Source organism: Nitrosospira sp. Nsp11 (assembly GCF_900142705.1).
Lineage (GTDB): Bacteria > Pseudomonadota > Gammaproteobacteria > Burkholderiales > Nitrosomonadaceae > Nitrosospira.
On record NZ_FRBV01000005.1, the window covers coordinates 171,741 to 217,667 of the forward strand.

Annotated in this window: 48 protein-coding genes and 1 pseudogene (1 of these 49 cut by a window edge); 20 read left to right on the forward strand and 29 right to left on the reverse strand. The window is 54.7% G+C overall.

The features are described from left to right. Nucleotides 1-405, forward strand: partial view of an acetyltransferase domain-containing protein gene (locus BUA28_RS08435; RefSeq protein WP_083569942.1) — the 3' portion only. Its footprint begins 810 nt before the window's first position; only the last 405 of its 1,215 coding nucleotides appear in the window; its start codon lies off the left edge, out of view; its stop codon occupies nt 403-405. Between the two features lie 84 nt (nt 406-489). On the opposite strand, the gene BUA28_RS08440 is transcribed toward BUA28_RS08435, so the two are convergent. After that, on the reverse strand, nt 490-1,506 hold the full coding sequence (locus BUA28_RS08440; RefSeq protein WP_072767664.1) for a zinc-dependent alcohol dehydrogenase family protein: 1,017 nt from the start codon (nt 1,504-1,506) through the stop codon (nt 490-492). Nucleotides 1,507-1,523: 17 nt separating this feature from the next. Between BUA28_RS08440 and BUA28_RS15895 the strand changes: the two genes are divergently transcribed. From BUA28_RS15895 to BUA28_RS08470, 7 genes are all read left to right on the forward strand, one after another. Beyond that, on the forward strand, nt 1,524-1,667 hold the full coding sequence (locus BUA28_RS15895) for a hypothetical protein (RefSeq protein WP_178297968.1): 144 nt from the start codon (nt 1,524-1,526) through the stop codon (nt 1,665-1,667). Between the two features lie 64 nt (nt 1,668-1,731). Beyond that, on the forward strand, nt 1,732-1,998 hold the full coding sequence (locus tag BUA28_RS08445; protein ID WP_256598271.1) for a hypothetical protein: 267 nt from the start codon (nt 1,732-1,734) through the stop codon (nt 1,996-1,998). 97 nt (nt 1,999-2,095) lie between these two features. After that, a complete protein-coding gene (nhaA, locus tag BUA28_RS08450) occupies nt 2,096-3,943 on the forward strand; it encodes a Na+/H+ antiporter NhaA (RefSeq protein WP_072767666.1) in 1,848 nt (615 codons plus the stop codon). Between the two features lie 203 nt (nt 3,944-4,146). After that, a complete protein-coding gene (locus tag BUA28_RS08455) occupies nt 4,147-4,575 on the forward strand; it encodes an OsmC family protein (protein WP_072767667.1) in 429 nt (142 codons plus the stop codon). Between the two features lie 453 nt (nt 4,576-5,028). After that, nucleotides 5,029-6,561 (forward strand): CotH kinase family protein, encoded by a 1,533-nt coding sequence (locus BUA28_RS08460; RefSeq protein WP_072767668.1) that lies wholly within the window; start codon nt 5,029-5,031, stop codon nt 6,559-6,561. A 20-nt stretch (nt 6,562-6,581) separates the two neighbouring features. Next, nucleotides 6,582-7,691, forward strand: coding sequence for a hypothetical protein (locus BUA28_RS08465; RefSeq protein ID WP_072767669.1), 1,110 nt, complete (start codon nt 6,582-6,584; stop codon nt 7,689-7,691). Between the two features lie 98 nt (nt 7,692-7,789). Beyond that, a complete protein-coding gene (locus BUA28_RS08470; protein ID WP_072767670.1) occupies nt 7,790-8,164 on the forward strand; it encodes a hypothetical protein in 375 nt (124 codons plus the stop codon). Between the two features lie 121 nt (nt 8,165-8,285). Here BUA28_RS08470 and BUA28_RS08475 read toward each other — a convergent pair whose 3' ends face one another. After that, nucleotides 8,286-9,872 (reverse strand): long-chain-fatty-acid--CoA ligase, encoded by a 1,587-nt coding sequence (locus tag BUA28_RS08475; protein ID WP_072767671.1) that lies wholly within the window; start codon nt 9,870-9,872, stop codon nt 8,286-8,288. Nucleotides 9,873-10,388: 516 nt separating this feature from the next. Here BUA28_RS08475 and BUA28_RS16280 point away from each other — a divergent pair. Then, the gene (locus tag BUA28_RS16280) at nt 10,389-11,669 is read left to right on the forward strand and encodes an NYN domain-containing protein (protein ID WP_072767672.1); all 1,281 of its coding nucleotides are present in this window, start codon (nt 10,389-10,391) and stop codon (nt 11,667-11,669) included. A 36-nt stretch (nt 11,670-11,705) separates the two neighbouring features. Here BUA28_RS16280 and BUA28_RS16420 read toward each other — a convergent pair. After that, nucleotides 11,706-11,864, reverse strand: a pseudogene (locus BUA28_RS16420) (diguanylate cyclase); the annotation flags it as partial. 162 nt (nt 11,865-12,026) lie between these two features. Then, nucleotides 12,027-12,440 carry a response regulator gene (locus BUA28_RS08490; RefSeq protein ID WP_072767725.1) on the reverse strand — a complete coding sequence of 138 codons (414 nt, stop codon included), beginning with the start codon at nt 12,438-12,440 and terminating at the stop codon, nt 12,027-12,029. 255 nt (nt 12,441-12,695) lie between these two features. Between BUA28_RS08490 and BUA28_RS08495 the strand changes: the two genes are divergently transcribed. Further along, nucleotides 12,696-12,899 (forward strand): hypothetical protein, encoded by a 204-nt coding sequence (locus BUA28_RS08495; protein ID WP_072767674.1) that lies wholly within the window; start codon nt 12,696-12,698, stop codon nt 12,897-12,899. A gap of 261 nt (nt 12,900-13,160) precedes the next feature. On the opposite strand, the gene BUA28_RS08500 is transcribed toward BUA28_RS08495, so the two are convergent. Both BUA28_RS08500 and glgP read right to left on the reverse strand, forming a co-directional pair. After that, nucleotides 13,161-13,577 (reverse strand): BON domain-containing protein, encoded by a 417-nt coding sequence (locus BUA28_RS08500; RefSeq protein WP_072767675.1) that lies wholly within the window; start codon nt 13,575-13,577, stop codon nt 13,161-13,163. 176 nt (nt 13,578-13,753) lie between these two features. Next, the gene (glgP, locus tag BUA28_RS08505) at nt 13,754-16,303 is read right to left on the reverse strand and encodes an alpha-glucan family phosphorylase (protein WP_072767676.1); all 2,550 of its coding nucleotides are present in this window, start codon (nt 16,301-16,303) and stop codon (nt 13,754-13,756) included. Between the two features lie 664 nt (nt 16,304-16,967). On the opposite strand from glgP, the gene BUA28_RS08510 reads away from it, so the two are divergent. From BUA28_RS08510 to BUA28_RS08525, 4 genes are read left to right on the forward strand one after another with little or no spacing between them, the layout of a single operon-like run. After that, complete coding sequence (locus BUA28_RS08510; RefSeq protein WP_072767677.1) at nt 16,968-18,128, forward strand: ABC transporter permease; 1,161 nt, start codon at nt 16,968-16,970, stop codon at nt 18,126-18,128. Then, nucleotides 18,122-18,934: an ABC transporter ATP-binding protein gene (locus BUA28_RS08515; protein ID WP_072767678.1), complete on the forward strand. Its 813-nt coding sequence runs from the start codon at nt 18,122-18,124 to the stop codon at nt 18,932-18,934. Before BUA28_RS08510 ends, BUA28_RS08515 begins: the two co-directional genes overlap by 7 nt. Continuing rightward, the gene (locus tag BUA28_RS08520; RefSeq protein ID WP_072767679.1) at nt 18,934-19,872 is read left to right on the forward strand and encodes an MlaD family protein; all 939 of its coding nucleotides are present in this window, start codon (nt 18,934-18,936) and stop codon (nt 19,870-19,872) included. The genes BUA28_RS08515 and BUA28_RS08520 overlap by 1 nt, the downstream gene beginning before the upstream one ends. Then, nucleotides 19,869-20,519, forward strand: coding sequence for an ABC-type transport auxiliary lipoprotein family protein (locus tag BUA28_RS08525; protein ID WP_218587248.1), 651 nt, complete (start codon nt 19,869-19,871; stop codon nt 20,517-20,519). The genes BUA28_RS08520 and BUA28_RS08525 overlap by 4 nt, the downstream gene beginning before the upstream one ends. A 354-nt stretch (nt 20,520-20,873) precedes the next feature. Here BUA28_RS08525 and BUA28_RS08530 read toward each other — a convergent pair whose 3' ends face one another. The 12 genes from BUA28_RS08530 to BUA28_RS08585 all read right to left on the reverse strand — a co-directional run bounded on the left by BUA28_RS08530 (nt 20,874) and on the right by BUA28_RS08585 (nt 30,222). Continuing rightward, nucleotides 20,874-22,100, reverse strand: a complete 1,227-nt coding sequence (locus BUA28_RS08530) for an HAF repeat-containing PEP-CTERM protein (RefSeq protein WP_072767680.1) — start codon at nt 22,098-22,100, stop codon at nt 20,874-20,876. Nucleotides 22,101-22,104: 4 nt separating this feature from the next. Beyond that, nucleotides 22,105-22,344: a hypothetical protein gene (locus BUA28_RS08535; protein ID WP_072767681.1), complete on the reverse strand. Its 240-nt coding sequence runs from the start codon at nt 22,342-22,344 to the stop codon at nt 22,105-22,107. Between the two features lie 17 nt (nt 22,345-22,361). Continuing rightward, nucleotides 22,362-23,345: a F0F1 ATP synthase subunit gamma gene (locus BUA28_RS08540; protein WP_072767727.1), complete on the reverse strand. Its 984-nt coding sequence runs from the start codon at nt 23,343-23,345 to the stop codon at nt 22,362-22,364. Next, nucleotides 23,335-24,909 carry an alternate F1F0 ATPase, F1 subunit alpha gene (locus tag BUA28_RS08545; protein WP_072767682.1) on the reverse strand — a complete coding sequence of 525 codons (1,575 nt, stop codon included), beginning with the start codon at nt 24,907-24,909 and terminating at the stop codon, nt 23,335-23,337. The genes BUA28_RS08540 and BUA28_RS08545 overlap by 11 nt, the downstream gene beginning before the upstream one ends. Next, the gene (locus tag BUA28_RS08550) at nt 24,906-25,913 is read right to left on the reverse strand and encodes a F0F1 ATP synthase subunit B family protein (RefSeq protein WP_072767683.1); all 1,008 of its coding nucleotides are present in this window, start codon (nt 25,911-25,913) and stop codon (nt 24,906-24,908) included. The genes BUA28_RS08545 and BUA28_RS08550 overlap by 4 nt, the downstream gene beginning before the upstream one ends. 3 nt (nt 25,914-25,916) lie before the next feature. Next, on the reverse strand, nt 25,917-26,198 hold the full coding sequence (locus tag BUA28_RS08555; protein ID WP_072767684.1) for a F0F1 ATP synthase subunit C: 282 nt from the start codon (nt 26,196-26,198) through the stop codon (nt 25,917-25,919). Between the two features lie 349 nt (nt 26,199-26,547). Then, nucleotides 26,548-27,285: a F0F1 ATP synthase subunit A gene (locus tag BUA28_RS08560; RefSeq protein WP_072767685.1), complete on the reverse strand. Its 738-nt coding sequence runs from the start codon at nt 27,283-27,285 to the stop codon at nt 26,548-26,550. Further along, a complete protein-coding gene (locus BUA28_RS08565; protein ID WP_072767686.1) occupies nt 27,275-27,598 on the reverse strand; it encodes an ATP synthase subunit I in 324 nt (107 codons plus the stop codon). The genes BUA28_RS08560 and BUA28_RS08565 overlap by 11 nt, the downstream gene beginning before the upstream one ends. 50 nt (nt 27,599-27,648) lie before the next feature. Then, nucleotides 27,649-28,035: an AtpZ/AtpI family protein gene (locus BUA28_RS08570; RefSeq protein WP_072767687.1), complete on the reverse strand. Its 387-nt coding sequence runs from the start codon at nt 28,033-28,035 to the stop codon at nt 27,649-27,651. Next, nucleotides 28,025-28,417, reverse strand: coding sequence for a F0F1 ATP synthase subunit epsilon (locus BUA28_RS08575; protein ID WP_072767688.1), 393 nt, complete (start codon nt 28,415-28,417; stop codon nt 28,025-28,027). Before BUA28_RS08575 ends, BUA28_RS08570 begins: the two co-directional genes overlap by 11 nt. A 5-nt stretch (nt 28,418-28,422) precedes the next feature. Further along, nucleotides 28,423-29,892, reverse strand: coding sequence for a F0F1 ATP synthase subunit beta (atpD, locus tag BUA28_RS08580; protein WP_072767689.1), 1,470 nt, complete (start codon nt 29,890-29,892; stop codon nt 28,423-28,425). 84 nt (nt 29,893-29,976) lie between these two features. Then, the gene (locus BUA28_RS08585) at nt 29,977-30,222 is read right to left on the reverse strand and encodes a hypothetical protein (RefSeq protein ID WP_072767690.1); all 246 of its coding nucleotides are present in this window, start codon (nt 30,220-30,222) and stop codon (nt 29,977-29,979) included. Between BUA28_RS08585 and BUA28_RS08590 the strand changes: the two genes are divergently transcribed. Continuing rightward, complete coding sequence (locus BUA28_RS08590) at nt 30,222-30,590, forward strand: hypothetical protein (RefSeq protein ID WP_072767691.1); 369 nt, start codon at nt 30,222-30,224, stop codon at nt 30,588-30,590. The genes BUA28_RS08585 and BUA28_RS08590 overlap by 1 nt on opposite strands. A gap of 426 nt (nt 30,591-31,016) precedes the next feature. Here the strand turns inward: BUA28_RS08590 and bamC are convergent, their stop codons facing one another. Next, complete coding sequence (gene bamC, locus BUA28_RS08595; RefSeq protein WP_072767692.1) at nt 31,017-32,135, reverse strand: outer membrane protein assembly factor BamC; 1,119 nt, start codon at nt 32,133-32,135, stop codon at nt 31,017-31,019. 38 nt (nt 32,136-32,173) lie between these two features. Further along, the gene (gene dapA, locus BUA28_RS08600) at nt 32,174-33,064 is read right to left on the reverse strand and encodes a 4-hydroxy-tetrahydrodipicolinate synthase (RefSeq protein WP_072767693.1); all 891 of its coding nucleotides are present in this window, start codon (nt 33,062-33,064) and stop codon (nt 32,174-32,176) included. Nucleotides 33,065-33,182: 118 nt separating this feature from the next. Between dapA and BUA28_RS15530 the strand changes: the two genes are divergently transcribed. The 3 genes from BUA28_RS15530 to BUA28_RS08610 all read left to right on the forward strand — a co-directional run bounded on the left by BUA28_RS15530 (nt 33,183) and on the right by BUA28_RS08610 (nt 34,998). After that, complete coding sequence (locus tag BUA28_RS15530; protein ID WP_143148478.1) at nt 33,183-33,389, forward strand: hypothetical protein; 207 nt, start codon at nt 33,183-33,185, stop codon at nt 33,387-33,389. Nucleotides 33,390-33,653: 264 nt separating this feature from the next. Further along, nucleotides 33,654-33,773 carry a DUF2795 domain-containing protein gene (locus tag BUA28_RS16105; protein WP_218587249.1) on the forward strand — a complete coding sequence of 40 codons (120 nt, stop codon included), beginning with the start codon at nt 33,654-33,656 and terminating at the stop codon, nt 33,771-33,773. A gap of 94 nt (nt 33,774-33,867) precedes the next feature. Beyond that, complete coding sequence (locus BUA28_RS08610) at nt 33,868-34,998, forward strand: glycosyltransferase family 9 protein (RefSeq protein ID WP_072767694.1); 1,131 nt, start codon at nt 33,868-33,870, stop codon at nt 34,996-34,998. Here BUA28_RS08610 and BUA28_RS08615 read toward each other — a convergent pair. Both BUA28_RS08615 and BUA28_RS08620 read right to left on the reverse strand, forming a co-directional pair. After that, nucleotides 34,982-35,785, reverse strand: coding sequence for a glycosyltransferase family 4 protein (locus BUA28_RS08615; protein WP_256598273.1), 804 nt, complete (start codon nt 35,783-35,785; stop codon nt 34,982-34,984). The genes BUA28_RS08610 and BUA28_RS08615 overlap by 17 nt on opposite strands. 146 nt (nt 35,786-35,931) lie before the next feature. Further along, nucleotides 35,932-36,939, reverse strand: a complete 1,008-nt coding sequence (locus tag BUA28_RS08620) for a glycosyltransferase family 9 protein (RefSeq protein WP_072767696.1) — start codon at nt 36,937-36,939, stop codon at nt 35,932-35,934. Nucleotides 36,940-37,301: 362 nt separating this feature from the next. Between BUA28_RS08620 and BUA28_RS08625 the strand changes: the two genes are divergently transcribed. Beyond that, nucleotides 37,302-37,760, forward strand: a complete 459-nt coding sequence (locus tag BUA28_RS08625; protein WP_072767697.1) for a YbhB/YbcL family Raf kinase inhibitor-like protein — start codon at nt 37,302-37,304, stop codon at nt 37,758-37,760. Between the two features lie 160 nt (nt 37,761-37,920). On the opposite strand, the gene BUA28_RS08630 is transcribed toward BUA28_RS08625, so the two are convergent. The 3 genes from BUA28_RS08630 to BUA28_RS08640 form a co-directional block, all read right to left on the reverse strand. After that, complete coding sequence (locus BUA28_RS08630; RefSeq protein WP_072767698.1) at nt 37,921-39,021, reverse strand: hypothetical protein; 1,101 nt, start codon at nt 39,019-39,021, stop codon at nt 37,921-37,923. Nucleotides 39,022-39,461: 440 nt separating this feature from the next. Continuing rightward, the gene (locus tag BUA28_RS08635) at nt 39,462-39,665 is read right to left on the reverse strand and encodes a cold-shock protein (RefSeq protein WP_072767699.1); all 204 of its coding nucleotides are present in this window, start codon (nt 39,663-39,665) and stop codon (nt 39,462-39,464) included. A gap of 240 nt (nt 39,666-39,905) precedes the next feature. After that, nucleotides 39,906-41,795, reverse strand: a complete 1,890-nt coding sequence (locus BUA28_RS08640) for a glycosyltransferase family 2 protein (protein WP_072767700.1) — start codon at nt 41,793-41,795, stop codon at nt 39,906-39,908. 365 nt (nt 41,796-42,160) lie between these two features. Between BUA28_RS08640 and BUA28_RS08645 the strand changes: the two genes are divergently transcribed. Then, nucleotides 42,161-42,565, forward strand: a complete 405-nt coding sequence (locus tag BUA28_RS08645; RefSeq protein WP_072767701.1) for a DUF2892 domain-containing protein — start codon at nt 42,161-42,163, stop codon at nt 42,563-42,565. A 71-nt stretch (nt 42,566-42,636) separates the two neighbouring features. Here the strand turns inward: BUA28_RS08645 and BUA28_RS08650 are convergent, their stop codons facing one another. The 4 genes from BUA28_RS08650 to BUA28_RS15535 form a co-directional block, all read right to left on the reverse strand. Beyond that, the gene (locus BUA28_RS08650) at nt 42,637-43,422 is read right to left on the reverse strand and encodes an inositol monophosphatase family protein (protein WP_178297970.1); all 786 of its coding nucleotides are present in this window, start codon (nt 43,420-43,422) and stop codon (nt 42,637-42,639) included. A 351-nt stretch (nt 43,423-43,773) separates the two neighbouring features. Further along, nucleotides 43,774-44,577: a glycosyltransferase family 2 protein gene (locus BUA28_RS08655; protein ID WP_072767703.1), complete on the reverse strand. Its 804-nt coding sequence runs from the start codon at nt 44,575-44,577 to the stop codon at nt 43,774-43,776. After that, on the reverse strand, nt 44,540-45,664 hold the full coding sequence (locus tag BUA28_RS08660) for a glycosyltransferase family 9 protein (protein WP_256598274.1): 1,125 nt from the start codon (nt 45,662-45,664) through the stop codon (nt 44,540-44,542). Before BUA28_RS08660 ends, BUA28_RS08655 begins: the two co-directional genes overlap by 38 nt. After that, on the reverse strand, nt 45,661-45,807 hold the full coding sequence (locus BUA28_RS15535) for a nucleotidyl transferase family protein (RefSeq protein ID WP_178297972.1): 147 nt from the start codon (nt 45,805-45,807) through the stop codon (nt 45,661-45,663). The genes BUA28_RS08660 and BUA28_RS15535 overlap by 4 nt, the downstream gene beginning before the upstream one ends. Between the last annotated feature and the right edge of the window lie 120 nt (nt 45,808-45,927).

The window sequence follows — 45,927 nt, forward strand, 5'->3', positions numbered from 1 at the left end:
GCCTTGTTCACGCTTTTTTCCTTTCTGAATACGACAAAATATCCCCCTTCCCTGCTGTTCCTGCTGATGACCTTGGGGGCCATGTTCATCCTGCTTTCAGTATTCGAGCGGCGGCATGGGCTCGTGGAAGATTTTTTCATCACCTTCGGACGCGTGCCCCTGTTTTTTTACGTCCTCCATCTATACGTCATTCATGGGCTGGTTATCGTATTTGGCTATGCGATAAGGGGCGATATCGATTCATTCATGACGATTCCGGTTTTTTTCCCACCCTGGTGGGGCTTCAGCCTCCCCGTCGTCTATCTGATCTGGGTTGCGGTAACCGCATCGCTCTATCCCGTTTGCCGATGGTTTGCCGCTATCAAGTCAAGGCATAGGGGAAGATGGTGGACCTATTATGTATAGACATAGTGATTGATCGTCAGATCACTTGCACCCGCTGCTCGCCACAAGCAGCAATACCTCACCGGCGACGACGGTATATCCCGGTCACATAGTAATGACCGTTTTCCCGAAACGGTCCTCGGCCTGGTTGAACTGATAGGCATAGGCATAGTTTGCGTGATCGAAGGGAAATGTGCGGGAGATCACCGGGCGCAATCCGGAAGTGGCGATGGCAAGATTCATTGCGCGGAACATCTCGGCAGAGCCCACATTGATACCGTACATACGTATCGAGCGCAGCATCAACGGTAAAGGATCAATTTTCCCGAAACCCGCCATCAGCCCGATCAGCGTTACCATTCCGCCAAAACGCGCCGCCCTCAAAGAGCGCTCAAGCGTCTGTGCGCCCCCAACTTCCACCACGATATCCACACCTCGTCCATCGGTCAGCTTCATGACTTCCTCATCCCACTCCGGCGTATTCTCATAGTTGATAAGATGATCGGCTCCCATTGCCTTGGCCTGCTCCAGCTTCTCGTCGCTGCTTGAAGTCTGTATAACGATTGCACTATGCAACTTGGCGAACTGCAAAGCGAACAGGCTTACCCCACCTGTGCCCAGCAGGAGCACAGTCTGGCCCGCCCGAATGCGTCCGGCCTTGACCAGCGCATGCCATGCGGTCACGCCGGCGTTCGGCAGGGTTGCCGCTTCCTCGTAAGTCAGGTGCTCTGGAAACGGTATGGCTGCACGTTGGGGAAGCACCACATATTCGGCGAGCATGCCATCGAGTGGTCCACCAAGCGAACGTTGAAAGATTTCCTGCGTCAATGGGCCCGATACCCAGTCGGGAAAAAAGCACCCTGCAACGCGATCGCCTACCTTGACGGTTGTGACGTTCATCCCGACCTCAACCACATCACCGGCGCCATCCGAAAGCGGAATCACGCAATGCTTCACCCCGGCGGGGTACTGGCCGTGCGCCACGATATAATCGCGAAAATTCAATGAAGTGGCGCGTACTTGAATCAGCACCTCGTCGGGGCCCGGTTCGGGTTTCTCCAGATTACAGCGCAACATCAGGCCGCCTGTGCCGCAAGTTTCTTCAAGTTGAAAAGCTTTCATCGGACGATATCCCCCATATGCTCTACCGACAATCTCCGCTCAAGCCGGCATCCCTGGCAGCGCGCCTCCTGGCGTCAATCACGGCTGTTGCCGGAACCAGAACTTCCGGCATGCTGCATCTATTCTTCTACCATCGCCTGCCGCCGCCGTATGTGCGTTAGTGAACGAAGTAATAAAGCTTCGTTTGCTAAACTTCGGTTTTCCAATTTAATGAGGAGTGCTCTCATGGGCGACGATCTTTTTCAATTCCCGATAACCGGATGGGAAGTAAAAACCGAGCCAGTCGACGGCCTGCTCTCTATCCGCTTTCCATTTTTATCGCATGAGCAGCAAAAGCTGGCCGAAGCCGACCCCGGCAGGCCTTACGTCATGCAGGCGGAGCAGGCGCGTGAGTTCCGGGACGCGTTATCCAGGGCACTCGAGCGAATGAGCGACCAGGAGTATGCAGCTCCCTCGTTCATGGGAATGCCAAACGATCTGTCGATTTACTGATCGCGTCGCAATCGTTGCGCAATGGGGCCGTGCAAAACCGGGCCAAGTCCAGCTTTTCCTGTACCTATAGCAACACACCCTTCGCGCGACCCCTGAAGTGACACCCGAAGCTCCGTCGAACCGGCTAGACCGGCCTGTGGACGAGGCGTACGACCATGTGCTGGGTCCGCCGGATGCCGAGATCACGCTGGTCGAATACGGCAGCTATGGCGATCAGCCTTCGAGCGCGGCCCACGAGCGCGTCATCAAGATGCGCAACCGGTTCGGCAGACGTTTGCGCTACGTATTTCGCCACCGCCCCATCCCGGGAAACGATATCGCCCGCCACGCTGCCGAGTTGGCGGAGTCATACGCCGGTGATCCAGCGCACTTCTGGAACGTGCATGTCGCGCTGATGGCGCGTTCAAACAAGCTGACCAAGGAAGACCTCAGCACCCTCGCCGCGGATTTGAGCCTTGGTGCGAATACCGCGTCCCAAGAAGACAACACTGCTGCCCGAGCCGCCGCACGGGTGGATGCGGACATCGAAAGTGCGGCCGAGAGCGGCGTCACCGTTACACCGACTTTTTTCATCAATGAACGGCGCTACGACGGCCCGTGGGATACAGGCTCTCTTTCCGATGCGATGCTGGGCTCACTGGGGCATGTCGTCCACTCGGCTGCGCTGGATTTCGCTAAATGGGCGCCTTCGACCGGCATCATGCTGCTGCTGGCGACAGGGCTTGCAGTCATGCTGAGCAATTCCACGATCGGCCCGGACTTTAATGATTTATGGAATCTGCCCCTGGGATTTACTTTCGCCGGCGACGGGTTCGAACTCTCCCTGCGGCATTGGATAAACGACGGGCTGCTTGTCATCTTCTTCCTGGTCGTCGGTTTGGAGATCAAGCGGGAATTCACGGTGGGCCACCTTGCGAGCCGGCAAGCCGCGATGCTACCGGTTGCCGCCGCCATTGGCGGTATGGTTGTGCCCGCCATGCTGTATCTGATACTGGTGCCCGAGGGTCCAGCAGGGGCGTGGTCACTGGGCTGGGGCGTACCGATGGCAACAGACACCGCCTTTGCCGTCGCGTTGATTGCCATGATGGGCAAACGTGTCCCGATAGAGCTTCGCGTTTTTCTTACTGCGGCCGCTATTGTCGATGATATTGGCGCAATCATCGTCGTGGCGATTTTCTATTCCGGCAGCCTCCACTTCAGCTATCTTGCCAGCGCGGCCGCAATCGCAGGATTGCTGGCGCTACTCAATCAAGGCGGCATATACCGCGCGTCTCCCTATGTCTTCCTCGGTATCGGTTTATGGGTATGCGTATACTCCGGCGGAATACATGGGACCCTGGCCGGCGTTATTCTCGCTGTCTTTATTCCGACCCGGCCGCCGCCTAATCTTCAAGCCCTGATGCTGCAAGCCGATGCCATCCTGACCGCCGAAACGCAGCGCGGCAAGGAAGTTCTGCGGTACGGGCCTTCCGAGCCCTCTCTGGAAGCGTTGGACGCGATACATGACCGGCTTGAATCACCCGCCGACCGCATGCTCCGTCATGTCGCGCCAAGGTCGAGTTTTCTGGTGCTACCGGTGTTCGCCCTGGCTAATGCAGGGGTAGTAGTCGATACCGATGTATTCAGCGGCCACTTGCCATTGATAATGGGTACGACCGCGGCACTGGTGGTCGGCAAGCCACTCGGGTTTATTGCCGCCACCGCTGCCGCAGTATGGCTGGGTATCGCAGCCAAGCCGGACAATTACTCCTGGTGCCAATTGGCCGGCGCCGGCGCGTTGGCCGGAATCGGCTTTACCATGTCTCTATTCATAGCAAGCCAGGCTTTTCCCCAGGAAAGCGATTATGCTGCCGTCAAGATTGCAATTTTCGCAGGCTCGATTTTATCGGCGATCATTGGCGTAGCGATATTGTGGAATGGGCGATCCACCCCGGATTCCCGGTAGAAAACCAAACCGCCGTGCCAGGTGCGAAACGCGCGTACCCGCCATGGTTTCATGTCGAAATAAGAGAGTCCCGCGTTATTGGCTCATCGGTGAGGTACCGAACAGACCAGCAGCGCTCCAGAACGCAATGTAGTTGTCTTTTCACAAATCGATCACCGGTCATTTACCCGCAAGCAACTTTTCTTGCAACAGGAGGCGCGATCATGACAACCAAGAAAGCATGGGCAGTCTGGAAGGGCGGAATCAAAGACGGAGGCGGCACCATTTCCACCGAAACCGGCGTACTCAAGGAAGCGCCTTATGGTTTCAAATCGAGATTCGAAAATGGAAAAGGCACGAATCCCGAAGAGCTGATCGGCGCTGCGCACGCCGGCTGTTTTTCGATGGCGCTTTCTTTAATGCTCGGCGAGGCGGGCCTGACGGCGGAGAAAATCGAAACGCACGCCGACGTGACGATTGACAAGGCAGGGGAAGGGTTCGAAATCACCGCAAGCCATCTTACCGTATCGGCGAAAATTCCCGGCGCGGATAAGGCCCAGTTTGAGGAGATTGCCAACAAGGCCAAAGTCGGGTGCCCCGTATCCAAACTCCTGAAGGCAAAGATTACGATGGATGCCAAACTGGAGCCCTAGCAGCCTGCCCGACTTAAAGGAAATCGGCTGCAAAACTGCGATTCTTCAAGTCCGACAGGCTTCTGGCACCGCCAATCATACCGGGAAGTGCGGGGCTGCAGCGCGGCAACCCGAACCTGCCTATGATTCCAGCTTGGCTGGGGGACGATAACGCTGTTTTTCAGCCTGGTTTAATAACCGTGATTACTGGCGATGTCAGCACTGTCCGCAGTATTCACTTTATTCGCGTTAGCGCAGCATAACCAGCAATCTGCGCGACATAAAGATATTTATGTCGCGCAGGCTGAACGCTCATCTTGCAATAAGTAAAAGATAGCCCGGCGCAGGATCACTGCCGCCGGGCTATAGGCATCGCTGCCTTGGGAGAAATCAGGTTATTCTCCCAAGGTGCAATCTTACCGGCTTTCGGCAGGTTGCCTATTGGACTGAAGTACACTCGGGAACCAGGCTTTCATGGACAAGAAATGGATATTGCCAGCTTGCTGCATTACAGTTTTACTCAACCTTTCCCTCGACACCGATCCCTCCTTTGCACAAAAACCGCTAAAGCGCGGCGCCCAGTCCGCATTACAGCCTGCCGTAGAAACGGGGCGCCCGGAAGCATCCGGTAAAGATTTGTGGGCGCTTACAGAAAGCGGATTATTCAATGGAGAGCTGCACCGGATTTCGATTCGCATGAACCAGGCGGTCTGGGATCGGCTTCATGAAGACGAGAAACGCAACGAATGCCGTAAGGCCGCCCACGCCGGGTGGGCTCATGTACGCGACTTTACATTCAATGATGTCACCATGAAGGATGTTGCGATCAAGGTACGGGGCAACAGCTCGCGCTGCGTTCCGCGCTTGCAATTCAGTGTTTCCTTCGACAGGGCAAATGGCGTCTACACCCGGCAAGGAACCGAGGACTGGCACGAGGTCAATTACGACGAGCAGAGCGGGGCAGCAATGAAGGGCCGAACCTTGCACGGCCTCCAGGAACTGAGCCTGCGCCGCAGCTACAACGACTCAAGCAGCGAGCATGACAGCGGTAACGGTATGCTCGCACGCGAATTCGTCGCAACATGGGCGAGCGCCAGGACGGAGGACATCGCCAGAACGACGCTTCGAGGTCCTCCCACTTACCGAACGGCTTACGCTCTCGTCGAGTTCCGGTTTTGCGCCAACGATGCGGACAATGCTTGCAACAATCGAATTGTTCGCGCCTACCTTATCGCCGAACCACTCGATAAGGGTTTCTTCAAAATGCGTTATGACGACGAGAAACCGACCTTTTTCTCGATGGCCCATGGCTGCGCCCTGAGGGTCGACAAAGGGAATGAAGGCTTTACCTATCGTTGCATTGAGCCCGAATACATGGATGGTAAAAAGATCGGAGAGGCCAATGCGGAAGACCTGCTGAAGGCCATGGCTCACATCAACGGAACCGAAGGCCTGAAGGCACGCCTCGATGCGGCGGACAGCCCATCGGAACTCGGCAAAGTTCTCGATCTCGGTTCGATCATGAATTACGCGGCATTCGCAACCACTGCGGGCCATTGGGATAGCGCCTACGGGAATTTCAATAACGATGTGCTGTACTTTCATCCGCCCAGCGGCAAGTGGAAGCTCATCGCCTCGGATATGGATGACACATTCGACTATGATGGCGCCAGCGGCACAGCGCGCAGCTATTCCTATGCCGAGGTTGTCAGCGCCCCACGCATACTGTTCGATGAATTGTTTGATACGCCCGAGCTCGATGCGGAATTCAGAAAGCACCTCGGCAAATACCTGACCACGCTCTACGGCTCAAATGGCTCGGATAGCCCGCTCAAGAACAAGATCCTGGACGCGCGCGACCGCTATATCATCAAAACCAACGATGAACTGCCCAGTACCGAGCACCAGAATATCGAGCGCGCAAAAGAGATGATCGACTATGCAAGGCAACGCTTGCGCGTGCTGAGAAATCAGCCGCGGCCACCAGGACCCGAAGGGCGAAACTAGATGAAAGGGGCGGAAACAGCGTGAACGAACGGACTGCCAGCCCATCGGCAGGGACGATTAAAGCAGCCGTGCCAAAAGCGCCTGCGCAGCTACCGGTACTTACCGCCTGTGCTTATATTTTTACCGTGCTGGGCTTGGGCAATGCGACCTCTACCGCCGCTGACGCTGCCGGAAATCCGAAGAAGGCGCTGACCGTCACCCAGCAATATAACGTGCCTATTGCAGAGGTCTCCGGACTCGCCATCGTGCGGTCGACAAAAAAGGAAAGCAAAGAAACGGATGAGGATGGCGTCAACCTCTACGTTGTTGGCGATAAAACCCACGAAGTTGCCCGCTTTCGCTTCAGCGGCATGGCGGACGCGATCATTGATGTGCATGATGCCGCGCCTGTCATCGGCAAGGATAAAAAAGATGTGTCCGGGTGGGAAGCCATCGCGGCGGACGGGAAAGATACGATCTGCATGCTGAACGAAACCCGCAGCGAAATTTCCTGCCTTGACCTTGGCTTGCAGCAAGACCGGGGGAATTTCAGCCTGGATACCTCCAGCATCAGTGACCTCGACTCAGCCTGGAAAGCACACTCCAACTCGCGCGGAGAAGGGATGATACTCATGAAAAAGGGCCACGTCCTTGTCCTCAAGGAAAAGGAACCACCCATGCTGGTCGAGTTCGGCCCCGAGGGGGATGTTCCCATGGGTTATGGCCCGGCAACGTTTCTTCAGGAAGACGACTCCTTCGTCGGGCTTTCGGATAAGGCTGATCAACAAAACCAGCCTGATCGCCGTGCGTACCCGCAACGCCTGGTAGCGCTGAAGACATGGAAGTTTTCCGCGCGCTTGAGCGATCTCGCCAAAGATGCCAGCGAGATCACGCTCGGGCCCGATGACAGTGTCTACCTGCTATCGCAAGAGGGATCAGCCTTGATCCGTCTGGAAAAGACACTGAAGCCTGATGAAAACAAGGTCGGGGTGGATCACGGCGCTTACTGGAATCTTCCAGCGGGACTCGAAAAAGCCGAAGGGCTGGTGATCGACAACCACATGCGGCCATGGATCGGCATCGACATCAAGCAAACCCACAAGCCCAATCTTTTCCGGCTATCGCCCATCGAGGCAGCAGCGCCTGAATAGGTGGCTTTGATCCGCCTTGCAGCCGTCAGACTTAAAGAATTTCAGCGAAAACGTGATTGGGTGAAAAGCAGGAGAATACACGTACTGGAGAACCGGATATGACAAAGAAGAAAGTTGAAATCAAGTGGTTGAGCGAACCGGAAGAACACGACTACCCAGCGGCCACGTCATATTTGAGCCTGCTGTATGATGAGTCCGTTATCGATGCGTATGTGGAGAAATTGAAGCGCGCTTCCACATCGGTGTTCAAGGCAAAAGACATTTTCAGGGCATCCGGTCTCCCGCTGGTTGGGGTCAGCAACGCACACGTCGAAAAAGATCAACAGAAAATAGAGTCAGGGCAAGCGCTCGCTCCGCTTCTATTGATACGAGACTCGACCAATGGCAAGGTCATCATTGCCGATGGTTATCACCGGTTGTGCGCGATCTACTCGTATGATGAGGACGCTATCATTTCCTGTAAAATCGTGTAGGCAAGTTTTCGATTAAGCGGAGCAATAGCCAGTACTCGGCGTGGCGCTGACTGTCCGGCTTCCGCTATGGCACTTTGAATCCTAAAGGGAGCCGGGCAGTCCGAAGTCGCTGATACATTTATCACTGCCGCAACTCACGCTTGAGAATTTTGCCGGTGGCGCTGGTTGGCAGGTGATCACGAAACTCGACGTGCCTGGGATACTTGTAAGCGGCAAACTCCTCCTTGCACCAGGCCACGAGTTCCTTCTCGGTAGTTTCCATGCCGGCTTTCCTGACAACAAAGGCTTTTATTTCCTCGCCCAGTTTCTCGTCGGGTATACCAATTACCGCTACCAGCGATACCGATGGATGGGTCATCATGACGTCTTCCAGTTCGCGTGGATAAACGCTGTAGCCGCCGCGCAAAATCATGTCTTTTTTTCGGTCGACTATCGACAGATAACCCTCTTCATCAAGGATGCCGATGTCGCCGGTATGAAACCAGCCGTTACGCATGGCTTCGGCCGTGGCCTCGGGGCGCTTGTAGTAGCCCTTCATGATGTTGTGGCCCCGGATCAGCACTTCCCCTCGCTCGCCTGTTGAAACTGGCCGGTCATTATCGTCCGCACATATGATATCCACGCCCCAGAGTGCTTGGCCGACCGTACCCGGTTTGGAGGGCTTGTCCATATGGTTGAAGGAAGCGACAGGTGCTGTTTCCGATAAACCATACCCTTCCATGATCCTGACGCCAAACATTCCTTCGAACTGTTTCATCACTTCCACCGGCATCGGCGCACCGCCGGAAGACGCCAGCCGCAGGGAGGCCGCAATCGGCGCGATGTCGATATTATTCGCGGCAGCGTAATGCAACAAGGCGTGAAACATGGTGGGAACACCCGTCCAGAAATTCACCTTGTCGCGTTTCATCACTTCCAGTACCGCACCTGCCTCGAAGCGCGGCATGAGCGTCAGGGTAGCGCCAGCCAGCAGATTCGCGTTCATCTGCGCTTGCTGGGCAGTGGCGTGGAACAGGGGCAAAGTAATCAGCACGACATTTTCGGCATCCGCACCCGTTTCCATCACCGTAGCGACCAGATCACGCACAACCATCGCATTCATCAGCAGGTTCATATGGCTTAACTCCGCACCTTTGGGCTGGCCGGTGGTTCCGGAGGTGTAGAGTATGACAGCGGTGTCGTCGGCCTGCGGCGCATGGGCAGCGAATGTCGGCGGCTGGTTATGCATCAACTGCCCCAATGTCCTGGCCTCTTCGATAGGCGTGGGTGATGCCGGATTGGCCGTGATGACAATCATGTGCTCGCATTGCGGCGCTGTGTCGAATGCGGTTTTGCCCATCTGGCCCATCGGCAACTCGGCTGTGCCTTCAAAGCAAAGAAACGCCTTGGCTTCGCTATCTTGCAGGTGATAGGCAATCTCACGCGGCTTGAGCAATACATTAAGGGTGACTACTACCCCGCCTGCCTTGATTATCCCGTAGTAGGCCATCGGAAAATACGGCAGATTCGGGCACGACAGGGCAACATGGTCGCCCGGTTTGATACCGAGGTTCACCAGCCCATTGGCAATCATATTAGCCATCGCGTTGAGCTGACCGTAGGAAAAACGCCGGTCATTATAAATAATCGCTGTGCGATCGGAACGCTTGCGGGCGTGATCTTCAATAATGGAAACCATGCTGAGTGTCGTTGCTGCGTGGGCAATCATTGAGGCTAGCTCCGTATATAATAGAAAATAACCCGAGATGCCGGGAATCCGCACGCCAACGCCACCAGCACGACCGACGCGACGATAGGTGGCAGTTGCGCGACTGCCTCATCAAGATATTCATGCCAAGCCGCGGGAAAGCGTGACGATCATTGCAAATAACGTTGAAAAACGCTGAGTTTAACCTCGAAAGTGCAAGGTAGTGTTCGTATTATTTATTTTTTTACGTTTACTCTGAATTACAAAAAGAGATGAACTAAAATATCAGATACCAACGTCTATCGGATGAAGTTTTAAAAAACCACCAGGAAAGCATCCCGCCGGGATTGGATTTCATGGAATGTGTGTGAAAGCCTTGATTCCGATTTTTCAGCCGGAAATCAAACTCGTTTATTTCACGATTCGTTACTGATGGTTCAAGTGATCTTCGCTACCTTCCTTTGTAAATCCGTCGGTGAATACCTTTGTTCCGTGTGACAATAAGCCCGACCCATCATCTGGAAAACAATAAACCCTATGGCTTCATCCCACGAAAACGTCAGCATGGCTGTATTTTGCGACTTCGAAAACGTCGCACTTGGCGTACGCGATGCGAAATACGATAAGTTCGATATAAAGCCGATACTCGAGCGTCTCTTGCTCAAAGGCAGCATCGTCATCAAGAAGGCCTACTGCGACTGGGATCGTTACAAGAGCTTCAAGTCCACAATGCATGAAGCCAACTTCGAGCTGATCGAAATTCCGCATATACGCCAGTCAGGCAAGAACTCGGCCGACATCCGCCTGGTGGTGGATGCTTTGGACCTTTGCTACACCAAATCGCACGTCAATACCTTTGTCATCATCAGTGGGGATTCCGATTTTTCGCCGCTGGTCTCCAAGCTGCGCGAGAATGCCAAACAGGTGATAGGCGTCGGCGTCAAGCAATCGACCTCTGACCTGCTGATCGCCAACTGCGACGAATTCATCTTTTACGACGATCTGGTACGCGAGAGCCAGCGGGCGGCCAAACGCGATACAGAGGAAGTGCAGCCCGAGACCAGGCGCTCGCCCGATGAGGAAAAGCACCGCAAGGAAGAACTGGAAGCGCGCAAGAGCAAGGCAATAGAAATAGCGGTGGAAACGTTCGATGCGCTGGTATCGGAGCGCGGAGACAGCGGCAAGATTTGGGCATCCGCGCTAAAACAGGCGATCAAGCGGCGCAAGCCTGATTTCAATGAGTCCTACTTTGGCTTCCGCGCCTTTGGCAATTTGCTTGACGAGGCACAGCTGCGCGGTTTGCTTGAACTGGGTCGTGACGAGAAATCCGGCACCTACGTTTATCGCAGCAGCGGCGGAACGTTGCCCGGCAAGGCCGTAGCCGAGCAGGCGCCGGACGTACCGGTCGCGGAAGTGGTAGCAGAAGCGAAAGCCGACGCCAAGCCAGTGGAGGTCGTGGAAACCCGCGGCAAGCAGGAGACGGCCCACCAGAAACGTGGCAGCCGCAAACCGGTGGAAAAAAAGGCAAAGACCGGGGTATCAAAGACGACTGGCAGGCCTCTTTCGCCAGAAACAGCCAATGTGCCTGACGGACCTGATTTGGCTGCTTCCCTGGCAGCGCCTGACTCGACTGCTTCCTCAGCCAAGCCGCGTGCCGCCGATGCGCCTCTACCCGATGCAGCGCGGGCAGCACAAGCGGTTGCCGAGCCAACGGCTCAAGCCACGCCTAAGGAAGCAGCACCCAACCCCCCCCGCAAACCTGCTGCCCCCACCCGTCGCAGGCGTAAACCGGAAGTAGCGCCAGACAGCACCACTTGAGCATGGCCAGATACTTTCTGGCAGCATCGTATTACCGCTATAACGGCAAAGAGTATCCTCAGAGACGCGCTGATGCAGTTGCCGCACAGCCTGTTGTACCGTGTCACCGATGGCATGCCCATAGGTGTTGTTAACCAGTTTAAAACGATCAAGATCACTAAAGATTATCGCCAAAAACCAGTTATTTCGTCTGGCAGAGCAATTGCTTGTTCGATGCGAACAGGTAAATTTTCCAACTTGGTTATACCAAACGCAAGGAACGCTTCAACCGAGATCTCTACCAGCATGCAACTCTCGAGAGAGAACATCGGATTGATTCTGCGCAGCGGAGTCAGAGGTGGACTTATGGTTCATATCTCAAGGCATCTCGCTGACAGTCCAATACGTATCAATTGACCGCATGACTTCGACGAATTGCCAGTAGTCAACGGGTTTCGCCATATATCCGGCCACGCCGAAGTTAAAGCTGTTTAGCTTATCCTGTTGTTCGTCCGATGTAGTCAGTACCACCACGGGAACTTGCCTTAGCTGCTCATCATCTTTTACCGCTCTCAGGAATTCGACGCCGTTCATGATGGGCATGTTCAAGTCGAGCAAAATGATGCAGGGCTTTTCGTTGTCCTCATCCCTGAGGTAATTTAGCGCGTCCTCCCCGTTTTCCAGGTGCACAACTTTATTTGTAACGTGAACCTGCTTGAGCGCGCGGATAACCATCATCATATCCACTCGATCATCTTCGACGAGGAGAATGGATTTGTTCGTAACCCTCACGATATTTTCTCCTTTGTCATACATTACCTTCCCGCTATTCGCTGCTCAGTAACCTCTGAACAGTATAGGAGATCAGATTAATACTAATCGGGATCTCATACTGTTCGGTGTCTCACACTCATATTTAAACCCGTAAGCAGGGATTTCGTGGGTGCGGTACCGAACATATTCCTTGCATGAAGATTGGCAAAATGCGCCCAGTCCTGAAGCCCAGGGCTTTTTCTGACTGATTGTATCCCTGCCGGAAGAAATGTTATGAAGAAACGAAGATACGTTGACCTGTATGGTTACACGCAGGATGAGTTTGACTGCTGGTTGGAAAGCGGTATTAACAAAAAGCTCCGCTCTGCGGGTAAGCCCAGGCTGGAGCTGGACAAGGACATTGTCTTCGCGGTTTATAAAGATGAAACTCGCAAACTCCCTCGCCGTCGACTCCGCGAAATGCGAATTGCCGCCTGATCTCCAGTTAGAGGCACTGTAAGATCAGTCTGTTGAAAAGAGGTGACACGGGTGGCACTTGAATGAATGAGGCAATAAGCAAGTGGCTAAGAGTGGCTAAGCGTGGGTCCAAGGTATCGAATCGCGAGAGGAGCGGATGGAAGCCATGGACAACTCGTGGGAAGCTGAAGGCTTTTTGCGTAGCGTTAGCTATTGCACCGAAAACAAGGGACCCGAGGACCTACTCCTCAGGGTGTTACCGACAACTCAATTTCATCTGCTTTATTTTGTCACAAGCAGATTTTTAACCTCTTTCACTCCAGCCACCGCACCAGCCAGTGCTTTAGCCCTATCGCTGCTTGGCCACGAATCGACTGATCCGCTTAATGTCACAACGCCTTTTATGGTATCAACACCGATTTGTAGCGTTTTGAGACCGGGCTCGGCAAAAATGCCTGCTTTAACCTTGGTCGTAATCTCGGCATCATCAATGGTCACACTGGCTTTCTCGCCTTGCTCGCCGAGTTTTTTACCGATTTCATCGGTTGCTTCATCTATTCTCTTGCTGGCTTCACCGCTCATCTGATCTATTTTTTTACCAGCGGTTTCTGCGGGGCCCGGCTTGTCACATGCGGTAAGCCCAAAAACGAGTAGCATCAAGGAGATCCCGATTAATGTGAAATTCTCTTTTACTTTCATTTCGGTTCCTTTTTAATTTTTATACCGCCAAAATACATCCTCATTGATCGGCGGACCCAATGAAGAATACCACACCCCCCCACTCCCCTCCGATATTCGTAAATCCGATTCGTGGGCTGCGTGCAATACCGCAACGCAGTCCTACGGTTTTTGCCTCGTTCCCGGCATGAGCAACCTCACCGCTGCCATAAAATCCAGGCCGCCTCCAGCGGAACTTCCGCGGCGTGGTGGTGGGGTATGAGCCGAACGGTGTAGTCCGACTCCGGACGATCCGACGGCACGGATGCATGATAGGCAAAACCCGTGGCTGCGGCTATCAGTGGATGCAGCCGCGTCATCTCGTGGCGCACGGGAGTGCCGCCAAAAATAGCGTCCGCATACAGCTCGACCCGCACCGACTCGGGATCGAGGTCATTCAGATATACATGAATTACAAATTTGTGATACTCGCTGTCGGTCTCGACCCTCAATTCGCCGAAACGCAAGGCAGACCAGTTATGCTCCAGCGCATGCCGCCAGGTTTCCACCTGCACACCCAGCGCGCCGTTGTCGGCGCTCCGTTCGCCGTACGCGGCCGCTGCCGGAAGGTAATGGCGCTCGGTATATTCGCGCACCACCCGGTTGGTGGAAAAACGGGGCGTCAATTGCGCCATGCTCTTGCGCATGCGCGTGACCCAGGCGGTGGGAATACCTTGCTCGTCGCGAGTATAGAATTCCGGAATTACCTCGTGCTCAAGCAGATCATAAAGGGCTTCGGCTTCAATCGCATCCCAGGCGGGATCATCGCCATGCTCGTTCCCGTCGCCCAGCGCCCATCCCACTTCTGGGGTGTACGCTTCCGCCCACCAGCCATCGAGTTCCGACAAATTGATGCCACCATTGACAAGTACTTTCATTCCGCTGGTTCCACTTGCCTCCCAGGGCCGGCGGGGGGTATTGAGCCAGACATCCACCCCCTGCACCAGTTGCTCGGTCAAGTGCATGTCATAGTCGCTCAAAAAAATGACCGAGGCGCGTGCGCCGGCGCGATGGATGAAACGCATCCACTCCTGGATCAACGCTTTGCCTGCCTCGTCCGCCGGGTGCGCCTTGCCGGCCATGACGAGTTGTACCGGGCGCTGCGGATTAGTCAACAGCCGCAGCAACCGCTCGGGATCGTGCAGCAGCAGATCCGGTCTTTTGTAGGTCGCAAAGCGGCGCGCAAAACCCAGAGTCAGCGTATCGGGGTCAAACATGCTTTTGGCCGCCTCGACCGCTGCGGGCGGTTCCCCCGTGACGGCAAGTTGCCGGGTGAACCGCTTGCGGATGTACTCGACAAGCGATTTGCTCGCGACACTACGAAATCGCCACAGATCGATGTCGGAAACACAGAGGATATTCTGTTCCAGCATTTCCGTAGTCCCGCCCCAGCGATTTTCTCCACAGGCCTGTTTCCATAGCTTGGCCGCCGGTACCGAATCCCAAGTCGGTACATGAATACCGTTGGTTACATGGCCCACAGGGACTTCGCTCGCCGGCCAGTGCGGGAAAACGGGTCCGAAGAGGTGCCTGCTCACTTTTCCGTGCAAGCGGCTCACTCCATTTATCGCCCCGCTCCCATGGATAGCGAGATAGGCCATGTTGAAAGGCTCCGTTGCGTCGTCCGGATCGCCACGCCCCAGCGCCAGCAGATCTTGACAAGTTATGCCCAGCCCCGTTCTGGCATAGTCGGCAAGATATCGCTCGATCAGATCCGGGTCGAAGCGGTCGAAACCCGCGTCTACCGCCGTGTGCGTGGTAAAAAGATTGCCCACGCGAGTGATGGATAACGAGGTCTTGAAGTCATGCCCCATCTCCTCCATGCAGTGCCGCGCGCGCTCCAGGACGGCAAAGGCGGCGTGGCCCTCATTCAGATGGCAGACTTCCGGCTTGATGCCCAGTTCAACAAGTAATCGCCACCCGCCGATGCCCAGCAAGATTTCCTGCTCGAGCCGCAGCTCCGGGCCGCCTCCGTAAAGCTCGCTGGTGATGCCGCGGTGAGCGGGATAGTTTGCCGCATCATTGCTGTCCAGCAGATACAGCTTCACCCTGCCCACCTGGACCTGCCAGGCACGCAGCCAGACGGAATAGCCCGGCAATTTGACCTCGAGCCGCAACCACTCCCCGTTCTGGCGGCGCAACGGTGTAATAGGCAACTGGCCGGGGTCGTTATAAGGGAAGAGCGCCTGCTGGACGCCGTCCTTGTCGATCACCTGGCGAAAATAGCCCTGTTGATAGAGCAACCCTACCCCAACGACCGGCACGCCCAGATCATTGGCGGCCTTGAGCTGATCCCCGGCTACATTGCCCAGCCCGCCCGAGTAAATGGGGAGCGCTTCATTCAGCATGAATTCCATGCAAAAATAGGCAATGCAGTTCAGAGGAGATACTGGATAGGTTTGCTGAAACCAGCCGGGCGCGGCCGCCGCCTCATGCCTTTCCCGCGCCAGCTCGGCGACGTCCTTGCTGAACACGGGGTCGGCAAAGACGCTCTGAAGTTTTTCTCGCGACACCGTTTGCAGCACGACCCATGGATTGCGCGTCAAATCCCATAGCCCCGGGTCCAGTTGTTCCCATATATGGTCACCACTGTGATCCCACGACGTTCGCATGTCCAGCGCCAGATCGGCCAAAAAATTGTATCCGTCGACATCTTTGGTGGGATGAAGCCGGTAGAGCGGTTTGCGGTCTGACGTCTGGCTTGCCATATATTGACCTCCCGGATTGCTGACGATGGAATTTCTGCAATAGTCACATGTACTGCAATAGTCACATGTAATATGTAACGCAATGAAAGATTTCGGTCAAGAAACAGTTATGTATCATCAAAACTGAACCATAGCAGATATGCAAGGTTGGCGAATAGCCGCATATCCCCTAATCCCGTTTGGCTACGCGACATGCGAGCTTGTTCTAACCCAAAATTTAACCCGCGCGAGGCGTACAATCTGTCGAAACGGTTGAGAGGGGTTTACTCTTCCCTTCCATTCCGCAGGGCTTTGCTGCATGCCGATAGGCCAGCGCACAGGTCCTTCCCGTACTATACTTCGTGCTTGACACCATCTACACAAACAGATAGTTTTAAACGTGTTTTCAGTCGGTTGGCTAACGGGATACCACGTGTTTTTAATCAAGACAGGATCGCGAATCTCTGTTCCCGGAAGTCGACGGATGGGGAAGCTGGTTGACGGCCTGGATTAATACCGGTGCCGGCGAAGATCATGTCGCCAGACGACGGCGTAGCCCTTTCCGTGCCGCGCCGTCATGTGAAACATCGCCCGCCATCGACTCCCGGTAGAGCAAACATGCCTCCCAACGGATTCCGGCGATCATCCCATTCACATCCAGATACGTCCAAAAAAGTAGAAACCCATGACATCCGGCGCTAATTCAAAGCTCCTCGCCTGGGACTCCTCTGCCATTCCGCCCAAACTGACCGTGCGCGGCGATTGGACCCTTGACAACTATGCCGCGCTGGGACAGGAAATCGCCCGGCTTCGCGCCGAAGTGGCGGATCTGGCTGGGGCGCAGAGTAACCAGGTTGACCTGAGTGGCCTGGGCGCACTAGACACGGCAGGGGCTTCAAGGCTGCTTGAATTGCTCGGCGTCGAACTCGCCCGGAAACTATCCGGTCCCGGTTCAGTGCTGACTACGGAACGCGATGCACTGTTGCGAACAGTAGCGGATGCGATGAGCACCACCGATAAAATCCAGCACACGCGGCGGCGCTCGGCGGCAATCGAACTGCTCGAGAGGATTGGGCATGCCATGGAAATCTTTCGTCAGCAGGTTCTGGCGTTGCTCGGATTTACGGGTCTCACGCTGCAGGCCCTGACCCATACCATTTTGCGTCCAAGGCGCTGGCGTATCACTTCGGTCGTGGCCCAGATTGAAGAGACTGGCCTGAACGCCGTGCCCATCGTTGCCCTGCTCAATTTCATGGTCGGGGCGGTAATCGCGTTTCTCGGCGCGACGGTGCTGGCCGATTTCGGCGCCAGCATCTATACCGTTAATCTGGTGGCCTACTCGTTCCTGCGCGAGCTTGCTGTCCTGCTCACCGCTATTCTGATGGCTGGCCGGACGGCGAGTGCCTTCACAGCCCAGATCGGGTCCATGAAAGCCAATGAGGAAATTGACGCCGCACGCATGCTGGGCCTGAGCCCGGTTGACCTGCTGATATTGCCACGCCTCTCGGCGTTGTTCGTCTCGCTGCCTATTCTTACTTTCGTGGGCATGATCTCGGGCATATTCGGAGGTGCGGTGGTCTGCGCGTTGACGCTGGATATTTCCCCGGCGATGTTCCTGTCGATTTTTCAGGAACAGATTGAATTGCGGCATTTTCTGGTGGGTATGTCCAAGGCGCCCGTATTCGCTTTTGTGATCGCGATCATCGGCTGTCTCGAAGGTTTCAAGGTCAGCGGCAGCGCACTGTCGGTTGGCCAGCACACCACTTCCAGCGTGGTCCAATCCATTTTCGTCGTTATCCTTCTGGATGCGCTGGGCGCGCTGTTTTTCATGGAGATGGGATGGTAAGCCCGACTGCTTCTCCCAACCGCGATGTGATAATTCAGGTCCGCGATCTGACAAACCGTTTTGGCAGGCAGACGGTACATGAAAAGCTGAATCTGGATGTTTATCGTGGTGAGATACTGGGCGTGATCGGTGGCTCCGGCTCAGGCAAGTCGGTACTATTGCGTACGATAGTTGGATTGCAGACACCTGTGTCAGGAAGTGTATGTGTGCTTGGCGAAAACGTCCACAAGTTGACGCGTAAGCGCCGATATCAGCTGGAGCGGCGGTTTGGCTTGCTTTTCCAGCGCGGCGCCTTGTTTTCTTCGCTCACCGTCATCGAAAATGTCGCTGTGCCGCTCATTGAAAATGCCGGCCTCAGCCGGGGCGATGCCGAGCATCTCGCGGAAGTAAAACTTGCGCTGGCAGGATTGCCCGCCAACGCCGGCGAAAAATACCCCGCCACATTGTCCGGGGGCATGGTAAAACGTGCTGCGCTTGCGCGTGCGCTGGCCCTCGACCCGGATATACTCTTTCTGGATGAACCTACGGCGGGCCTTGACCCGATAGGCGCCGCCGAATTCGACCAACTCATCATGACATTGCGCGACGCGCTGGGACTGACTGTTTTTATGGTGACGCACGACCTTGATACGCTCTACACCGTCTGTGACCGGGTTGCGGTACTGTCCGGCAAGCACGTACTGGTGGCGGATACGCTGGATGTCGTTGAAGCCACCGATGACGCCTGGGTGCAGGATTATTTTCACGGTCCACGCGGACGCGCGGCGCACCAGCCCGGACGCCCCCGAATGCAGGAGGCCGGTTGATGGAACCTCGCGCTCACCATGTACTGATCGGGCTCTTCACCGTTATCGCCGTGGTGGTTGTCTCGCTATTCGTTTTATGGTTAGGGAAATCTCCCAGCGATGCCCAGCAGCGATATTATATTGTCATTTTCAACGAAGCCGTAAGAGGCTTGTCCGTCGGCAGCGCCGTGCAGTACAGCGGCATAAAAGTGGGCGATGTGGCCGGGCTTGAGCTCGATCCGCGCGATCCGCGCAAAGTACTTGCGCGAATACGTGTGCAAGGCAATGTCCAGATCAAGCAGGATACCCAGGCGCGGCTGTCGTTTACGGGCATCACCGGAAACTCCATTATAGAACTTAGCGGCGGGTCTCCGGATAGCCGCAGACTGGTGGCGGCGGAAGGCGAAGATCCTGTGATCGTGGCCACCCCTTCTCCCATTTCCAAACTGCTGGAGCAGAGTGACAGTACCATGGCTGACATCACCGAGCTGATCCTGAGAGCCAAGGACGTTTTGTCACGCGAAAACGCGCAACATTTAAGTAAAACGGTCGAAAATATAGCGCAGGCTTCCGGAGCGATAGCCGGTCAAAGCGAAAACTTCAAGGTGCTGGTGAAGGAATTGACGGCCGCCAGCAAGCAAGCAAACCTGGCGTTGCGACAGGCTTCGCTGATGATGGACAATGCAGACGCGCTGATCAACAATCAGGGCGCGCGTACTTTGGACAGCGTGGAGCAGACGACGGCTTCACTGGCAAAAACCAGCGCCACCATCGACCAACTACTGCTCGACAACCAGGAAGCGCTTGGCAGCGGAATGCGGGGTTTGAACGAGCTGGGGCCTGCCCTGCAAGAGCTGCGAAAAACGCTGGGTTCAATGAGCAGGATAATGGGTCGACTGGAGGACAACCCGGCCGATTATCTGACCGGCCGTGAAAAAATTCAGGAGTTTGAACCATGATGGGTCGCGCGCTTCGGCCACAATACTTTTTCCGTTTCGGTCTGATGTCGGGTATGGCAATGGTATTCTTGTCTTCCTGTTCGATACTGCCTAAAGCCGAAACGCTGGAGATCTATCAACTTCCCTCCTCTTCGATTCCGCGCTCGGCCCCGGCAAACAGCCTGCCCCGGGCGCTGCGCATTGCTACCCCTAAGAGCAGCCAGGTGACCGACAGCATGCGCGTGCTGGTACTGCGGCAGGACAACCGGATCAGTGCTTACAAGGGCATACGCTGGGGCGATCCTGCGCCAATTTTATTGCGCGATCAACTCGCGAAAGCCTTTCGCGCTGATGGCAGGTTCAGCTCCGTGAGCAGCGGCAACAATAATCTTATGGCCGATCTGGAGCTCGGAGGTGACCTGACCGCGTTTCAGGTGGAATACAAGAACGGCATGCCTGCCGTGAATATCCGATTTTATGCAACGCTGGTGCAATCCGGAAGAAACCGGATCGTAGCCACGCGCAGCTTCGAAATCATAGAACCCGTACAGGGCAAGGAAATACCGGAAGTCATCGCGGCATTTGGAAGAGCCACCGACCGGTTCGCCGCGGAGATAATCGACTGGACGCTGCAATACGGACCGGCTTCGCAACCCGCCGCGGATTAAATTCCCACGCCACGATACCTGTGATTATTCAGATTGCAACTCGTTTAGTTTTATCAAGACCAGATTGTGGCAAAGTTGGCAACAGTTGCGAAGGAGCTGCAAATCGATGTCGGATCAGCAGATCCGAGCCTCCCGACACTGCCTCATCCACTCTGTTTGTGTGGTACCATGACGCCCATTAAGGTTAGTCCCGACAGCATCAGGACGTAAGGAACAAAGCAGCGAACGCTACCGTTACCGTTAATCTTCATGACTGCATACTTCATTAAATGCATCGTTGTCGAGATAAAGCGGGTTCATATCTGCCGCCGATAAATCCTGTCAAGGCAAAACAGTCAAACCCCCGCACTGCCCCTATCCAGTTTCCCGGTGAAGGACACACCCCGGCTTACCCGATGCGGGCAAAGCCGGAAACGGCAGCTTCCGCCTCCTCCAGCTGGCACCCTTCTGCTTGCGTCGCACCATTGCTCCCAACAAAGCCAGGCCAGCCAGCATCAGGGCGTAGGATTCCGGTTCGGGGACAACGCTAATTCCGCTACTGAATGTGAGTACCTGCCCCATATTGGTGATATTGCCCGCAGTCGCCAGAACAACCCCGGCCGGCAGGTCAACCAGCGAGTTGAGGTCGGTCATATCCACGCCATTGGGGCCGGTGATGAATGCATGGGCATCGGACGGACTGGTGGCCGTGTATGAATATCCTACCACCTGCCCCGCGTCATTGATGCTAAAAGCATAGCTAGCACCCTCCCCAAGCGAACCAAGATCGGTCATGCCAACACCATCGGAGCCGGTAATGAAAGCGTGAGTCCGGAAAGCGTCAGACTGGACGGGCGCGAGTGAATATCCCACCACCTGCCCCGCAGCGTTGATGCCAGAAGCCTCGCTGCTATACCCCCCCAGTGTGCCCAGATCAGCCATACCGACCCCATTGGGACCGGTGATGAAAGCGTGAGGCACGCGGCCGGCATCGTAGGAATTCCCCACCACCTGCCCCGCATCATTGATATCAACAGCCTCACTCCTATCCCCGGCCAAGCCCAGCGTGCCGAGATCGGTCATGCCCACGCCATTGGGACCAGTGATGAAAGCGTGGAGCTGGGAGTTGTAGCTACCGCCTATTCTGGACCATCCCACCACCTGTCCCGAAGCGTTGATGCCATTGGCCAAGCTGTCGTCCCCGCCTAAAGTGCCAAGATCCTTCATCCCCACGCCATTGGGGCCGGTGATGAAAGCGCGTGTCTGACGGTCGGCCGTAAATGAATACCCCACCACCTGCCCAGCAGCGTTGATGTCCGTCGCCTGGCTATTTCCGCCCAGCGTACCCAGATCGGTCATGCCCACGCCATTAGGGCCGGTAATGAAAGCGTGGGACTGGTCGGCGTCCGCGCTGTAGGCTCCCACCAACTGCCCCGCACCATTGAAAGCGGACACAAACCGGTTTCCGAGGTAGGTCGCTGTGCCGGTTTTGAGGTCGATCAGGTATTCCTCAGCGGAAGCGTGGGTCCCAAACGCGAGGCCAATACTCAAGGCTGCGGCCAAGACAAGGTGGTGTATTCTACTGTTAGCGATAACTTTCATGATTTCATTTCTCCGTGAATGTGTCGTAGGTAAGTCCGCCACCGCACGGGATGATTGAGGCTACATACATCTTGCAAGCATAGCTCCGTCCGGTTCCAAGGCAGGTGGCTGTCCTGCTGTGTTCGAACAAGTGCGTTCCTGGCCCCGGACGGGGATGAACTGCGGGCCGTGCGTGATGGTTCGCCTGCATGGCCTCACCATTGGTGCTTGCCAGGAACAGCGCGCCGCCGCTGCCGATAATCATCCGCCGCCACGCCCTAACTAAGATGAAATACCGCCCGCCAGCGCCTCTACGCCAGCGATAACATCGAACAATTCCTCATCGATTTTGCTCTGCCGCAGGCGATGGAATGTCTGCCGAAGATCGGCACTCAATTGATCGATATTTTTTTCGGCGCGTTCCATTGCCGCCAGGCGGCTCGCATTTTCACTCACGAGCGATTCCGCGCACGCACGAAATAGTGAAACGAACAGATACTCCCGAATCAGTGCGTGCAGCATCGCCTCACCGTTGCCCATTACCTCCGGCAGCTTGTTCGTTGGCCAGGGGATTTGCGCGAATTCGCTCCGCCATGCATCGTCCAGCGGCAACAGCCGCTGATGGGCAGGCGCATATATCGCTCCCGATCGAGAGCTGTTGTAGAAGAGATAAAGCTGCCTCACTCCGTTTCGGTTGCGGCCGGTTGGCCGGGCTTCGCCTTTTCGCAGACTGGGCGTCAGGCTGGGCCCTGCGCTCGACATCAGTGTCTCCATCAGGATCCGGCCCACCAGCGGCGTGATCGCCTTGACCGAAAGCGGAACGGTAAACAGCCCCGCTACCCGCAGATCCATATGCGCGCTCATATCCGCCAACCGATCATGCAAACGCTCACCCATCACCCACACTCTTATTTTGCCCGGCAGGGCTGCCAGCGTCTGAATGGCGTAATCGGCAATGACTTCGTTGAATTGGCCCACCAGCCCCTGATCCGAACCGAATAGGACCGCGCCGATGACATCCTTCTCCCGGTTTATTTTCTCTCCCGCCACAGGTGATAAGGGCGATACGGGCGGCGATATCGTGCCGGTGCGGAAACAGACGCTCAAGCCAAGCTGCACGGCGCGATAATAATCGTCCAGTGCCCGTGTTGATCTTTCGTATTGCCCGATGCTTGCCGCTGCCATCGCCTTCATGGTGCTGACCACCGACCGCAGCTCACGGGCTCCCTCGATTTTCCGGCGCAGGCTGGCGAGGCTATCGCTCATCATGTGCCTCGCCTGCTCTGGATTCAAGTTCCGGCGATGACTGAAATCCGGTGAGTGCCCTGCGCAGGTTTTGCGTGATTGATTCACGGTCCTCATCGCTCAGATTTTCAGCAATTTCGATGCGTGCACGCACCTCGGCAGGAATATTCGCCGCTGCCTCCCGCACTGTTCGTTCGGCATCCGCCATGCGATCAGGCGGCACATCGTCAAATAGCCTCGCGGTCAGCGCCAGCAGCACACCGATCTGCTCGATCATTGAAACCGGAGCGGATTCGAGTTGCCTGAGGCAGGCACGAATGCGGCGCCCATGCTCGATAATCCGGAGGGTATCCTTATCCAGCCTCGCGCCAAATCGGGCAAAGGTCTCCAGCTCTTCAAACTGCGCATAGTCCAGCTTCAGGTCGCCTATCACCGCGCGGTAAACGGGGCGCTGGGCCTTGCCGCCGACACGCGAGACAGATTTGCCGACATCGATAGCGGGCAATACACCCAATGCGAACAACGCCGGGGAGAGATAGATTTGGCCATCGGTGATGGAAATCAGGTTGGTCGGAATATAAGCGGAAATATCCTGAGCTTCCGTTTCGATAACGGGCAACGCGGTGAGCGAGCCGCCGCCCAATTCTTCGCGCAGATGGGTTGCGCGCTCCAGCAGCCGCGAGTGAATATAGAAAATGTCGCCTGGATAGGCTTCGCGTCCGGGCGGCCGGCGCAACAACAGGGACAGTTCACGGTAAGCGCGCGCGTGATGCGTAAGGTCATCGTACACGATCAGCACATCGCGGCCCTGCTCCACAAAATATTCCGCTATGCTGGTTGCGGCATAGGGGGCAATGTAGATGAGGCCCGGTGGATTGTCTCCCTCCGTCACCACGACCACCGTGTAGCGCATCGCGCCTTTTTCGCGCAAGGTGGCGACCACCTTTGCTACGCCGGAGGCATGCTGGCCGATAGCGCAATAAACGCACAGTACGTTCTCGTTTCGTTGATTAAGTATGGTGTCGAGCGCGATGGCGGTCTTGCCCGTCTGCCGGTCGCCAAGAATCAGCTCGCGCTGTCCGCGGCCGATCGGGACGAGTGCATCGATGGCCTTGATGCCGGTTTGCAAGGGCACGGTGACGGGTGCACGGTCCATGATGGATGGAGCGGCGCGTTCGATGGGCAGGCGCTTCGAGGAGACGACCGGCGCCTTGCCGTCCAGCGGCCGTCCCAGCGGATCGATTACCCGTCCGATCAACCCGTCGCTCACAGGCACATCCATTACATGGCCTCTGCGTTCCACTTCGTCGCCGGTATTCAAGTGCGAGTAGTCGTCGAGCAGCACCACGCCGATTTCATCGGCATCGATATTGAATGCAATGCCATATGACTCACCGGGAAACTTCAGTACTTCCTCGAAGCCCACGCCGGGGAGTCCCGATACTTTTGCAATGCCGGCAGCAATGCTCGTGATCGCACCTGTCTCGCGCAAGGCCAACCGCGGCTTGGAAGCTTGCCGTACTTGCGCCATCTGCGTGAATACGCCATCGAAGACGCTTTGCAGGTTTTTGGTTACCGCATTCATCGAATATGTGCGGGGGGTTTGAGGTTCGGGGTGTCCAGGGTTTCCGGGTTGTCCGGGGTGTTCGGTTTTTTCTTGCCCGCGTTCTTTTCCTTTACCGATGCCTCGGCTTGAGGCTCAGCTCCGAACTCAGGCTCGGTTGGGAACCCAGGCCCGGGCTCAGGCTGGGCTTCCGGTTCAGCTTTCGATTCAGGTTCCGCAGGGTTCTTCAGAAGCTTGCCTATCTCCTCCTCGAGCGACGCAAGATACCCGGCAATATTCCAGGTAACTTTATGCCCGTTGGCAATGAGTTCAATGCCGCTGATCAAGTCCGGCCTGGCCTCGAACCGGACTGGAATTCTCGTTTCCAGGATTTCATTAATCGCCGCTTTAATCGCATTTTGCTGTGTAGCGGGCAAATCAAACGCGCTCCGGATTAGAATTCCTGCCGTTTCTGCTGCCGCTGCTGCAGTCATGGCGGGCGTGGCCGGCAACGGCTGCGCCGACAGCCTGGTTATCGAAGCCAGGCTCACCTTTTCCTCGGGGCTTAGCGCGCGCAAACGTTTGATAAACGCGTCCGCGATATGCGCTTCAAGCGTGGTATTGGCAAGATCAGCCAGCACCTTGCGGGCAATGGCAAATACTTCCGCGCCTATGCGACGGGAGAGTACTGCCCTCAAGTCCTGATATTCCCTTTTCAATGCTTCTTCCCGCTGCGCGCGCAGATCGTCCGAATCCGTGCGGGCGGCGGCAATCAACCGTTGGCGTTCGGCGTGCGCCTCCTCCGAAGCCGTGTGTAGCAGTACCGACCGCTGCTGTTCGAATTCGTCGTTCTTTTGCCGAAACTCGTCGCGCTCCTTTTCAGCTTCCCGTTTTTTTTCATCGGCAGCGGCAAGCTCTGCGGCGATGCGCTTTTCTCTCGCGTCCAGCGCCCTGAGTATGGGTTGATATAAAAAACGTTTCAACAACCACACCAGGATGAGGAAGTTTACGATTTGCGCAATAACGGTGAACCAGTCTATCAGCACGACCTATTTTCCGGCAGCCTGGGCAATAACGTGATTCCAGAACGGATTGGCAAAAATAAGAATCATGGAAATCACGAAACAATAAATAGCCAGCGACTCGATTATCGCCAGCCCGACAAATAACGTACGGGTAATGGTCGCGGCGGCATCAGGCTGCTGCGCCAGCGAAGTCAGCGCCGTCGCCACCGCCTTTCCTTCTCCCAGTGCCGGCCCAATCACGCCGATGCTGATCGTCAAACCAGCCGCGAGGATCGATACGATTGCGATAAGGGTCATGCTGTCCATATGCTCTCCTTCTCTTTATCTGTCAGGTTATATTTATTCGAGTCATGTTTATTCGGGTCGCGTTTATTCATAATGATTATGCGGTCGCCGCTGACATTGAGGTATCGCCTTTCCCGCGAAAGCGGCAACCATTCCGTCAGCGTTGTGAAGTAGTTTTACTGGATAAACCTGGTGCGATCTCATAAGTTTTGCAGTCATAGGTCGTAGTTCCGTAGTTCGTAGGATGGGTGAAGCGACGCGCAACCCATCAAATCCCCCCGAAATAAATGGAACGACCATTGCGCTTCCTTCTGCCCGCCCTACATAAACAGGCGAATGCAAATGAGAATAATCTATAGGCATTATCCTCTCACCGTGTTTCCGGTCTTTTCATCTCCGGGTCATCGGGTCCGTCCAAGTCATAGTCCTGCTCGGCATCCTCCCTAAAGCTCGAGGTGGCAGCCGCGATATAGACCGTCGCCAGAATACTGAAGATGTAGGCTTGCAGCATACCCGTCAGCAGACCAAGCGCGCTCATGACGACCGGAAAGATGAACGGCGTGACGGTCAGCAAGATCGCAAGAATCATCGTGCCGCTCATGATATTGCCGAACAGGCGAATAGCCAGGGCCAGGGTGCGCGAGAACTCGCTGATAACGTTGAATGGCAGCATGATGGGCGTCGGCTCAAGATAGGATCTGAGGTAGCCGCCCAATCCCTGCTCCTTTATGCCATACAGCGGCACAGCAATGAATACGCAGATCGCCAGCGCCGTGGTGGTCGAAAGCGAGCCGGTCGGGGGTTCGTACCCCGGAACGACAGTGAAGAGCGTCGCCACGACGATAAACATAAACAACGTGCCGAGAAAGGCGAAGTATCGCCGCGGCTGGCGCAAGCCTACTTCTCTTATCTGGTTGTGGATGGCGAGAACCACGACCTCAAGAAGATTCTGCCAGCGGGCACGTTCCAATCCTATGGATAGGTTACGGGTAATGGCTCTTGAACCGATAACCAGCACGCACATCAGCCCCCAGGTGAATACAATGGTGGCGTTCAGTTTCAAAAACCCGTACTCCCAGAAAATGATGTCGTCAGGGCTAAGGTGCATGGCTGGCCTTCCGTTCCAGGTGGTCGAGGTCTGATTTATCCGGGCCTGCAAGCCGCGTCGCAACCAGCCGCGTAATGATGAATCCAAGCAGACCGGCAAGTAGTATTTGCCAGCTTTCGCCCGGCAGGCCCAGCAAGAAATAAAATCCCGTCATGACCGCGCTTATCCGCAGCAGCGTGCTGCCAATGAACCAGAGTCCCGGATTCCGGGATGAAAAGCCGCGGCGCACTGTCCACCACAAGCCGCCGAAAAAAAAAGCGCCCAGCAAAATGCCTGCCGCCAACGACAACACCAGACCCCAGGTTTCACCCATTCGATCCTCCTATTGCTTCCGTTGCTGCCGCTGCTCCCGTTAACTTCGTTCTACCGTTTATTGACGCTCTCGTGGCGCTCCCCCTCGTGGCTCGCCCTATCCTCTCTGGCCAACCAGTACCAGGCATTCAGGCAACCCGTGATCAGGCCGATAATGAGCAGGGTCAGCGTCCATGAGTGATTCATCGGATAGTTTTTATCCAGCCATATGCCCAGTGCCGCACCCAGCAGTGTGGGCACGGCGACCGACCAGCCGACCAGCCCGATCATGCCCAACCCGGACCAGATTATTTGTCTGGCCTGATGCTGTGCCTGTTGTCCTTTGAGCTTCCGCGTCGCCGTCACCGCTACGCGCCGGCTTAATTCCGACTCGCTCCCGCCTGTGGAGGCTTTCTCCTCCGCTTTTCCTCCTGTTTTTCTGCCTGCCTCATCGTTCATGGTGAAATTCGATTAAACGGCGAATAAAGCCGCTTTCCATTTTTGCCATCATCAGGCGCGCATCCCGCTCCTGTGCATCAAGGTTTAAAAACGCGTTCACCACGGTCTCATGTAGCGTAGCCAGGTCAGCGCCCGTTATCGCATTACGTACGGATACCAATACCTCCACACCGGTTTTTATCAGGATGCCCTCGTCAACCGCCACATAAACCTCACCCTCTTCTTTCGTTTCAAAAGCGAGGATACCCGGCACAAGCGCCGCCACGCAGTCGAGCCGATTGGGCAGCAGACCATATGACCCACTACTGGTCTCGGCAACAATGCGGGCTACCTCAGTCTTTTCAGCGAAAACTCCGAACGGCAGAAGTATCTTGAGGTTCATGACAGTCAGAGAGCCGCATTTCGGTTTGGGCTGGTGTTCAAGTTCGGACTGGGGTACATGTCCGGCTTTACAGGCGAATTTCCCGCATGGTTCTTTCTTTTCGCCTCATCGGCCCCGCCGATCATATATAGCGCCCCCTCGGGAAGATCCTTGAATTCATCTCGCAAGATGCGCTCGCAGCCATCCAGCGCATCCGCAAGACTGACCAGTTTCCCCTCGATGCCCGTAAACTGCTCCGTAGTGAAAAACGGCTGGGTAAAAAAACGCTCCAGCCGCCGCGCACGTGCCACGATGCTTCGGTCTCCCGGAGACAGTTGTTCCAATCCCAGCATGGCGATGATGTCCTTGAGCTCGGCGTATCGCGCAAGCGTGTGGCGCACCTCCTGTGCTATCTGATAATGCCGTTCACCGATGACGCCGGGCGTGGACATTTTGGAGCCGGACTGCAGCGGATCGATGGCCGGATACAAGCCCTCGCTCGCGCGCTTGCGCGAGAGGACGATAGAGGCGGAAAAATGCGAGAAGGCGTGCACTGCCGCAGGGTCGGTAAAATCATCCGCTGGGATATAAACCGCCTGGATCGATGTAATGGCGCCGGTTTCCGTATTGGCGATCCGTTCTTCCAGTTGCGCCAACTCCGTGCTCATCGTCGGCTGGTAGCCCAGGCGCGACGGCATCTGGCCCATCTGCCCGGACACCTCCATGCCCGCCTGGATAAAGCGGAAAATATTATCCACCAGCAGCAATACATCACGATGCTCGTCATCCCGGAAATACTCGGCCATGGTCAGCGCGGCATGACCCACACGGAACCGGGCGCCGGGAGGCTCATTCATCTGGCCGAACACCATCACCATGTTCTCCAGCACCCCTGCTGCCTTCATGTCACGGTAGAGCTCCTCCCCTTCCCGGCAGCGTTCGCCAATGCCGCAAAAAATACTGACGCCCTCATGCTGCCCGGCTACGTTATGGATCATTTCGGTGAGCAGGATGGTCTTTCCGACACCTGCTCCACCGAGCAAGCCGGTTTTGCCCCCGCGTTCCAGCGGCATCAGCACATCGATGATTTTGATACCTGTCTCGAAGATTTGGGATTTTGTTGAGCGCCGCGCCAGAGCGGGCGATGCGTGGTGAACCGAACGCCATTGCGCGTTGGCCGGAGCAGGCCGGCGATCGATTGCGTTGCCGAATACGTCGAACATGCGCGAAAGGGTCGCCTTCCCTACCGGCACCATCAGCGGCCCATGCGTATCGGTGACCTGCATGCCTCGAGCGAGACCTTGTGTGGGCGTTAGCGCAATGCCACGCACGTGATGGCCATCAAGCTGCGACAACACTTCAATCGCGATTTCTCCTTGCTTCCCTGCACGCAGCAATGTGTGAATAGGCGGAACACGCTCAAACCGGATATCCACAATGCCGCCGCGCACGGAAACAATCGAACCGAATTCCGAGAAAACAGCCGTAGTACTCATATTCCCCCTCGGCAGACAAGGCGTCCATATTCTCCGATTAACTGCTGTCGTTCATCGATGCTTTCATCAGTATTTATACGGCAGCTATTTCATTCTAGAAGGAATAGATAACGCGCGCAGAGAAAAGCCAATCAGTTTTTTTCTTTCGTCCAGCCTTTCGTCCAGCCGTGACGGACCGCCGCCAAGTTGCACGATATTATGCTTGTTGAAAATATATTGCATTTGAGGCGTCACCCGATAACGCCATCCGTTGGAGCGGATTTCGTTATTAAGCTCGCACCCGACAGTGAAGTAGTCTGAAAAACGGTAAAACACGTTGTTATTAATCAATGGAACGGCTTCACCGGAGCGGTCCCCCTATCAATCCAGCGAAGTTGCTGTTTCAGGATAATACGTCGGTCCCCAAGCTTGTTCCGTGTGCTTCCACACCAAGCTACACACTAGGCCATCTTTCCATAGTCGTCCTCGTCCTGGTCAATGCACCGGCCTGCGCGGCTAGAGTCGATCCATCAAGTCCATACTATGGCGGTACGCTCTCGATGTTCGGGCACCACATTGTGCATGGGCACGTCACCTTCACCAGACCATTGTCGGGTGCGCTTGCCGCGACGCAAGCAGGCAACCTCCTCAAGGCCCACACGCCGGTTAACATCCAGGTGGTGCCGGAACACAATAATCGCGTGGCAGTTGCGTCTTGAGGTGGATGAGCCGGGTTCGTCCGCCCGTGCGCCACGGTCGGGCGAGGTGGAACGCGTCAGTTTGATTATGTACCGATCAGCCATTGAGAACATTGACAGGATCGGCTACGGAACCCGATGGTTTATAAGACCGTATTTACAAGACAGGAGAGCTTCTGGCGGCACTCTCGCGGAGGTGGAACGGCAGGTCGGGCTCCGCCCGACTATCAAGAAACGGTGTCGGGCATAGCCCGGCCTACCAATCGTGTATCTTCGATGCCACCCACCCATGGAGGGGTGGAGAGGAATAACCCTTTATTCCGATGGACCTACTGTTACAGGTCAGCCGGCAGGTCGGGCTACGCCCGACATCGTTTCTTGGATCGTCTACCTTACCTTATCTTTGATGCCAATGCCGGCCGGCAGATTCATTCAAAGATGAGCCCATCACTTCAATTGCTCATGAAGCAATCTTAATATGCGGTTTGCGTCACTCGATTTCTCTGGTTCGCCATCGCTATTCAATACCTTGACATCGGTGCTTTCTCCTGCCGCTCCGACTTCACTTAGCTGGATGCGGTATTTATCCCGTTTCTCGTCCTTCTCGTCGCGCCAGAAGAGAAGTTTCGAGAAAAATCCCGGCCCGGCACCACTGTCCACGTCAGGGTTGATATAGCGCACGAAATAAATCCCTTGCGAGCGATTACGATCCTCGACGGTAAAACCAATTCGGTCAAGCGCCAGCCCAACCCGTCGCCAGCAGCGGTCAAAAGCCTCATCCACGGTAAGCACGCCGCCTTTTTCACCCGTCAGGCGCGCGCGCTCAGGCGCCTTGCCGGCGCTGGCTACTGACGTTCTCGCACGTTCTTCCGCCACACCGAAACGCATCATCAAGCGGGAAAGCATCTCGGCCTCAAGGTCCGGATCGGCTGGACGGGGTTGCCAGCGAGTACGAATATCACCCTCCATCACTTCATCCATGCCGCGGTGGCTGATGTAAATCTCGGTGACGCCATCCTCTCCGCGCTCAAGGCGGGTGCGAAACTTGTCGCGCTCGGCGGTCGAATACAGGGTATCCAGAATTTTACCCAGCGTGTTACGGATAATATCCTCCGGAATCTTCGCACGGTTTTCCGCCCAGTCGGTTTCCATCACGCCGGCCTCGGGCATTTCAACCTTGACGATAAAACCCAATTCCTGCCAAAACTCTTTTACTACCGGCCATATGTCCTCAGGTTCACCTGCCACCACCAGCCAGCGCTGAGTACCGGAGCGCTCCATGCGCACACCACCCTCATCCAGCGTGGGTAGAATGGAACTGCCGCCCCCGGTTACGGAGCCTTTGTTGCGCTCTTTGTCGTAGGCAGAAAAAGTTGCGGTTCCCGTCGGGTTGATATCCGGAACGATATAGCGCTCGTCTGAACCGGGCATGGTCAAATCGGGCGGTATCTCCAAGGGCGGAAGTTTACCCGCCGACTTGTAATTTATTTTCTTTGCTTCCGGTAGCAGATTGCATCCTGCCACGGCCACCGCTAAACATAGCGCGACCATTATCCGCCATCTCATGCGCAACGCTCGATCCCTCGTAAATTCCGGCCGGTCATTTATATGGTTATCCCGGCCTTGTCCATCGCTTCTCTTACAACTTGATGATATTGATCCGATAATGGAGTCAAAGGCAGACGAAGGGTAGCACCTATCAGCCCCATCTGCGATATTGCCCATTTTACCGGAATGGGATTCGCCTCGACAAACAAATCGAGATGCAGCCTCAACAATTTACTGTTGGCAAGACGAGCAGCGGAAAGGTCTCCCGCAAACGCCGCAATGCACATCTCGTGCATCAGCCGCGGCGCAACATTAGCTGTTACGGAAATGATGCCATGCCCGCCCAGCAGCAGCATCGCCAGGGCACTCACATCATCTCCGCTATAAACCGCAAAGTCTTCCGGTGCTCGGCACAGCAGATCGAAACCTCGCCCCATATCGCCGGTCGCATCCTTGATGCCGACAATATTGGGAATCTGTGCCAGCCGCAGCACGGTGTCGTTGGCGATATCGGCTACCGTCCTGCTGGGCACATTGTATAAAATCTGCGGAATATCGACCGCCTCCGCTATTGCCTTGAAGTGTTGATACAAGCCTTCCTGGGTCGGCTTGTTGTAATAGGGAACCACTGAAAGACTTGCATTTGCGCCTGCGTTCTTCGCGTAAATGGATAGATCGATTGCTTCCCGGGTTGAATTTGCACCGGTCCCGGCGATAATCGGCACTCGCCCCGCAGCACGCTGTACGGCCGTCTCGATCAGCAGATGATGTTCGTCGAAATCCACTGTCGGAGATTCGCCTGTGGTACCCACCACCACGATGCCATCAGTTCCTTCCGCTACATGAAAATCGATCAGGGCGTTGAAACGCTCCAGATCCAGTTCGCCATTGTCATGCATGGGCGTGACGATAGCGACCAGGCTGCCTTTTATTGCAACAATACTCATGACGGATCCATCCAGGAAACAGTAAAAACCATATTTTACCCGAATCTCGGCGCTACCAAGAATATTCGCCGCGACCCGGTATTAATCCGGCGTTAATACGCGCAAGAGTCACCTGCTCATGCAAATCGTGCTTTCGGACAACGCGGGCATGGCTGGGTTCCTGGATGACCTGAACAGGGTCCACCCGGATGGGTGTGGGCTTATCCAGGTCATCCGTTCGCCACCATTAATTGCATTACCGGATAAAACTTACTACTATAAAATCACATCTGTCACACAACGGCGGTGCGCCAGGGCAGCGATTATAGCGATCCCCTCGCGCTGAAAAATGGCAGTGCCGGTGAGCAACCTGGTGGCGCAAAAAGCATCCGGTTATTCTGCAAGGCCAACGGAAAAAGAATGAGCTTCTGGGGATGATTTTCCTGAGCGGCAAAGGTGGCAAAGATCGAAGAAATCGGATCCAAAACCGGAGACCGAAGACTGAAGAAAATAACCAGCTATCAGGGAGGCGCCATGGCAAAAGCCAACCCGATCCAGGTACAAAAATTTTTATCCGGCATGCATTACCCCGGCGGACAAGGACGAAATTGTGAATCACGCCAAAAAGCAGGGGGCCGATGACAATATAATGCAAACGCTCCAGCAGTTGCCGGATGAGAGTTTTGAAACCCCCGCCGACGTCAGCAAGGCAATTGGTCAAATTGAATAGTTTTTGCCGATATGCCGAGTGCGATTCCACTGAAAGCGAAGACGGAGACGGCGTTTATGTCGGGCAGGTGGCAGGATGATCACCGCAAGTAACTGTGGCAGCGTACCTGTCTAGCGCGCCGGGGAAAATCGCCGTTCTCCACGCCAAGGCGCTGGGCGATCTTATTGTCGCCTTACCTGCATTAGGGGCAATAAAAGAGACTTACACGACCGCTGAGTTGGTGCTGCTCTCAAGGCCCTGGGTAAAGGAATTCCTGGCGATGCGGCCTTCCGCGGTCGATCGTGTCATCAACGTCCCGTCGCTCACCGGCGTGAACAATGCAGTTGAAACAACGGATAAAGTCCAGAGCGCTGGCGCAGGTTCCGGTTCAGTCGAAGTTGAACTGTTTTGCGAAGCCATGCGGGCTGAAAAGTTTGACCTTGTAATCCATATGCAAGGGGACGGCAAAGCCGTTAATCCCTTTATCAACAAGCTCGGCGGCAGACTTACAGCGGGCATGCGCAATCCCCCGGCCGAGCGCATCGATCGCTCTATTCCTTACGTACATTATCAAAGCGAGGTTTTACGCAACCTGGAAATCGCCGCGCTGGTGGGTGCGCATACGACCCACCTCGAACCCCAAATCAATGTGACCCCAGCGGATGAGCAGGAGGCCGCGTCCATTAGAGAAACCATCAAGGGGAAGCCTTATGCCGTGGTCCATTCGGGTGCTGATGATATCCGCCGCATATGGCCCTCGGATAAATTTGCCGTTGTAGCAGATAGCCTGGTTGGGAAAGGATATGAAGTTGTCCTCACCGGCACGTCAAAAGAAGAAGGCATCATTACCAACGTCATGCGGTCAATGGCTCATACCGCCATTCCATGCACTTCACTTGCGCTTGGCGGACTCGCCGCGCTCCTGAAAAAAAGTGCATTGGTCATCAGCAACGATACGGGGCCGCTTCATCTGGCGCGAGCGGTCGGTGCACTGACCGTCGGTATTTACTGGGCGCCTAATGTACTCAACTGGGGCCCGCTCAGCCGAAAACGCCACCGTCTTGCAATAAGCTGGCAGCTTGAATGCCCCCGCTGCGGCATCAAGCCGGTTTCGCCATGGCCATTCCAGCCCGTGGCACCCGATTGTGATCATCCGTACTCGTTTGTCGAAAGCATCCCTGTTGCAGAAGTGCTTGGGTTAGTCGACGAATTACTGCCTGCCGAAAAAACTAGCGGAAATTCTTGAGAAAACGGCTGACCACCTGCTGCCAGTCGCTTGCAAACCGCTTTATGCCAAATCGCTGGTTTGCATAGTCTGCGGCATTCCGGCTCAGTTCCCGTGCGTGCGCAGGATGATCGATCAGATAGCGCATCCGCTCGGCAAGCCTCTCGGCATCGGTGTCCACATAACCAGTCCTGCCATTTTCCACCGCTGTCACCATCTCCGTTGTGGCAAGGCCAACTATCGGCAGACCCACCATCATCGCTTCACAGACGGACAGGCCCAGGCTCGTATAACGAATCGGATTAAAGAAGAAACGATAGGTCGCCATCAGAGCCGGCAAGTCATCGTGGGGCACTTCGCCAATGCCGCCGAGTTCTGCTGACCCCATCCCTGCCAGGTCCAGGGGGATTTGTTCACGGATTTTCTCGAATACATCCAGGCCCAGCCGGCGGCCGCGTTTCCCAATATTATTCACCACGACGATGCCTTTCGGGTTCTCGCCGGTATAGGTCACGTTGTCCGGCACCATTACCCCATGGTCGATAACCACCGCCGGCGTTCGGTTGTTGTCCCACATCAAGCGATTGAAGCTCGTCACGTGAACCAGTAGCATGGCCGGGTCGTCCACCCAATGCCTGGTATTGGTAGGATGTTCTTGCGGCGGGTCGTGCTCGAGATAGATTTTTGGCAGCCGGCGTTGGGACTCGGATAATATCTCGTACTGGTCAACTTCGTAATTCTTGCGGTGTTGAAACAGTATGGCGTCGAGTTCGAGATCCTTTACCTCGCCGGCGGGAACATCATGCACATTTCCCCCCCACGCAAAACCCGGCGCGCGGCCGCCATATCCCTCCCCCTCTCCTTTGGGGAGATAGAACTCAAAGGGCGCCTGCGTAAGGTAGTAAAGATAATTACCGTGAATATGCCAGGTAAGAACTTTGGGTTTTCTTTGATTTATGGGTTTCTCCTTTCGTTTTCCAGTACTGCTTTGGTCGCCAGGATAGTGGCCTCGGGTGTGGTGGCAGCACGTCCCGCCACAACCCGGTGGCGAACCTGATCAAGCGGGCCCCAAATCAGGGGATCGGTTGTGGTAAAGATCGTTACACTGGGCACATTCACCGCTACCGCCAGATGGGCAACGCCCGTATCATTGGAAATGGCCGCTTGACTACCTTTCAGTAACGCGGCGAGCGATCCGATATCGGTTTTACCCGCGAGGTCAATCGCCGTGCCTGCCATAGCTTGCGTAACTGCCAGTGTCAGCGGCCTTTCAGGGCCGGTGCCCGTCAAAACCACTTGCAGGCCCTGCCGAATGCAACTGTCCGCCACGGCTGCTAAATGCCCGGCTGGCCAGGGCGTCGCGGAAACAGCGCCCGGATGCAAGCAAACATAGGGCTGGTTGCTGATAGACCGGTATTCTTTCAACGCCTGTAGTTCTTGATAGTCCGTGTCGAATAACGGAAACTCCATGGTGGTGTCCGGCTGACCCATGCCGAGAAACTCCAGCAAACTGAGGCTCTTGCTCAACTCAGGCTGATGAGCGGGATACGGCATGAAAAAATCACGATTGGGCCAGTATGTCTCCTCGCTCGCAAACCCAGCGACCATCCTGCCACCGAAAAGGGATACGAGGACATTGGACACGTTGCCTTTGCCGTGCATTTGCAAGACCAGGTCGTATTTTCGCTTCTGCATATCGACTAGAAATGCTGTGATTGCTTCAAGCCGAAATTCGCATTCCGGTAATCCCGGAAAACCCGGGAATTCAACAAAATTATCGATGTAGCGGTTGTAGCGCCTTGCCAGCTCTCTATTCCACGGCAGGCCGATATAATCGATGCTGGCTTGCGGAAAAGCTCGCCGGATAGTTTTCAATGCAGGGGTAAACAACAGGAAATCGCCTAACTTCAGCGCTCGGAAGATGGCAATTTTTTTAATTGGCAGACCACATAGCTGGGCCATATACTTCCTGCTGATATACCTTATTGTCTCTTCTATCCCACAGTATTACAGACAGTATACATAAAAGGCACGGTCCTATTTCTGCAAGGTTTTCCGATTTATTTGATTGATGTTTTCGCCATGCTGCTTGATCCACTAACAACATATTATGTGGCGTCATCAAGGGCTTAAAGCGGAACACAGATGGTAGGATGGGTGCAGCGAAGCGCAACCCATCGAGCCACAGATGGGCACAGATAGCACAGCCAGGTTGATGCCTCCGCCTCAACCCATCCTGCGAGCTAACTGATGCCGGCTTCCGCCGGTATGACGTTTGTAATATTTTCTCTACAACCAAACAGACAGCTAAGAAAGGAGCTTTCATGTTTATTACGAGTCCAGTATTTCACGATCGTACCGATGTCCCCACGCGCCATACGTGTAACGGAGAGAATATCAGTCCTGCCCTTGAGTTTCGAGACTTGCCCGCCGGGACCAAAAGCCTCGTTCTTATCGTGGAAGACGTCGACGCAACACCTGACCCATGGATTCATTGGCTCGTTTTTAATATCCCCCCAACGACAGCATCGGTATCAGCCGGTCATATTCCTGAAGGCAGCACAGAAGGCATCGCGAATGGCGGTACTCACGGCTACGAAGGGCCCTGCCCCAAATACTTCAGCGGCACCCACCATTACCACTTCCGGTTGTTCGCCCTCGATACCGTACTTGACTTACCTGCCACCGCCGACAAAACCCAGGTAGCGGCGAGCATGCAAGATCACCTTATCGATTCTGCAACGCTCGTCGGCTTATGCGAGGGGACAAAAGCCGAAGCGTAAGCTCCTTGCAAGATAATTCAAACAGCAGAACGTTTCTGTCGAATGTATGTTTCTGAGGAAGTTAATAAGAAAACATGTCAAGGTAGCGTTTTACCGAGTTTGAAATCGGTCGAGCCACTTCTTTCCAACACGACGCTTTTCAGAAACGTTATTGTGACCCTCAACCGGAATTCGCCATAAGCCTGCCTGTTTTCTCGTGTCTATCCAGTTTCCCTAAAAGAGCCAAGCTCCAAACCAGAACTAAAGAAATGGAAAAAACAAGGAAACGATAATGGGTCGTAGGAAATAAAAGCATATGCGTTATGTTAAAAACAAAAGGTATCCCAAGTAGGCAATAAAAATTAACATCGGCTTTAATCTCATCCCGCTTCAGCCATAGCAGGTAAGCCGATAATACATATATCACTGAATGCGAATGAAAAATAAGATTCTCCAGCAATAACGCATAAGGTATCAGGTAGTCGCCGGCTTTGTGAGAAATCACGATATCTGCGGGATAGGGGGTAAGCGAGCCGACGAATGTGAAATTAAAAAGAGTCAGATACCCATAATTACCATGTAACTTATTAATTAAAATATAAAAAGAAAGAGATGACAGAATGGAAAATAGTGAAAGAAATCTGTTGCCATGCAGATAGGTATAACCCATCAGGAGACCTGATAGCACTATAAAATCCGTTCTTATTAATGGAAGAAGTGCCGCAATCAGGAAAACCAGTCTTCCTCCTGTCATTAGACTGTATATTCCCAGAAGGGAAAAAAAACATGCCATGGCGTCGGGTGTGGAGAGGGCTGCCAATTCCGTATATCCGGCCACCGCGACGACAACTGGCAGCATTCCTAACGGCACAGCCGTTTTTAAGATAATCAGCCCTAGCACGAATACAGATAATGACGCGAAAATTGCGCTTATTACATACGTTGACTTGGCGTAACTCACTCCGATATTTTTGAGTAATCTAATCAGTTCGATGTACCCAACCCTTATGGAAAAGAAAGGAATTTGCTGTTCCAGCGAAGAGGGGTCTGCAAATACCGTTTCCCTGTATTTTCCTGTTGTGAGTTGTGTGAATGTTTTACTGCGAACCTCTTTCCTGATTTCTTCGTAAGTTTCCCTGGTTAAGTCTGATCCGCGATAGCCATCTTTGGAATAAGATGCAGCAACGTATGCAATCATGTCCCAGTTATGATGGGGTTTCAGGAGTCCGTATAGCAAGATGATTGCCGCGGTTGCTGCAAGGATCCCATATCTGAAAACCATCAAGAAGCTCCAGAGGAGTTAAAGGAAGAATTGGAGGAATATAGTGGGCTCCAACCTCAAGGTGACTGTAAAGAATCCTTAAGGTCATTTCATTTTGGCCGCAGCGACTAGGGTGCCTTAAAAGGGTAGCACAAGCAATCGCGTCACCAGCCGCCCTCTGAATCAGTCGGTGTCGTCAAAGTCGGGGTTGCCGACGTTGGTGAACAGCTCGATTCGAGAGAAACCTTGGCCAGCTATTAGAACTGGGTATGGCGACGAGGATTGAAATGTCGCTTCAAGTGTCGCCTATAAGTACCCGATTGGAAGTAGCGGGATTCCCCAGCGGAAGAAGGGAATTCACGGAGTAATTTTACCCATGATAAATACGTCATCAGGATAAAAGGAGATCGTTGGGAATGGACTACATGCTGGCACGGTTAGCCCCGCCCCAGCATGAAATCTTAAACAGATTGAATATTGGATGCTTGCTTGCCCTTCGCACCCTGCGTAACCTCAAACGCTACTTTTTGACCTTCTTTGAGCGTTTTGAATCCAGACATGCCGATTGCCGAGAAGTGCGCGAATAAATCCTCACTGCCGTCATCAGGGGTAATGAAGCCAAAACCTTTGGAGTCATTGAACCATTTTACTGTCCCAGTTGCCATTTTTACTTCCTTTAAAAAATTGGGCGCGGAGCCCGATAAACATATCAGTCAAAATGAGACCTCGTTTTCAGGTCTGGCCGCATTTTGACAATCCTTAAGCGAGAAATATGTTCGCTACCGCACGTACGAAATCCATGCCCTCCTCCGGCCATGCGTTTTTTGAATTATTAGCAATACATTCGTGATAGTGAAATACTGAAATACGGGCTGCAACTAAATTTTGAGAGGTTGGTGATCCAATCAACCAGAGACAAAAGGACGTTTTTTTGTTGCCCGCGCGGACTTGCTGGATGCGGAACCGGTTACTCCGCGAAAGAAATCAACCAGTTCGGGCACATGGTGATCGAACATGAAAAGATGTCGTTGCTGCCAAACCCGCTCGCGGATCGCATGCAACTGCTCGCGGTCTCGTAATTGGGTGGCAAGCTCATCCACCTTGTCGAAAAATATTCCTGTATTCAACTGCCTTGTCAGTGTTTGCGTAGCAACGACTGCACCGTTGTTTGCCTTCTGCAGCATTGGCAGACCGGCTGCCGCAAGGGTGCTTAATCGGGCCGGATAGTTGAGGTCATCCCAGTTTGCCCTCCGGATTTCACCTTCATTGCCGCTGTCAAAGAGATGCAGCCAGCCTGCGTCATATTGGGAAAACTCCTCGGTCCAGCGGCTTTGGTCTACGTTGGGATGCAAATGCAGATACCCCGGCACCATCGCCTGGGTTTTTTCAATCCACTGGAGCCACTGCCCATGGGTTATCTCTCCGTAAAAATGGAGATGGATGCCATGGCCGGCCAGCTCCGCCACGTGGTGCGGATGCAGGCCGATCGGCCGCCCCGGTGAGACCGTATGAATTTCGCCGTCGCCATCGATGGAGGAACGTAGCGGTGTGCGCGGCCGGTCAAACCAGTCGCGCTTGGGCAAGTCGCCGTCCAGCACGTGAGTCGGCTTGCTCAGCGACAGGCCGGGAACGATGGTGTCGAACCAGTCCCGCATTTCCGGGCTCGAAAAGATTTGCCCATCCGAATACTGGTGCAAGTCGATCAATTGCGGCCAGGTTCCCTTTTCCAGGCAGATGAATGGCCCTTCCTTGAAATGCCAGACGAATGGAATGCCCGGGGTCGCCATCAATACCTCATGTGCAAACGGCACTGCCTGCCAGTTAAGCAGCGCATAGATGACATCCGGCTGGACCTGCTTTATCGCTTCGCGCCAGCTGTCTCGCGGCAGATCCTCGACGTGTCCGAAAGGCACCGGTCCCACCGTGTTGTACCAGTGGGGATTCTGCATCCACAACCCATAGAGCTTGTGCCCTTGCTCTTCCAGCGCAAGCACGCGGTCGGCGTTATACGCCAGTTCACCGACCAGAAGTATTTTCAGTCCATCGTCGGCACGGGGCGTGTCGGGACGTTCCCGCATCCTTCGATAGTGGCTCGCCTCATCAATCGCGTGGCCTACCGACGTATGAAAACGCATCGGTTCTCCCACGCGGTAATGCGAGCGAAACGGGTTGATGCCGCCTTCAGGTTCCTGCATGATCTTGTGCCGCTGCATGGGATGGGACACCCACTCGCAGGTGATATTGCTGCTGCCGGCAAAAATGCCGAAGGGCCTCAGCATCGCCCAGTAGAGCCGCTCCAGGTCATCCGACTCCAGTTCCGCGCGCTCCAGCCAGCGCGCCGCAGTTTTTCGATGCATGCACTGCACCAGTTGCAATGGAAATCCGGCAATCTGCCCGCTAGCCTGCCGATTGTAATGGTGGCGTATACCGGAATAAGCCAGCACGGCTTCCGTCTGCACCTCCAGGCACGTCTTCAGACTGTACAGATGGTCCTGGTAATAAACGTCGTCGCTGGGCAAATAAGCGATAAGCGACGCTTTCGCTTTGGCAATGCCTTCATTCAAGGCATTGCCCAGCCCCTGGTTTTCCGCCAGCCGGTAATAATGGATGCGCTTGTCGCTCAAGTATGCGGATACCACTTCCGCTGTTGCATCCCGCGAGCCATCGTCGATAACGATCGCCTCCCAATCGGCCAAGACTTGCGCCTGCAGGCTGTCAAGCGCGCGTCCGATGAAGCACGCCTGTTCGTAAGCCGGGATCACTATGCTGACAGATGGAGAGTATGGCTGCGGCATGATTTATCCTTCTTGTGGTTGCGACCGGGAGCCCCTGGGATAGCGTCCGTGGATAGATAAGTATAATCACAAGGGGATTATCGATGGAGGTTTTTGGTATGCGTCGGCAATCGGACGGACTATTCAAATTTTCTATTCCCTACCAGCATCGGTACCGAGCCTCATCCATCACGGTGTCCTTGTTGGTTGGCGGCAGGCGCGGGAATATGTTTTTTTTAAATGTCGCAGGGAACGCGGGACACGGGAACTACTGCACCGCATGTATTGTGATCTCCATCAAATAGCCATCAGGGACCAAAAACCAGGAAAACCGCAGGGAAGCAGGCTATGCTTTTAGGGAACTGCTTCTTCAAAGGAGAAAAATCATGTTACATGCCGAAGACCCAACGAGCGCGGATCGCGTTCGCCACTCAACAGCAGCAGATGTGAACCGCGAAATAGATCACCAAACAAATAGCAACATTCGGCGTTACGCCAACAGCAGCCCGGAAGTCATCGATAGGCGCATCCAGGAACTCGATAGAGAGTGGGACGTCGAGCGTGCGCTTGAAGTCAATGCCGCGACAGTGGCCTTGACCGGTCTTTTGCTCGGCGTAACGGTTAACAGGAAATGGCTGGTGTTACCAGGGGTCGTACTGTCATTCCTGCTGCAGCACGGGCTTCAGGGATGGTGTCCGCCATTGCCCATATTGCGGCGTTCCGGCGTACGTACACGTGGGGAAATAGACCGGGAAAAATACGAGCTAAAAGCGTTGCTGGATGGAAGGTAATCTTTGGCAGGTAGAGAGGGATTACGAGAGGACGGGTTTCCTCAGCAATGAGGAGGATGATTTCCGCATAGCTATTTAAAACAAGGGAGATATGCGTTTATCATCCAGGAAGAGCCCGCGATCACTCCTTCTGAATGGATTGTCCAATCCCTCCCGTCATAGTCCGCCACTCTCCCTCCCGATGCCCTGACTATGCACACGCCCGCTACCATATCTGTTATTTTGGTAGAGGGACGGAAAAATAAGTCCAGCCTTCCGGTAGCCACCGCGCCGAGAGATAGAGACGGCACACCAAATACCTTTACCGCGCGAGCCAGTTCCAATACTCTCGAAAGTTGCTCAAGTGTCCGGGCCCGCGTGCCCATGTCGGAGGAAAAATCGAGGCCGACAACAGCTTTCGATGGATCGGTTTGGTTGCCTGTTTCTACAAGTTCCGCGTTGACTCTTGTGCGTCCACCTTCCTGAGCGCTGTACAAGGTGGAGTGGACAGGATCATAAATGACGCCGAGAACGGGTTTCCCATCCCGAAGAAGCCCAATTGAAACCGCAAGAAGCGGAGGATAGCCGCTCACATTTTCTGTTCCGTCAAGCGGATCAACCACCCACTGATCGCCTTGTTCGGCAATATCTCCACCTTCCTCTTCCCCGTAAAAACCGCAGGGGTGTATTTTTAGGAGTCTTTCTTTTAGTAGCTGTTCAGATTTTCCATCCGCGCCGGTTACAACCTGCCGCTCGGATTTAAATTCGTGCGCTGCTCCTCGCGCATAATGCGCCATAACGATCTGCCCTGCGCTCCTCGCTATTTTTTCTATTTCTTCAATAAAAAAGTCTTCTTCAGCGGCGGTTTTGATCTTCAAATTCTCCATGCCATGGGTTTGTTTAATCAATATCAAACATTGCCGATCGGTTATATTGGAGAGGATATAACATAAAATCACGCGCACAAAAGCACATATCGAGGTTCGGTATGGTTTTCAAACCACCCCTCTACAGAGCAACTGATGTAGGTCGGGCTCTGCCCGACATCGTTCACGTTCATTCGGAGACATCGAGTTTATGGCGCACGACAAGCCCCCATCGTCGGGCGGAGCCCGACCTACCTTGAATTAACAACCCGCTCCTCAGCATCGAACGTCCTACCCGATAACCTCTTCATCAACTCTTGTAGTCCGTTTCTCCTGAACATGGCTGCGAGACGTTATTTCCTCTCATAGCGCCAACTCTTTCGGTATATCGAATTTCCTGTTTACTATGGTAGTAGGCGCCTCTTGATGGTAGGCTCCGGAGGGAATAAGACCGCAGCCTCCAAAGCGCTTCATCACCCTGAGTTGTGCAAGAACATCTTCGCCTACATGCTCTTCAGGTATTTCTTTCCAGAATTCAAATCCGCCTGTTTCACGCAGCTTTTGCACGTCATACAGTACGCACCCCCCCACCCAGGCAACCTTGTATTTTCTTTGCCTATTAGGCGAGAGCTGCATTTTTTCCTGGACATGGAGAATATTAGCGGCATTATGGAGGGCATGACGCTGCCAGCTGGCATGCTGGGGAGTGACAAGTTCCGGCTCAACCGGGCCTTCCCATAACTCGATTGCCTGCTGGTGAGGCCGATAATCATTCCGATATGACAAACCAATGAGCGCTTGCCCGACAAATCCTATGTCTTCCTCTTCCTGAGCTTGCAGCATATTTCCCATGACAAAAGGTTCCAGCAACACATCGTCATCGAGATAAAGGCAGTAGCGCGATGCTACGGAATCCAATAAAAATTGACGCTGCTGAGCCAGACCGCGCCGCGGCAGGTTGACCAGTTGCCGCACCGGATGCCCCTTTTTCTCAAGCAGGCGAATGACCGTCTGGACGGAAGCGTCGTGATAGACGAGCGTATTACTCTGGTCGGAAATAACGACGTCAAAATCCTGGTACTCCTGGAAGCAAAGCCCGGTGAGCGTCACTGCAAGCGCACTCGGGCGGTTATACGAGGGAATCAGTACAGTAATTCTTGCTTGCATTATTTATTCCCGTGAATTCGTTGACAGCGGCCTCGATCGCTTCTGGCGAAGCCCGGGGAGTTGCCAGACCCGGGAAAGACTGGAGCAGGCGGTTCTTTGTTCGCAACTCCGGCAGCACCTCAAAATAAAGTACCCGATTCAGTACCTGCCACGGTGTGTGCTGTGGATTCGTCATCGCATACAGCACGACGACCGGCGTCCCGACGGCAGCTGCGATATGCACCGGGCCAGTATTATTCGAGATTAAAACCGGCGCTGCCGCGACCAGTGCAATAAGCTCAGCGAGAGATAGCTCACCTGCGATATTGGTGGCAGCATGGCTGAGCGGGCGCGCAATTTCGTCAACGTAATCCCGCTCGCTGCCGCTACCGGTAAGTAGAATCTTGTAGCCTTGCCTGGTTAACGAGCGGCAGGCAGTAATATACTCAGCAGCGGGATAACGGCGCTTTTCTTCGCTTACTCCCGCATGTAGCACCAGCCAGGGCTCATCCGGTTCGATGCCGATCGCTGCCAGCCTGCCTGACACCTTTTCGCGGCTCTCCTCTGGAATTTCCAGCGAAAGCCTGGTGTCGGATGTCAGCCCACCCGCCATCCCGACCAGGTGAAGCTGGCGTTCAACCTCGTGGATAACATAGTCGAAAGGTTCTTTATCGGGCACCCACTGATTGATAAGCTCGTAAGGATTTTCGCGGCAATAGCCCAGGACCGGCTTGATACCCGCGTAGTAGCACAACATGGCTGCTGGCAGCGGATTCTGGCTATAAGCGGTAAAGATTGCCGCTGCGTCGAATCGCCGGCTTGCCAACTCGTCGGCAAGCGCTTGCAGCTGCTGCTTTCCGCCGGTTTCACTCGTTTTTACCCACGGAACATCAAACGGGATAATGTCGTCGACCTCCGGAATATACGCAGCAATCCCTGACCCCGCGCTTGATGTCAGCAGGGTTATTTTCCTGCCTTGAGCAGATTCTTTCAGCGCGCGCATCGCCGGCTGGGTCATCAGCACGTCGCCCATATTGTCCAGGCGAATGCAGAGTATATTCTTGTGGTTCTTCCACGCCTCAGAGAACAATTTCTCGTATCCTGTCAAGCGATCTGCTTTATCCGGGTAATGATATGGGTGGTGGAGCGATCCTGGACGAAGTGCATTATCTCCACTTTTCCGCCATACCCCTGGACTACCGGCGCTTCCGGCAGGCTTTCGACTGTGTAGTCGCCCCCTTTTACGTACACATCCGGGTGAATGATGTCCAGAAGATGACCTGACCCCGAAATCAGTACCGGTCTAAAGTAGAAATTTCCGACTCAGTAGGCCTGCCGGGCAAGGCATTTTCCCTTGCCTGGCGGGCGAAT

Excerpts from the sequence above, each read along its gene's own strand:
- BUA28_RS15895 (WP_178297968.1), top strand. The coding sequence starts at position 1,524 with ATGCTCTACCGACAATCTCCGCTCAAGCCGGCATCCCTGGCAGCGCGC.
- glgP (WP_072767676.1), bottom strand. The coding sequence starts at position 16,303 with ATGGCAAGCCAGACGTCAGACCGCAAACCGCTCTACCGGCTTCATCCC.
- bamC (WP_072767692.1), bottom strand. The coding sequence starts at position 32,135 with ATGAGATGGCGGATAATGGTCGCGCTATGTTTAGCGGTGGCCGTGGCA.
- BUA28_RS08510 (WP_072767677.1), top strand. The coding sequence starts at position 16,968 with ATGACATCCGGCGCTAATTCAAAGCTCCTCGCCTGGGACTCCTCTGCC.
- BUA28_RS08445 (WP_256598271.1), top strand. The coding sequence starts at position 1,732 with ATGGGCGACGATCTTTTTCAATTCCCGATAACCGGATGGGAAGTAAAA.
- BUA28_RS08565 (WP_072767686.1), bottom strand. The coding sequence starts at position 27,598 with ATGGGTGAAACCTGGGGTCTGGTGTTGTCGTTGGCGGCAGGCATTTTG.
- BUA28_RS08555 (WP_072767684.1), bottom strand. The coding sequence starts at position 26,198 with ATGGACAGCATGACCCTTATCGCAATCGTATCGATCCTCGCGGCTGGT.
- dapA (WP_072767693.1), bottom strand. The coding sequence starts at position 33,064 with ATGAGTATTGTTGCAATAAAAGGCAGCCTGGTCGCTATCGTCACGCCC.
- BUA28_RS08655 (WP_072767703.1), bottom strand. The coding sequence starts at position 44,577 with ATGCAAGCAAGAATTACTGTACTGATTCCCTCGTATAACCGCCCGAGT.
- BUA28_RS08495 (WP_072767674.1), top strand. The coding sequence starts at position 12,696 with ATGAAGAAACGAAGATACGTTGACCTGTATGGTTACACGCAGGATGAG.
- BUA28_RS08515 (WP_072767678.1), top strand. The coding sequence starts at position 18,122 with ATGGTAAGCCCGACTGCTTCTCCCAACCGCGATGTGATAATTCAGGTC.
- BUA28_RS08560 (WP_072767685.1), bottom strand. The coding sequence starts at position 27,285 with ATGCACCTTAGCCCTGACGACATCATTTTCTGGGAGTACGGGTTTTTG.
- BUA28_RS08620 (WP_072767696.1), bottom strand. The coding sequence starts at position 36,939 with ATGGCCCAGCTATGTGGTCTGCCAATTAAAAAAATTGCCATCTTCCGA.
- BUA28_RS08455 (WP_072767667.1), top strand. The coding sequence starts at position 4,147 with ATGACAACCAAGAAAGCATGGGCAGTCTGGAAGGGCGGAATCAAAGAC.
- BUA28_RS08535 (WP_072767681.1), bottom strand. The coding sequence starts at position 22,344 with ATGATTATCGGCAGCGGCGGCGCGCTGTTCCTGGCAAGCACCAATGGT.
- BUA28_RS08625 (WP_072767697.1), top strand. The coding sequence starts at position 37,302 with ATGTTTATTACGAGTCCAGTATTTCACGATCGTACCGATGTCCCCACG.
- BUA28_RS08630 (WP_072767698.1), bottom strand. The coding sequence starts at position 39,021 with ATGGTTTTCAGATATGGGATCCTTGCAGCAACCGCGGCAATCATCTTG.
- BUA28_RS08525 (WP_218587248.1), top strand. The coding sequence starts at position 19,869 with ATGATGGGTCGCGCGCTTCGGCCACAATACTTTTTCCGTTTCGGTCTG.
- BUA28_RS08470 (WP_072767670.1), top strand. The coding sequence starts at position 7,790 with ATGACAAAGAAGAAAGTTGAAATCAAGTGGTTGAGCGAACCGGAAGAA.
- BUA28_RS08530 (WP_072767680.1), bottom strand. The coding sequence starts at position 22,100 with ATGAAAGTTATCGCTAACAGTAGAATACACCACCTTGTCTTGGCCGCA.
- BUA28_RS08500 (WP_072767675.1), bottom strand. The coding sequence starts at position 13,577 with ATGAAAGTAAAAGAGAATTTCACATTAATCGGGATCTCCTTGATGCTA.
- BUA28_RS08570 (WP_072767687.1), bottom strand. The coding sequence starts at position 28,035 with ATGAACGATGAGGCAGGCAGAAAAACAGGAGGAAAAGCGGAGGAGAAA.
- BUA28_RS08575 (WP_072767688.1), bottom strand. The coding sequence starts at position 28,417 with ATGAACCTCAAGATACTTCTGCCGTTCGGAGTTTTCGCTGAAAAGACT.
- BUA28_RS08635 (WP_072767699.1), bottom strand. The coding sequence starts at position 39,665 with ATGGCAACTGGGACAGTAAAATGGTTCAATGACTCCAAAGGTTTTGGC.
- BUA28_RS08460 (WP_072767668.1), top strand. The coding sequence starts at position 5,029 with ATGGACAAGAAATGGATATTGCCAGCTTGCTGCATTACAGTTTTACTC.
- atpD (WP_072767689.1), bottom strand. The coding sequence starts at position 29,892 with ATGAGTACTACGGCTGTTTTCTCGGAATTCGGTTCGATTGTTTCCGTG.
- BUA28_RS15530 (WP_143148478.1), top strand. The coding sequence starts at position 33,183 with ATGCAAATCGTGCTTTCGGACAACGCGGGCATGGCTGGGTTCCTGGAT.
- BUA28_RS08440 (WP_072767664.1), bottom strand. The coding sequence starts at position 1,506 with ATGAAAGCTTTTCAACTTGAAGAAACTTGCGGCACAGGCGGCCTGATG.
- BUA28_RS08540 (WP_072767727.1), bottom strand. The coding sequence starts at position 23,345 with ATGAGCGATAGCCTCGCCAGCCTGCGCCGGAAAATCGAGGGAGCCCGT.
- BUA28_RS08475 (WP_072767671.1), bottom strand. The coding sequence starts at position 9,872 with ATGATTGCCCACGCAGCAACGACACTCAGCATGGTTTCCATTATTGAA.
- BUA28_RS08545 (WP_072767682.1), bottom strand. The coding sequence starts at position 24,909 with ATGAATGCGGTAACCAAAAACCTGCAAAGCGTCTTCGATGGCGTATTC.
- BUA28_RS16280 (WP_072767672.1), top strand. The coding sequence starts at position 10,389 with ATGGCTTCATCCCACGAAAACGTCAGCATGGCTGTATTTTGCGACTTC.
- BUA28_RS08520 (WP_072767679.1), top strand. The coding sequence starts at position 18,934 with ATGGAACCTCGCGCTCACCATGTACTGATCGGGCTCTTCACCGTTATC.
- BUA28_RS08590 (WP_072767691.1), top strand. The coding sequence starts at position 30,222 with ATGGAACGGCTTCACCGGAGCGGTCCCCCTATCAATCCAGCGAAGTTG.
- BUA28_RS08645 (WP_072767701.1), top strand. The coding sequence starts at position 42,161 with ATGTTACATGCCGAAGACCCAACGAGCGCGGATCGCGTTCGCCACTCA.
- BUA28_RS08640 (WP_072767700.1), bottom strand. The coding sequence starts at position 41,795 with ATGCCGCAGCCATACTCTCCATCTGTCAGCATAGTGATCCCGGCTTAC.